The following is a 55924-nucleotide window of genomic DNA, read 5'->3' as shown; positions in this document are numbered from 1 at the left end:
AGATGTGTATAAGAGACAGGATGTAGAGGCCGGTTCGGCTTGCGCTTCCGCAGCACGAGCCCCGCATCCCTCGTTTACCGCCTGCGTGGCCATGCTGGCGCTGCTCGAGGTCTCGACGCCCCTGCTCAATCTCGTCGTTTTCCCTCTGTACGATCAGACGTTTTCCGCTGCCCGCGACATTTCGGTGCTGGCGATGGCTGTGCTGCTCATGGGGGTCGCTCTGGTGGCGACGGCAGCCCCGCGCCTGCTCATGACTAAGCGCATGTCGCAGATGTCCTTGGGGTGCCTTGTCGCAGGCCCGCTGCTGCTTCTCCCTGCGCTTGCGTGGCAGGTGCCGGTGCTTTTGGTCGTCGCGTCGATCGTGCTCGCGGTCGGTCGCGGATGGGTGACGGTCGCTGTGGGAACGGCGATCTCCCGCCTGCCGCGCCGCGATATCGCCCTTTGCGTGACGGGCGCCTTCGCCGCCGCCTACACGGTTGCCGCGGTCGCATGGAGGCTCCCCGCAGCGGTCGGTCTTACTGCGTTTTTCATCGGGCCGCTCGCCGCGCTCACGATCGCGCGGCCGGCTGCACGCGCCGCCTTCGAGGCGACCGAGCACGACGAGGCGCCGCGCGATTTCTCCGTCACGCAACCTGCGACGTTTCTGCCCCTGACCAGCCGTCTGTTCGTGAGCATGCTCGTGTTCAAGCTCGTGTTCGGATACGCGCTTCGGTTCGACGTGAACGACGCGAATCCTGTTGCCGACTGGCTCGTTGCCCTTGCTGCGGTCGTTGCCGTGCTCGTGCGCTCCGCATGGCCCGCATCGCGCCGCGCGGGCGATGCGCAACCGGTGCACGTGCTTGGCCAGAGACCATGGGATGCCTTTGTGAGCATGGTGGTCTGATTGTGACGGCGGCCCTGCTCTGCTCGATGCTGCCGCTGCCGGCCGCCCCGGGCGTCAGCACCTCGCTGCTCACGGCGGGAAGCGTGCTATTCGAGCTCGTGTCGTGGACGGCACTCGTGACGCTCGCCTCGCGCAATCCGCGCGCGGCGGTGGCCTCGTTCTCGTGGGGCCGCGGCGCCGCCTGCTTGGGATCGGTTGCCGGCGCGTTTTGCGGCGCACGGGCGGGAGCGCTCTTCGGCGTCGACCAGGTGTCGGTCATCCTCGTGTCCGCGGGCTTCGTGCTCGCGCTCATGGTCTATGTCCTCTTCTGCCTGCGCGGATTCAGTTTCGACGAGACGATTGGCGGCGTGGTTCCCGTTGTGGAGGAGACGCCGCTTGAAGACGCGGGCGCTGCGGGAGAGCTATCTGCCGTTCCGCCTGCGAGCATCGATGAGCGGTGTGCGACGGTGGCCGAGGCGCACGGCCTGACGCCGCGCGAGCGCGAGGTGTTCCTCATGCTGGCGCACGGGCGCAACCGCGAGTACATCGAGGGGCATCTCAGCATCTCGCGCAACACCGTGAAGGCCCACGTGAAGCACATCTACGCCAAGCTCGACGTCCATTCGCACCAGGAGCTGCTCGATCTGGTGGAGTAGGGGCGGAATCGGGCACCGGTGAATTCAAGCTGGATAGTTATGAAGCCCGTTTTCAGCGTTTCTTCCCGAATCTGCCGAGTAGAGTGGGTATCTGCGCCGAATACGATTTACAAAACCGCAGGTCAGATATGGTGTCAAGGTTCCGTGTGATTGGCTCTACTGAGGGGTAGCCGAAAGATTCGCTGAAAACGGGCTTCATAATTGCGGCCGACAAGTTCGAACCCGGCCCAACCCTGCCGGCCGGCAGGGTTGGGCCGGGTTCGAACTTGTCGGCCGGTTATGCAGAGACGGTGCTCGGTGAATAGTCGTGCACACTGTGTGCAATAATGCACACTGAGTGTAATTGCAACCGAGAGGACTGCATGCCACAGACCGATTTCAAGTGCGACCGACGGTCGCTGCGCTCGCAGCAGGCCCTGCTCGACGCGCTCGTCCAGCAGCTTGGCGAGGGGGAGGACCTCTCCCGCGTCACGGTGGCGTCGCTCACCGAGCGGGCAGGCTTAACACGGCGCACGTTCTACACCCATTACAAGGACATACCGGATTTCGTCGAGCAGGTTGAGGCGGCGCTTCTGGCCGATATCGGCGAGCTCACGGCGCGTATCGGCGCAGCGACGCTCGAGGACCTCTACCGCAACATCGGCGAGCTGGCGCCCGCGCCCGGCTCCGTTGAGCTGCTGAGCTACCTGCGCGATCGCCGTGCGCTTATCGGATCGCTGCTCGGCCCGGGCGGCGACCCGGCCTTCATCAAGAAGCTGATCGACCTGGCGCGCGGGGTGGTTGCCGACCGCATGCAGACCGGCATTTTCCCGGGCGCGCTCGGGTCGTTTTTCGACTACTACCTGAGCTATGTCGTCTCGGCTGAGGTCGGCGTGATCCAGCGCTGGTTCGAAAACGGCCTGAGGGAATCGCCCGAGACCATGGCGCGCATCATGACGGTCATCGCCTTCGTGCGTCCCGGCGACCTATATGGCAAGCCGATCGATATCAACGTGCCGGCCTACGGCATGAAGCTTTTGAACCTGCAACTCGACACCGAGGAGAACTAACCATGGGATTCTTCAGGAAGAAAAAGGCCGACCCCGCCAACGAGCCCGAATCCACAACCACGCAGACCCCCGCGCCCGCTATTTCGAGCATGGAAACCCCTACACCTGTCACTTCTACTACGGAGACGGCCTTGTCAGATGCCGCAGATTGCCCTGAAAGAGGAGGGAGCACGCCTGACGTGCGGCGACCGACGATTGAAGGGCAAGGTGCGGCATCTGACAAGGCCGCTCAGGTCGAGATTCCGTCCGGCGCCCTCTGGGCGCCGGAGGAGGCCTACGGCACCCTCCACCTCGGCATCGACGTGGGCTCCACGACGGTCAAGCTCGCGGTGTTGAACGACGACAACCGCATCGTGTACGCCAAGTACCAGCGCCACCACACCGACGTGCGCGCCTGCGCGCGCGACCTGTTCGTGGGTGCCTCCGGCCTGCTCAAGCGCACGCCCATGACCTGCGCCATCACCGGTTCGGGCGGCCTGCTCCTGTCGCAGTGGCTCGGCCTCGAGTTCGTGCAGGAGGTCATCGCCTCCAAGCGCGCCGTCGAGACGCTCATCCCCGCCACCGATGTCGCCATCGAGCTCGGCGGCGAGGACGCCAAGATCATCTACTTCGACCACGGCATCGAGCAGCGCATGAACGGCACCTGCGCCGGCGGCACGGGCGCGTTCATCGACCAGATGGCGACGCTGCTGCACACCGACGCCTCCGGCCTGAACGAGCTCGCAAAGGGTGCGACCACCATCTATCCCATCGCCAGCCGCTGCGGCGTTTTCGCCAAGACCGACGTGCAGCCGCTGTTGAACGAGGGCGCCCGTCCCGAGGACGTCGCTGCCTCGATCTTCCAGGCCGTCGTCACGCAGACCATCTCGGGCCTCGCGTGCGGCCGTCCCATCCGCGGCAACGTCGCCTTCCTGGGCGGTCCGCTGCAGTACCTCTCCGAGCTGCGCAAGCGCTTCTACATCACGCTCGAGCTCGACGAGGAGCACCGCATCGTGCCCGAGAACGCGCACCTGTTCGTGGCGAGCGGCGCGGCCATGGCGCACGAGTCCAACAAGCTCTCGACCTTCCCCGAGCTCATCGCCGCCATCGACTCGCTGGGCGACACCCAGGGTTCCGAGGTCGCGCGCCTTGACCCGCTCTTTGCCGACGATGAGGCATACCGCGCCTTCAAGGAGCGTCACGACACCGAGGTCGTGCCCAAGGGCGACCTTGCGAGCTATGCGGGCGGCCGAGTGTTTATCGGCATCGACGCCGGCTCCACCACGATGAAGGCGGCCATGGTCGGCGAGGACGGCCAGCTGCTTCACACCTGGTACGGCAACAACAACGGCGACATCCTGGGCACGGCCAAGACCATCATGGCCGACTTCTACGAGCACATCCCCGCGGGCTGCACCATCGGCCACGTGACCACGACCGGCTACGGCGAGGCCCTGCTCATCGAGGCGCTCAAGGCCGACTCGGGCGAGATCGAGACCGTGGCGCACCTGCGCGGCGCCAAGGCCTTCCTGCCGGGTGTCGAGTTCATCCTGGACATCGGCGGCCAGGACATGAAGTGCCTGCGCGTGCGCGATGGCGTCATCGAGCACATCATGCTGAACGAGGCCTGCTCCTCGGGTTGCGGCAGCTTCATCGAGAGCTTCGCGGTGTCCATGAACATGGACGTGCGCGCGTTTGCCGACGAGGCCATCCGCGCCAAGAACCCGGTCGACCTGGGCAGCCGCTGCACGGTGTTCATGAACTCCCGCGTCAAGCAGGCGCAGAAGGAGGGCGCGACGGTGGGCGACATCGCCGCCGGCCTGTCGTACTCCGTCATCAAGAACGCGCTGTTCAAGGTCATCAAGCTGCGCGATCCCAAGGAGATCGGCACGAAGGTGATCGTCCAGGGCGGCACCTTCATGTCCGACGCGACCCTGCGCGCCTTCGAGCAGCTCACGGGCGTCAACGCCATCCGTCCCGACATCGCCGGCTGCATGGGCGCCTACGGTGCCGCGCTGCTCGCGCGCGACCGCGCGGGCGAGACGGGCACTTCAGCCATCCTTTCGGCCGACGAGATCGCCCGTCTGACCGTGACCCAGAAGCATGCCCGTTGCGGCCGTTGCTCCAACAACTGCCTGCTCACCATCAACGACTTCGGCGGCGGCCGTCGCTTTATCACCGGCAACCGCTGCGAGAAGGGCGCGGGCCACAAGAAGGCCAAGACCGAGGCGCCGAACCTCTTCGCCAAGAAGAACGAGCTGCTGTTCAACCGTCCCGTGCTCGACGAGGCCGACGCCCCGCGCGGTACGGTCGGCCTGCCCCGCGCGCTCAACATGTACGAGAACTACCCGTTCTGGCACACGTTCTTCACCAAGCTGGGCTTCCGCGTGGTGCTGTCGGACAACTCGAGCAAGAAGGTCTACGAGGCGGGCATCGAGTCCATGCCGTCGGAGTCCGTGTGCTATCCGGCCAAGCTTTCCCACGGCCACATCATGAACCTGATCGACAAGGACGTCGACTTCATCTGGATGCCCTGCATCCGCTGGGAGCGCAAGGAGGACGAGGCCGCGGGCAACTGCTACAACTGCCCCATCGTCATGAGCTACCCGACGGCGCTCGGCCTGAACATCGACGACATCGCCGCCAAGAACGTCGAGTTCATGTACCCGTTCGTGCCCTACCACGACAAGGTCGAGCTCAAGCGCCGCCTGTACGAGCTCATCGCCGTCGAGCGCGTGGCCGACGCCGAGGCCGGTCGCGGCCGTGTGCGCGGACCCAAGATCACCCGCTCCGAAATCGACGCCGCGGTGAACGCCGCCTACGAGGCCGATGCCGCCTTCCATGAGCAGATCCAGACCATGGGCGAGGAGGCCATCAACTGGATCGAGGAGCACGGCGGCCACGGTATCGTGCTCGCCGGGCGCCCCTACCACAACGACCCCGAGATCAACCACGCGCTGCCCGAGCTCATCTCGAGCTTCGGCTTCGCGGTGCTGACCGAGGACTCCGTGGCGCACCTCGTGAAGCCCGACCGTCCCATCCGCGTCGTGGACCAGTGGATGTTCCACAGCCGCCTGTACCGTGCGGCCAAGCTGGTCACGTTGCGCAACGACCTCGACCTCATTCAGCTGAACTCCTTCGGCTGCGGCCTGGACGCGCTCACCACCGACCAGGTGCAGGAGATCCTCGAGGGCTCCGGCAAGATCTACACCGTGCTGAAGATCGACGAGGTTTCGAACCTCGGCGCGGCGCGCATCCGCATCCGCTCGCTTATGGCCGCGCTCAAGGACCAGGAGGCCGAGCGCGCCGCCGCTGCCGCGGCTGCCGGCGAGGACTACAAGCAGGGCGACGCCGCGCCCGTGGCGCCGAGCGCTGACGCCCCGGCGTTCTCCACGCACAAGTACGCGCTCTCCGCTCAGCGCCGCGCCAACTCCGCCGCCTTCGAGAAGGTGCCCTTCACCGAGGAGATGCGCGATGCGGGTTACACCATCCTGTGCCCGCAGATGGCGCCCATCCACTTCGACCTGGTGAAGGAGGTCATGAAGGCGGGCGGCTACAACTTCGAGCTTCTGCCCTCCACCGATCGAGGCGCCGTCGAGGCCGGCCTGCGCTATGTGAACAACGACATCTGCTATCCGTCGATCCTCGTGACCGGCCAGATCATGGAGGCCATCGAGAGCGGCCGCTACGACCTGTCGAAGACCGCCGTGATCATCTCGCAGACCGGCGGCGGTTGCCGCGCCACCAACTACATCGCGCTCATCCGCAAGGCGCTGCGCGAGTCCGGCCACCCCGAGATTCCCGTGATCAGCCTGGCCGCCGTGAAGCTCGACGAGTCCAACCCCGGCTTCAAGCTGTCGCCCGGCCTGCTCAAGGCCGCGGTGTACTGCGTGCTGTTCGGCGACGTGATGATGCAGATGCTCTACCGCTGCCGTCCCTACGAGGTGACGCCGGGCGCCGCTAACGCGCTGTTCGAGGAGTACATGGCGCGCGCTCGCCAGCTTGCGCCCAAGTTCACGCGTCGCAGCTTCACGAAGCTCGCGCGCGAGGCCATCCGCGCCTTCGACACCATGCCGCTCGTGGGCGAGGGCACCAAGCCGCGCGTGGGCGTGGTCGGCGAGATCCTCGTCAAGTTCCATCCCACCGCGAACAACCACGTGGTCGAGGTCATCGAGAACGAGGGCTGCGAGGCCGTGGTCCCGGGTCTGCTCGACTTCTTCCTGTACTCGATGAGCAACGCCAAGGTGCAGAAGGACGAGCTCGGCAGCTCGGCAGCGTCGCGTGCCGCCATGGATGCCGCCATCGCCGCGGTTGACTGGATGCGCAAGCCGGTCGACGACCTGCTGGAGAAGTCCAGCCGCTTCGAGCGCCCCGAGCCTATCTCCGTCATGGCCGAGAAGGCCAACACGGTGCTCAGCCTGTGCAACAACATGGGCGAGGGTTGGCTGCTCACGGCCGAGATGCTCGACCTCATCGACCACGGCGCACCGAACATCATCTGCACGCAGCCCTTCGCCTGCCTGCCCAACCACGTGGTGGGCAAGGCGGTGATCAAGGAGCTGCGCCGCCTGCACCCCGAGAGCAACATCGTGGCCGTCGACTACGACCCGGGTGCGTCCGAGGTGAACCAGCTGAACCGCATCAAGCTCATGATCTCGGTTGCCAAGGAGAACATGCGCGCGGGCAAGGGCTTCACGCTGGAGCACATCAAGCCGCTCGAGATGGACGCGGTCGACTCCAAGTTCCGTCCGCACCATGGCGAGGACGAGGGCGCCTCGGGCAGCTGCACCGCCTGCGGTGCGGTGAGCGACGAGGCCGTTGCCGCCGTGGCCGATCGCCTCATGGGGAAGAAGTAGCCTTCCCGCCACAAAGACAGCTTGCATATGAGGGCCGTCCTTCGGGGCGGCCCTTTCGTGACAGGCTGTCCACTTTCAGGACGGAGATGTTTTCGGACACCCGACGCGGGCCGGCCGGCCCGCGTCGGGTGTCCGAAAACATCTCCGTCCTGAAAGTGGACAGCCCACCTGTCATAGCTTTTGACTAGCGCTGGTTCGCCGTCCAGAGGAGGGCGAGGCCGCGCAGCGTGAGGGTGTCGTCGACGGTAGCCGTGTGCCTCAGCAGGGCGGCGATGGTGGCCGCACCGTCGCCGGTGATGATGACCTGCGGCTCCGTGGCGCAGCTCATCTCGGCGACCATCGCGTCGAGCAGGCCATCGATGCGCGCGACCTCGCCGAGCACCACGCCGGACTGCATGGCCGCCCGCGTGCTGCGCCCGATAACGCGCTTGGGCGCCCGCAGCTCGATGATGGGCAGGCGCGCCGCCGCCTGCGCGAGCGAGCGCGCGCCGAGTGCCGCGCCGGGCGCGATGATGCCGCCTGCGAACGCGCCGTGCTCGTCGATGGCCTCGAAGTTCGTCGTCGTTCCCAGATCGACCACGATAGCCGGGGTGCCATAGGCTGCGCGTGCGGCGACGACATCCGCCACGCGGTCGGGGCCCACCTCAGACGGGTCGTCGTATTTCATCTGCACGCCGGACTTAAGGCCTGGACCTACCACGAGGGGCTTGGTGTCGCTCGCGGCTGCAAGGGCCTGCCGCCAGGTGTCGGTCAGCGAGGGGATGACGCACGAGAGGATGGCACCGCCGGCGCTGCCTTCGCCCATCAGCACGAGTGCCTGGGCGATCTGCGCGCGCGCCTCGTCGCGGGTGAGGGGCGAAAGCGTGGTGAACTCGCAGGAGCCCACGAGCTCGGGCGCGGAGCCATCTACGGCAAACAACCCGAAGCGCGTGGTGGTGTTTCCCACATCAACGGTCAGCACAGCACCCATAGCTCTCCTTCATGGCAGTTAGGACGGGGTCAGCTGTCACAATCTTACGGCCTTGCCGCGATTGTGACAGCTGACCCCGTCCTAACTGTCATATAATCACCGCGTCCGAGCCGTAACCCGACTTCCCGGTTTGAGGGGGAGCGGATATACGAAGGAGAACAGAATGAGCTCTACGAGCGACCGCGCGGGCCTGCGCGGGCAGCTGTCTGCCGCCGGCATCCTGATCGGCTGCATCGGCTGCGTCATCATCACGGCGTCCTCGGTGTACACCGCCCTCAAGATGGGTTCCCTGCCGTGGCCGACCATCTTCACGTCCATCACCGCGCTCGTACTGCTGCGCGCGGTGGGAAGGACATCTCTCAACGAAGCGAATATCACCCAGGTCATCATGTCCGCCGGCTCCATGGTAGCGGGCGGTCTGGCCTTTACCATCCCGGGTATCTGGATGCTCGGCCTCACCGACCAGGTGGGCTGGGGCGAGATGCTCGCCGTGGCGCTTGCCGGCACGCTGCTCGGCCTCGTGTGCACGGCGCTTATCCAGCGGCACTTCGTGGAGGAGTCGGACCTGGAGTATCCCATCGGTACCGCTGCCGCCGAGACGCTGCTCGCCAGCCGCGCCGGCGGCTCGACGGGCCGAAAGCTCTTCGGTTCGATGGCCGTGGCGGGCCTGTGGTGCGTGGTTCGCGACGTGCTCGGTCTCATGCCGTCGCTCGTGGCGCAGGTGCCGGTGCCGGGCGTCGCCTTCGGTATCCAGAACTCGCCGATGCGCTGGGCCGTGGGCTTTCTGGCTGGGCGCCGCTCGATCATCTACTGGGCGATCGGCGCCATCGTCGGCTGGTTCGGCGTCGTCGTGGGCGGAACCGCCGTGGGGCTGTGGGATGCCGCGGGTGCGCAGGGTATCGTGAGCAGCCTCGGCATGGGGCTCATGATGGGCTCGGGTGCCGGCGTGGTCGTGCGCGACATCGTGGTGCCGCTTGTGCGCCGCGCGCGCCTCAGGACGGCCCAGACGAAGGACGGTTCCGAGGGCACGCAGGGCGAGCCCGGTTTCATCTCCCGCTTCATCTCGCGTTACGACGCCGGCGTGCTTGCGCTCATGGCCGCCTCCGCTGCGCTCATCGTGTGCTTCGCGCTCGGCCTCGGCCCCGTGGTTGCCGTGGTCGTCGTGCTGCTCGCGTTCGTGACAGCCATCATGAGCGCGCAGTCCGTGGGCCAGTCGGGTATCGATCCCATGGAGATCTTCGGCCTGATCGTGCTGCTGTTCGTGGCGGCGTTTTCCGAGGCGACGCAGGTGCAGCTCTTCTTCGTGGCGGGTATCATCGCCGTGGCCTGCGGCCTTGCGGGCGATGTCATGAGCGATTTCAAGACCGGTCAGATCATCGGCACGAGCCCACGCTCCATGTGGTTCGGCCAGGCGATCGGCGCTGTGCTGGGAACGTTCGTCGCTGTCGCCGTCATGGTCGCGCTCGTGGCCGCCTACGGGCCCGACGCGTTCGGCACCGATGCGCTGTTCGTCTCCGCGCAGGCCAACGTGGTGGCGACGATGGTCTCGGGCATTCCGAGCGTCAACGGGTTCGTGATCGGCTTGGCCGCGGGTGCTGTGCTCTACTGCATGGGAATCCCCTCGATGATGCTCGGTCTCGGCGTGTACCTGCCGTTCTACATGTCGATCTCCACCGTGCTCGGCGCGGTGATGCGCTGGGTGTACGACCGCATCTGCGCGGCCCGCGGGCTCGATGATGAGGCCTCGGAGGAGACGGGTGTCGTCGTGGCCTCGGGTGTGCTCGGCGGCGAGTCCATCGTGGGCGTCATCGTGGCGTTCGCCACCGTAGCCGGCGGATTGCTGGGGTAGCGGCGCCGCATTCTGCCGTTCCAGCAGGGCGGCTGGATGAAATGGCGACTTTTGTACCGCTTGGGTTTGGGCCCAGCCTGCTTGCCCAGGCAGAATGCGGGGGCAAGATACTGCCAATAGGGCTATAGCGGTCAAACCGGACAGATAAAGACCCCCCGCAACGGCGAAAGGGGCAGCCGAATGGCGAACGGTAAGGCACCTTACCGGTACAAAAGTGGCGAATCTATCCAGCTGCGCTGCATCGCTCGGTTTAGGGTCGCATGCGTTCGTCGCTGTTCGCGAAAAAACGGGGTCGGTATCACGGGCCGGCGTGCTTCTCGTATGGGGTGTCTTGTCGGTTGCATTTCGGGTATGAGCTTGTAGTACCATTACATCTACCTGCGGGCGCAGCGCAAAGGCGCCCGCACACCGCATACGAAAGGAGCCCTCGTGGCCGTTAACGAAAAGCTGCTGCTCGCCGTGCTCGACGAGATCCGCCCCAACCTCCAGGCCGATGGTGGCGACATGGAGTATCACGGCGTGGACGAGGACGGCGTCGTCTCCCTCGAGCTCACCGGCCATTGCGCCGGCTGCCCCATGAGCCAGCTCACGCTCTCCATGGGCATCGAGCGCATCGTGAAGGAGCACGTTCCCGGCGTGACGCGCGTTGTCGCCATCAACGACCTGACCGGCGGAGCCGCCGACCTCTACGACGAGTACGCGCCGTTCTAATCATCGAGCGTACAGGTATCTCAGATGGGGCCGCGTCAAGCGGCCCCATCGTTGTTGAAGCAGGGCTATACCGGAAGGGGAGTGTCAGCGTGACGGCATCGAGCGCAAGGGACGCCGCATGTCCCGGCGGGCTTCCTCCCGTCACCCAGATCGCACCCGGTGCGCCCGTCGGGCACGAGTCGGGGCGCGATTACGAGCCGGTCGACCCCCGAGGGGAAGACGGTGTCGTGCGCTGCTGGGAGGTGCGCGGTTGCGCGGGCATCTACGGCTTTGACGCCTACATGGAGGACGAGTGCCCGCATAACGTGCCCGACCGCTACTCTCCGTGTCCCGGCACCTGCGCGTACACGCGCTGCCAGCGCCCGTGGCATCGGGAGGCCACCTCGCTCGACGACCTGCTCGATCCCCGGGTCGACCGCATGGCCGCCATCAAGGAGGAGTGCCGCCACTGCCTGCACTTCATCCGCAAGGGCCCGGCGGCGCGCGCGTAGCTCCGCGGCCCTAGCCTCGCTCGATTGCAAACGAAAGGAGCCTCCGTGCTCAACGAGCTCTACCAAAGCCTGGACCCGGTCGCCTTCTCGGCAGGTCCGATCACCATCTACTGGTATGGCATCTCCTACATCGTGGGCGCGCTGCTCACGGGCGTCGTCATGTACCGCACGCAGCGCCGCTGGGGCCTGGATATCACCGTCGACGACATCATGACGGTGGTCGTCGGCATCGTGTTCGGTCTGCTCATCGGTGCCCGCCTGTTCTACGTGCTGTTCTATGGTGATGGCTACTACTTCGCGCATCCGCTCGAGATCTTCGCCGTGAACCACGGCGGCATGAGCTTCCACGGCGGCCTGGTGGGCGGCGCGCTCGGCGGCATCCTTGCGTGCCGGTTCTGCCGGCTGTCCGCCTGGACCATCGCGGACCTCGCGGTCATCGGCGTGCCCGTCGCGCTGGCGCTCGGCCGCTGCGCGAACTTCACCAACGGCGAGCTATGGGGCAAGCCCACCGACCTGCCCTGGGGCGTGATCTTCGAGTCGGGCGGTAACGTGGCGCGCCATCCCTCCCAGCTCTACGAGGCGCTGCTCGAGGGCGTGCTGCTGTTCGTCGTCATGCAGATCCTCTCGCGCAGAAAGCCGCTGCCCCCGCAGGGCCTGTTCATGGGCGTGTTCGTCGCCTGGTACGGCGTGGCGCGCATCCTCGTGGAGTTCGTGCGCGTGCCCGATGCGCAACTGGGCTACCTGTTCGGCGGTTTCGTGACCATGGGCCAGCTGCTCAGCCTGCCGCTCGTGGTGATCGGTATCGCGCTGATCGCCTTCGCGCTTCACGCCAAGCGCCCGCAGCGCGGCTACCTCGACGACTAGTCGACGCCGCAACGCGACCGACATATATAGAAAAGCGAAGGCCGCCCTCGCCGAAGGCATCTCGGCGAGGGCGGCCTTGTACATGAAAGTTTGGGGCCTGTCCCCAAACTTTCACTAGGCGAAGAGTCGGCGGATGGTGTCGCGGCCTTCGCGGCTGCAGAACAGCACGGTCTCGTCGCCCGCGTGCAGCACGGTGCGTCCATTCGGAACCGTCAGGCTGCCGCCGTGGTCGACCGCGACGACGATAGTCTGCTCGGGAAACACGATGCTGGAAAGGGCCATTCCGTCGACCTTCGACCCGGGGTTCACGGTCGTCTGCACGATGCTGTGCTCGTCGCGGCCGAGCTTCATGAGCGTGAGCATATCGCGCAGGCTCATGCCCTCGCGGATGAAGCGCGTGAGGATCTCGGCCTGGTTGACGCCCACGTCGACGCCGTTGACCGGCGTGAACATCCAGGCGTTCGAGGGGTCGTTCACGCGCGCGACCACGCGCGGGACCGAGAACTCCATCTTGGCGAGCATCGCGATGACGAGGTTCACCTCGTCCTTGCCGGTGACGGCGGCCAGCACGTCCGCCATGTGCACGCCCGCTTGCTCGAGCGCCAGCGGGTTCGCGGCGCTGTCCTCGATGATGGTACAGTCCGGGCACGTGCGCCTCAGGCGCTCGACGGCTTCGGGCCGCTGCTCGATGATGGTGACGGTCTCGCCGTCCGCGCACAGCTGCGAAGCCAGGTGGGCGCCGATCTTGCCGCCGCCTGCGATGATGATCTGCATACCGATCGCCTACTCTCCGATGCCGAGCATCTGCTTGAACTTGCGGTTGGCCGACGTCGCGACGGCCGCGTAGATGATGTCGCCGTCCGACAGGACGGTGCCCTGCGTGGGGATGAACGTCTCGTTGTTGCGCGAGACGCTCACGATCTGGACCTCGCCGAGCGCGGTGAGCTCGCGGACGGTCGTGCCGGAAAGAAGCGCGGGGATGTCGGCGCGCACGAGGTGCACGTCTCCAGAGCCGATCTCGTACACGCCGTCGAGCTGCCCGTAGGTGAGCAGCTCGCAGATGCGCGAGATGCCCCACGTGTTGGGGGAGATGGTCTGGATGTCCAGGCGCCGGTACGTCTCGGCCTTGGACAGGTCGTGCAGGCGCGCGATCACGCGGGGAACGCGGAACATGCTGCGCGCCACGTGTGCGACCACGATATTCGCCTCGTCGGATCCCATGCACGACACGAGCGCGCTCGCGCGCATGATGCCCGCCTCCTCGAGCACGGCGCGGTCGAAGCCAACGCCGCAGACCTTCTTGCCGGTAAAGGACGCGCCCAGCGAATCGAGCGCTGCCTTGCTGGTGTCAACAGCTGTGACGGAGAATCCCTGGCGGGAGAGGCGCCGCACCAGACCGGCGCCCATGTAGCCGACTCCCACTACGATAACGTTCATCGTGCATCACCTTTCTGCACATACGGGAAACCAAAGGGGTTCAGAGCGCGCGCTGCCGCGCATCGGATGCCGATCATCGCGCCTCCCGTCCGGCTCGCCGGGCGTCGCGGCGCCTGAGCCATGCCTTGCGCGCCTCCTCGATCGCGATGACGATCGGCGGGATGCAGCAGAGGAAGACGTAGTCCTGCCAGGCGAGCGGCGTGGTGTGGAACACGCCCTGAAGCGGCGGGAAGACCGTGAGGAACACGATGAGCGCCACCTCGAACACGATGCCGATCATGATCTGGCGGTTGGCGAACAGGCCGATCTTGAACACCGAGGTCTTCTCGGTGCGGCAGTTCATGACCTGGCCGATCTGCGCGAACACGATGCCGGCGAGCGTCATGGTCGTCGCCTGGATGTAGATCGGGTCGGCGTCGTCGCCGAGGCCCGCGAGCGGGGCGCCGGGTACCCAACCGTTCAGGATGTTGACCAGGAAGTACCCGATCATGGCGGCGATGGACCCCATGAGGCCGTACCACAGGAAGGCCTTCACGAGCACACGGCGGTTGAGCAGGCGCTCGTTGGGGTCGCGCGGGGGCTGGTCCATGATCGTGCTCTCGGGAGGCTCGGTGCCCAGGCCGAGGGCGGGCAGCATGTCGGTGCCCAGGTCGATGGTGAGAATCTGCATCGTGGTGAGCGGCAGCGGGACGGCGCCGCCGGAGAGTAGGTACACCGCGTTGGGCACGGCCTCGGGTGCGTTGGAGTTCAGGATGTAGAGCAGGAACTTGCGGATATTGCTGTACACCGCGCGGCCCTCCTCTATGGCTGCCACGATCGAGGCGAAGTTGTCGTCGGTCAAGATCATGTCCGCGGCCTCCTTGGCCACGTCCGTGCCGGCAACGCCCATGGCGACGCCGATGTCGGCCTTCTTCAGGGCGGGCGCGTCGTTCACGCCGTCGCCCGTCACGGCCACGATCTCGCCCATCTCCTGCAGGGCGGTGACCACGCGAAGCTTCTGCTCGGGCGCCATGCGGGCAAAGACCACCTGGCCCGCAAGACGGCGCTTGAGCTCCTCGTCATCCATCTGCGAAAGCTCGAAGCCCGAGATCACGGAGAGGTCGTCGCCCTCGACGATGCCGATGCGCTTGGCGATGCTCGCGGCGGTGAGGCCGTAGTCGCCCGTGATCATGACGATGCGGATGCCGGCACGGCGGCACTCCGCCACGGCGGCGGCAACCTCGGGGCGGGGCGGGTCCATCATGACCTGGAGGCCGACGAACGTGAGGTGGCACTCGATGTTCTCGGGCGTGTATGCGCTCATGGCCGCCGGCACGCCCTCACGCGCCGCGGTGGCGTCGAGCGGGCGGTACGCCACGGCGAGCACGCGCAGGCCATCGGCCGCGTAGCCGTCGTTTGCCGCCATGATGCGCCCGCGCAGCTCCTCGGTCATGGGCTCCACGCGCCCGTTCACGCGGATCTTGTCGGCCAGGCGGACGACCTCGTTGGGAGCGCCCTTGACGAAGGCGATGCGGCGCGCCCCGTCGATCGGGTCCTCGAGGCTGTGCACGGTGGTCATGCGCTTGCGGCGGCTCTCGAACGGCAGCTCCTTCACGCGGGGCATGCGGTGCTCGAGCTCATCGGGGTCGATGCCGCCCTTCTGGGCCGACACGATCAGGCAGGCCTCGGTGGGGTCGCCATAGACCTCGTAGCGACGGCCCTCCTCCTCGGGGGCGTGCAGGCGCGCGTTTCCGCACAGCAGGCCGCCTTCGAGTAGCAGCTCGAGGTCGGGGTCGTCGACGGCGCGATACGTCGTGCCCGCCGCCTCGATGCTGCCTTCCGGCGCGTAGCCCACGCCGGTGATCTCGTACTCGCGAGCTGCGGTCCACAGGTGGTTGACCGTCATTTCGTTTTGGGTGAGCGTGCCGGTCTTGTCGGTGCAGATGACACTCGTGGAGCCCAGCGCCTCGACGGAGTTGAGCTTCTTGACCAGGGCGTTGCGCTTGCTCATGCGCTGCACCGCCATGGCGAGCGACAGCGTCACGGTGGGCAGCAGGCCCTCTGGAATGAACGCCACGACCATGCCGAGCGCGAAGATGAACGACTGCGCGAAGGGTTCATGCACGACGAACATGGAGAGGGCGAAAAAGATCATGCCCATGCACATGGCGAAGATGGTGACCTGCTTGGTCAGGCGATCGAGGTCGCGCTGGAGTGGGCTTTCGGCCTCCTCCATGTTCTGCGTGAGGCTCGCGATCTTGCCGAATTCGGTGTCCATGCCGATGCGGACCACGACGGCCCGTCCGTTGCCCTCGGACACGCTCGTGCCGGCAAACACGAGGTTGGGGATCTCGGCTGCGGAAAGGCCCTCCTCCAGGACGGCGTCGGACGTTTTGCGCGAAGGGTTCGACTCGCCGTTCAGGGTGGATTGGTTCACCTGCAGGTCCGAGCTCGCGATGACGCGGGCGTCGGCCGAGATCTTGTCGCCCTCGGCAAGAAGCATGATGTCGCCGGGGACGAGGTCCTCGGCCAGCACCTTCTGCTCCTGGCCGTCGCGGATGACATTGGTGTAGGCGGGCAGCATCTTCTTGAGCGCCTCGGTTGCCTGGCTTGCGCGAAATTCCTGCCAGAAGCTGAAGACGCCGTTGATGATGTTGACGAGCCACACCGCGATGCCCAGCTCCGGCAGCCCCGCCACGAAGGCGATGATGCCCGCAGCCCACAGCAGGATCGCCATGAGATGCGTGAAGTTGGACAGAAACGCGAGCACGGGTGAGCGCTTCTTACCTGATTCGATCAGGTTCTTGCCGAAGCGCCCCTGGCGCGCGGCTGCCTCGTCGGTGCTCAGGCCGCCCGGGCCAACGTCGAGCCGGGCAAACGTCTCTTCAATCGGTTGTTTTCTGATGCTTTCGATAAGATCGCCGGAATCCGCTCCGGCGTTTTCGGTACAGCGGGGCGATAAATGCACGCCCCTGCCTGTGCCAGCCGCATCCTGCGGCGACGCGGGGTTCTGCGTTCCCATAATCCCCATCCTTTCCACGGCCATGAGCTGGGCTTATGGCGAGAAAAAATGAAACTTTGGGCCACGGGGCTCGCGCATGCCCTCGTGGATTGCAACGCATCTTAGTCATGTGCCGCAGCGGGTGCAATATCCTTTTTCAGATTTTTCCGAACCGCTCCCGCAAGAACACGGCAAACGGCCGCCGACGCTGCCCAAACGGCATGAAAGTTTGGGGACAGGCCCCAAACTTTCACATGATGCTCTTTGCGTGGCATGTGGCCGTGGGGCTTTTGCGCAAGCCGTAATCGGTATATCATGCCTTATCGTGTGTTTCTATGGGCCGAGCTGCACCCCGCGTGCTGATTTCGGCTGGATAAGATAGAAGGAGCTGTGCCATGTCCGGACACTCTAAATGGGCAACCACCAAGCATCGCAAGGGCGCGCAGGACGCCAAGCGCTCCGCGCTGTTCTCCAAGCTGAGCCGCAACATCACCGTTGCCGCCCGTCTTGGCAACGATCCCAACCCCGATAACAACGCCAGCCTCGCCGCGGCCGTCGCCAAGGCCAAGGCTCAGTCCATGCCCAAGGACAAGATCAAGTCGGCCATCGACAAGGCCTTCGGCACGGGTGCCGACGCCGCCGTGTACGAGAACATCGTGTACGAGGGCTACGGTCCCGCCGGTGTCGCCGTGTACGTCGAGTGCCTGACCGACAACCGCAACCGCACCGCCGCCGACGTCCGCTCCGCCTTCAGCCACGCGGGCGGCAACCTGGGCACCACCGGTTCGGTGGCCTTCCAGTTCGAGCGCAAGGGTCAGGTCGTCGTTTCCAAGGAGATCGTCGATCCCAACGACAAGAAGGAAAACATGATGGCCAACGGCGCCGCGGGCGACGAGGAGGAGTTCATGATGGCCGTCGCCGAGGCCGGTGGCGACGATTACGAGGACGCCGGCGACGAGTGGGTCGTCTGGACGAACCCCTCCGAGCTCATGGCCGTCTCCAAGGGCCTTGAGGAGCAGGGCATCGAGGTCAAGGGCTCCGAGCTCACCATGGTTCCGACCACCCCGACCGATGTGACGCCGGCCGACGCCAAGAAGGTCCAGCGCCTCATCGACCGCCTCGAGGAGCTCGACGACGTCCAGGACGTCTACAGCACCATGAACATGACCGACGAGGTCATGGCCGCTCTGGAGGAGGAGTAGGCCCGCGCGGGTGATCCCGCGTCGATAGGCATGAAGGGAGGGCCGGGTTTGCGCGCGTTCGCGACCCGGCTCTCTGCGTACCGTGCGGCCGACCCTGCGTATCGCGGGCGGGGCATAGGGACCGCAGATGACGAGAAGCGCTGAGGGGAGCCGACATATGCGCGCGATCCGGAGGATCTCCGCCGTCATATACCTGCTTGCCGCGGGCTGCGTGCTCGGGGTTTCCACCTGCCGGATGCTGGGGGTCAGCCTCGGCCGCCTCGACGGCATGCTCGAGCGCCAGCCGGGCCGCATCGCGTTGCTCGTGTTCACGGCGATCGTCGCGCTCGGCGTGCTGATCACCGTGATCCGCGCGTTCGCGGAGCGACCGGACCCCACCTGCGTCCACCCGGCGGGCAATCCCGATATCGAGGTGACGCTCGCTGCGCTCACCTCCACCGCCAAGCGGGCCGCCGCGGGTTCCGACGACGTGATGATCGAATCGGTCGAGGGCAAGATCGGCGGGAGGGGCCGCGATGAGGTCCGTCTGACGATCGAGGCCATCGCCTTCACCGAGGAGGGGCTCGAGCCGCTTGCCGACCGTATGCGCCAGCGCGTGGTCGACGCCTGCGAGCGCATGCTCGGCACGAGCGGCGTGACCGCCCGCGTCCGTTTTCTTCCCAGCAAGACCACGATTGTGACCAAGGAGGTCTAGCATGAGCGACACCGGTGCACGCAAGACGGCGCCCAAGCTGACGATCGACCAGGCGCCCATGCCTGAAAGCGATACGGAGCGCGCTGCCGAGCGCGAGGGCGTTCGCGCCGCGGCGTCGGAGATCGGCGAGGAGGCCGTCGGTTTCATCAAGGGTCTCGGCGCGTCGCTGTGGGCGTACGCGGCATCCCATCACTACACGGTGCTCTACGGCTTCATCGGGTTCGTGCTCGCGGTCCTCATCCTCACGATAGGGCTGTGGTCGACGATCGTGATCGCCGTGTTCGCCGGTGTCGGTGCCACGCTCGGCCAGATTCGCGATGGCGACAACGGCATCGTGAATTTCTTCCGCAGGCTGTTCTCCGGTAAGCGTTAGGATGGATACGACCCCCGTCCGGCCGCGATGCGCGCCGGCGGGACGCGTTAGGAAAGGGGAGTACCCATGACCGATGAGCTCAAAGTTGAGGTGGAGACCGCCGACCAGGGCGCTCTCGATGAGGCTGCCGCTCCGGTGGCGGCCGAGAACCAGGACCTCGCGGTTGCCGAGGAATCCGACGACGCGGAGTTCGAGGACGAGGAGCTCGACTCCGAGGACTCGCTCACCTATTCGAACGGCGTGATCGAGAAGATCGTCGCCATCGCCACGCGCGAGGCCGACCACGTGCTCGGCATGAAGGGCAACCTCATGCACTTCGTGCAGGAGACCCTCGGTGCCGAGAACCTCACGAAGGGCGTGTCGGTCGAGGTGACCGACGACAACCGCGTGATCGTGAACATCTCCGTGATCATCGAGTACGGAAGCTATGCGCCCGCGATCTTCGAGGACGTGAAGGAGCGCGTGACCGAGCAGCTGACCGCCATGACGGGCCTCGAGGTTGCCGGCATCAACCTGCGCATCGAGGACGTCATGACGCGCGAGGAGTACGCCGCGAGCCACAAGCGCGCCCAGGAGGCAGCTGCCGAGTAGCGCCGCAGGCATGCAACGTGTGCAAGACGGGGCCGTCATCGCGAGCGATCGCGGTGGCGGCCCCTTTGCGTTCGCGGCGGGGCGGACGTGTCACCGCGCATCCGTTGTTGCGTTTCATTCCGAACTTGCATCCGCTAAAGTGCCCTGCTACCCTTGAGTGCATGTTTACGACTGCCGCACATATGATGATGGTCATGATGATGCCCTCGCCCGGGCACTTTGCCATGCCGAGCGATCATCGCGGGCATGGGGAGACCGGGCGCCTTCGCTAGGTCGTCTCCGGCGGGAGTCGACCCGCCTTTTTCCTAGACCAAATCATCGGGTGGTGTTCTCGTGATACAAATCAAGCATCTGTGCAAAGTGTTTGACGGCGCTGAGGGCGCCGCGTGCGCTCTGGACGACATCTCCTTCGATATCGCCGATGGCGATATCACGGGGATCATCGGCATGAGCGGCGCCGGCAAGTCGACGCTCGTGCGCTGCATCAACCTGCTGGAGCGTCCCTCGTCGGGCCAGATCGTCGTCGACGGCCAGGACGTGACGAGCCTTTCGGGCGCCGAGCTGCGCAGCTACCGTCGCCGCGTGGCCATGATCTTCCAGAACTTCGGCCTGCTTTCGCAGAAGACCGTGCTCGACAACGTGTGCTTCCCGTTTCTGGCGGCAACCGGCAAGGTGACGGCCGACAACCGCGCCCATGCGCTCGATCTGCTCGATATGGTCGGTCTCAAGGAAAAGGCATCGTCCTATCCGTCCCAGCTCTCCGGCGGCCAGCAGCAGCGCGTGGCCATCGCCCGCGCGCTCGCGTGCGACCCCGAGTACATCCTGTGCGACGAGGCCACGAGCGCCCTCGACCCGGCGAGCACCAATACCATCCTGAAGCTCTTGCGCGACATCAACCGCAAGACGGGCGTCACGGTCATCGTGATCACGCACGCCATGAGCGTGGTCGAGAAGATCTGCCGCAACGTCGTCGTGCTGGAGCACGGCCGCGTGGTGGAGAAGGGCAGCGTCGCCGACGTGTTCGCCAACCCCACCTCGCAGGCCGCCAAGGTGCTGCTCGAAAGGGTTGATTGGGATGCTTAACGCCGTGAACGCCTTCATCGCCGAGTACGGCGAGCTGCTCGCCGAGGGCACGGTCAGCACCATCGTGATGGTGCTTGTGCCCACGCTCATCTCCTATATCATCGGCATCGCGCTCGGCGTGGTGCTCTACCTGACCTCGCCGGGCTCACTGCGCCCCATGCCGGTGCTCAACGCCGTGCTCGGCTGGGTCGTGAACATTCTGCGCTCGTTCCCGTTCATCGTCCTCATGGTGTTCATCATCCCGTTCACACGCCTCATCATGGGCACTGGCTCGGGCATTTTGGGCACCATTCCGCCGCTCGTGCTCTCCGCGTCGCCGTTCATCGCGCGTATGATCGAGCAGTCGCTCGCCGAGGTCCCGCGCGAGTCCGTCGAGGCAGTCGAGGCCTGCGGCGCGAGCGTCCCGCGCATCGTCTTCTCGGCGCTTCTGCCCGAGGCGCTGCCCTCCATCGTCCGCGGCGTCGCCGTCGTGCTCATCTCCGTTCTGGGCTACACCGCCATGGCCGGCGCCATCGGCGCGGGCGGCCTGGGCGATATCGCCGTGCGTTACGGCTACTACCGCCGCGTGGACGAGGTCATGATCGTGGCCGTGATCATCCTGATCGTGATCGTCCAGGTCATCCAGAGCGTCTGCGACCTGGCGGCGCGCAAGGTCGACCACCGCGGCGCACGCGACGCGTAAGGTTCGGGCCGGGCGCCTGGCTGCGCACCGTTCGTAACGTTTTCGATTGGCAGCTGCCCTCTGCGTGCCGCTGCTGTACCGTAATCTCAATCTCCATCGCTTCGTAAGAAAGGCTTTCATCATGAGCTTTGATTCCACCATCTCCCGCCGTTCGTTCATCGCCGCTGCCGCCGGCATCGTGGCCGCCGGCTCCCTTTCCGCCTGCGGCGGTAACGACACCTCCGCATCCGGCTCCGTTGCGGTCGATTCCCCCGTCACCCTTACGGTCGCCGCGAGCCCGAGCCCGCATGCGGAGATCCTCTCCGAGTTCGCCGCGCCCAAGCTCGAGGAGCAGGGCATCACCCTCGAGGTGAAGGAGTACACCGACTACATCCTGCCCAACCAGGACACGAGCGCCGGCGAGGTCGACTGCAACTACTTCCAGCACCTCAACTACCTGGCCAACTACAACGAGGAGAACGGCACCGACCTCGTGAGCGTGGGCAAGATCCACTTCGAGCCCATGGGCGTGTTCGCCGGCAAGTCCGACGACCTGGCCAACGTGGCCGACGGCGCCACGATCTCGGTGCCCAACGACGCCACCAACGAGGGCCGTGCGCTGCTGCTGCTCCAGGAGCACGGCGTCATCACCCTGTCCGAGGACGCCGGTATCACCGCCACGCCCAACGACATCGTGGACAACCCGCATAACATCGAGATCCTCGAGCAGGAGGCCGCCATGCTGCCCTCCACGCTTGCCGATGTGGACTTCGCCGTCATCAACGGCAACTACGCGATCGATGCGGGCCTGACCCTTGCCGACGCCGTGGCGCAGGAGAGCGCCGACTCCGACGTCATCAAGAACGAGTACGCCAACGTCATCGTGACGACGCCCGACCTCGAGGACGACGAGCGCATCGCCGCGCTGGTCGACGTGCTCACGACCGACGAGTTCAAGGAGTACCTCGCCGACACCTTCGGCGATTCGGTCCAGGCCGCGTTCTAACGGCTTTGCCCTCATCCTTATAGGTATTGGATGCCTCCCCGCGGCGCAGTCTCTCTGCGCTGCGGGGCTTCTTTTTTCGGACACCCTTCTGTTTCACATGAAATTGCGCAATTATGCGGCGGAAACCCTGCCATACAATAGGACTCGCGCCAGCATGCACGGCGCTTTTGCAAGGGAGGTCCTATGTATTGCAACAAATGCGGTACCAAGATGGAAGATTACGACCGCTTCTGCCCGGCATGCGGCGCGCCGAACGCGCGCATGGCGCAGCAGGCCCAGGCGGCATCGGGGCCGGCATCTGGCACGCAGGCGACAGCTGATGCCCAGCCCACAACAGCTCAGCCCACGACGGCGCAGACGGCGCCGACGTTCGACTGGTCTGGCAGCTCTCAGCCCGCGGGCTCGGGGCCTGTGGCAGCTCATCCCAAAGGTTGCCTCGCGCAGGCCTTCGACGATATCACGAAGGTGCCCGGCGCCCTTCAGCGCGTACTCAAGATCGCCTTCGTGCCCGGCATCATCGCCGTCGCCTCGGTCGTCTTGTTCATCATCCCGATGATCGGCTGGGTTGCAGGTGCCATCGGGCTCATCCTCGCGTGGTGCGCGAGCATCTGCGCTGAGGGCTACGCCATCGAGTGGGGCCGCGAGCTCTCGCGCGGGCGCGGCTTCGATACCAAGGCGCCGCTGCTGCGCACCTCGCTGTTTTCGCTCGGCTTTTTCGGCAACGCGGTCCGGAGCCTGTTCTTCACGGTCGCCTTCATCCCGCTGCTGATTTTCATCGCGTTCCTTACCCTCACCACGGGAACGGGCATCCTCTCCGCGCTTTTTGGAGGCGGCTACTCATCCGGCGGCTTCCCGGCGGGGCTCGGCGTGCTGGTGCTGTTGATTCTCATCTTGGCGACGATCGTGCTGGCGGTCCTGTTCACCATGTTCGGCGATGCCGCCGTCATGCACATGGCGGTGACCGGTCGCGTCGAGTCGACCTTCGCCCTCGGCAAGGTGGTCCGCGTCGTCAAGGGCACCGCGGGCAAGCTCTTCTGCGCCTCGATCCTGTCGAGGATGCTCGTCGGCATCGCCATGTACATCGTACTCATGATTCTGATGCCGCTGACGGGGAGTATGTTCGATAGCTGGACCATGTATTCGGTGTTCGGCAACGCGGTGGAGCAGCTCTTCGCGACGATTCCGCTCGTGATCTGCGTGGCGGCCATGGTGTTCGTCGTGTTCTGCGCTGCGGCCTTTACCAGCGTGCTTGCGTATCGCGCCTTGGGTTACTGGGCGCAGCGCTATGCGCCGGCGTGGATCCATGAGGGCGAGAGCGACTTCGTGTTCACGATTCCCGGAACCGAGGGGCGTCCCGTCGTCTAGCGGCGAGGAGCTTGCAAAACCTTCTGGCCGATATGAGAAGCGGGGCGTCGAGGCGCCCCGCTTCGCTGTTTTGGGTTGCTTGTCGGCGTGTGACGTGTGGCGCGGCGCTACTCCGCCAGGAAGTCGACGGCGTACTGTGCGGCGGTCATGCTGCCCTTGGCGAGCACGGTCTCGTCGACCTTGTAGTAGCAGGAATGCTGGGCCCAGGTGGCGCCGATGGCGGGGTTGCGGCAGCCCACGAACGCGAGCACGCCGGGCACCTCGTGCAGGTATTCCGAGAAGTCCTCGCCCGACATCGTGCCGCGGTAGCTGCCGACGCCCTGCTCGCCGAGCACCTTCACGATGGCCTGGCGGCAGCGCTCGCTTGCCTGCGCGTCGTTGTCCACCTTGTAGTTGGCGATCGTGTAGTCGGTGAGCTTGGCCTCGGCGCCGAGCGCCATCGCCGTGTGCGTGCAGATGCGCTCGATGAGGGTGGGCATGATGTCGTGCGTAGCGTCGCTGTAGGTGCGCACGGTGCCTGTGAGGTAGGCGGAGCCGGCGATGACGTTGCGCGCCGTGCCGCCGTGCAGCTCGCCGACGGTCACGACGGCGGGCTCGTAGGGCGAAAGGTCGCGACTGACGATGGTCTGCAGGCCGTTTACGATCTCGGCCGCGGCGATGATGGCGTCGGCGCCGCGCTGCGGCATGGCGCCGTGGCACGAGGTGCCCTCCACATCGATGCGGAACCAGTCGGTATTCGCCATGCGCGGGCCGGGCTCGCACGAGATGGTGCCCGCGTCGACCTCGCTCCAGATGTGCATGGCGAAGGCACCGTCGACACCGTCGCAGACACCCGTCTTCTTCATCATCTTGGCGCCGCTGCCGTTTTCCTCGGAGGGCTGGAACACGATGCGGGCCTCGCCGTGCAGCTGGTCGGTCATGCGGGAGAGGATCTGGAGGGCGCCGAGCATCATCGCGATATGGCAGTCGTGGCCGCACGCGTGCATGACGCCCTCGTTCACGCTGGCGAACTCCTCGTTCGTGCGCTCGAGCACGGGCAGGGCGTCGATGTCGGCGCGCAGCAGGAGGCGGCGGCGCGGAGTGCCGTCGGCGTTGTAGGCGTCCTTTGCGGTGCCGGCGAGCGTGGCCACGAGGCCGGTCTCGAGCGGGCGATCGTAGGGGATGCCCATCGCGTCGAGCTGCGCGGCGATGTCGTCCGTGGTCTGGAACTCATGCAGGCTGAGCTCGGGATGCTTATGGAAGTGGCGCCGCTGCTCGATGATGTAGGGTTCGTACTCTGCGCCAAGCTGCTTGATTGCGGCGGTGGCGTCGATGGGGGAGGGTGCTGCGTTCGGTGCGTCCATAACAGGTCCTTCCTGGGGAGCTTCCGGGCGCATGCGGGCGACGGGGCTCCTCGTATGGTATGCGCCTAGAAGTATAGAGCAAGCATTTGCGGGCGTTTGCGCGGCGGTACCAGCCGTAACACGACCTATGCGAGCGCACTGAAGAAATCTAAGTGCCGATTAATAAGATTTTTTGCCATTGCGTTGTATAAGTCGGGATTGCTGGGTATTATTCTTGGCGTACGAAAGGTCAAGGCTGGTTGGGTGCCGTCACATGGGCCCGCCAGCGCAAAAGGAGGAATCAAGCATGAGTCTGAAGCCGCTTGGAGACCGCGTCCTGATCAAGCCCGATGCAGCCGAGCAGAAGACCGCTTCCGGCCTGTACATCGCCAGCAACGCCCAGGAGAAGCCGCAGCGCGGTGAGGTCGTCGCGGTCGGCGAGGGCAAGCTCAATAACGATGGCCAGCGCATCCCCATGGACGTCAAGGTCGGCGACAAGGTCATCTACGGCAAGTTCGGCGGCAACGAGATCAAGGTCGACGGCGAGGATTACCTCCTCATGCGCGCCGACGACATCTACGCCATCGTCGAGTAGCCCATCCGCTGCACGTAGGTTTTCGTAACTCAACCATTCCCCGGAGGAATAAACATGGCTAAGAACATCACCTTCGACACCACCGCGCGCGCCAAGCTCGCCAAGGGTGTCAATACGCTGGCCGACGCCGTTACCGTCACCATGGGTCCCAAGGGCCGTTACGTCGCCCTGCAGCGCTCCTATGGCGCGCCGACCATCACCAACGACGGCGTTTCCGTCGCCAAGGAGATCGAGCTCGAGGACAACATCGAGAACATGGGTGCCCAGCTGGTGAAGGAGGTCGCCACCAAGACCAACGATACCGTGGGTGACGGCACCACCACCGCGACCCTGCTCGCCCAGGCCATCGTCAACGACGGTCTGCGCAACGTGGCCGCCGGCGCCAACCCGCTGGCCATCCGCCGCGGCATCGAGAAGGCTGTCGCCGCCGCCGTCGAGGAGATGAAGAAGCAGGCACAGCCGGTCGAGACCAAGGAGCAGATCGCTTCCGTCGGCACCATCTCTGCTGGCGACCCCAACGTCGGCGCCAAGATCTCCGACGCCATGGACGTCGTGGGCAAGGACGGCGTCATCACCGTCGAGGACGGCCAGACCTTCGACATCACCATCGACACCGTCGAGGGCATGCAGTTCGATAAGGGCTATGTCTCTGCGTACTTCGTGACCGATAACGATCGCATGGAGGCCACCCTCAAGGATCCTTACATCCTCATCACCGATCAGAAGATCTCCAACGTCCAGGACATCATGCCCGTGCTCGAGGCTGTGTCCCGCGCCGGCAAGAGCCTGCTGATCATCGCTGAGGACATCGACGGTGAGGCCCTGCCGACCCTCGTGCTCAACAAGATCCGCGGCGCCCTCAACGTCTGCGCCGTCAAGGCGCCGGGCTACGGCGACCGCCGCAAGCGCATGCTCGAGGACATCGCCATCCTGACCGGTGGCCAGGCTGCCCTCGATGAGCTCGGCATCAAGATCGCCGACATCACCGCCGACATGCTCGGTACCGCCAAGAGCGTGACTGTGTCCAAGGACAACACCACCATCGTGGGTGGCTCGGGCGACAAGGCCGCCATCGACGCCCGCGTTGCGCAGATCAAGGGCGAGATCGAGCACACCGACTCCGACTTCGATCGCGAGAAGCTCCAGGAGCGTCTGGCCAAGCTCTCCGGCGGCGTTGCCGTCATCAAGGTCGGCGCTGCGACCGAGACCGAGCTCAAGGAGATCAAGCACCGCGTCGAGGACGCCCTGCAGGCGACCCGCGCTGCCGTCGAGGAGGGCATCGTCGCCGGTGGCGGCGTGGCCTTCATGGACGCCGCTCCCGCGCTCGATAGCATCGAGATCACCGATCCCGAGGAGCAGATCGGCATCGACATCATCAAGAAGGCCCTGACCGCTCCGGTTGCCACCATCGCTAAGAACGCTGGCTTCGAGGGCGCCGTCGTCGTCGACAAGGTCGCTTCGCTGCCCGCCGGCGAGGGCCTGAACTCCGCTACCGGTGAGTGGGGCAACATGATCGAGATGGGCGTGCTCGACCCGGTCAAGGTCACCCGCACCACCCTGCAGAACGCTGCTTCCGTGGCCGGCCTGATCCTTATCACCGAGGCCACCGTGACGGATGTTCCCAAGAACACGCAGCTTGAGGACGCCATCGCGGCCGCTACCGCCAACGCTCAGGGCGGCGGCATGTACTAAGCCGTAACGGCCTAGAACTTCCTTCGGAAGCCCGGAGGCGCTTTCGCGCCTCCGGGCTTCCTGTTTATGGCTCCGATAGCGCCGACTCGGCGCGCTGCTTTGACACGTCAGCTTATTATGAAGCCGGTTTTCGGTGTATCTTTTTGAACTCCCCGAGTAGAGCACCCATATGGGCTGTTGACGAACAGCGTTTTCCCAGTTGAGAGTTGCTCGCAATCGGGTTGTACTCGGCAGGGTCCGAAAGATACACCGAAAACCGGCTTCATATTTCGTCTGCCCGTGCAATCAGCTCATTCTTGCTGTCATAGAAGAGCGAAGAATGTGGGCGTCGGCGTGGAACGGGTAGTGCAGTTGTTTTTGGCATTGCAAAACTTATGAAGCCCGTTTTCAGCGAATCCCATTTGGGTCTTGGAGTGAAGGGCCGTTTTGGGAGCTCGCTGCGCGGCGTTTTCCCAGTTGAGAGTTTCTCGGCATTGCGCTGTACTCAGCTCTGTCAGAGAGATTCGCTGAAAACGGGCTTCATAATTAGCTTTCCCTCACAGTCGATGTGTTCTTGCTGTCTAAGAAGGGCGGGGGATAGGTGGCAACGCGGATCGGTGCGTTCATCTCCCGGTAAGTCCGGTTACAATTGAAGGGTTGCAACGTGGGGCCTGTCGGCCCCTTCGCATGAGGGAGCGTTTTCGTTATGGCGCAGCAGCACGACCTGTTCGACGACATCATCGATATCAGCAAGGGCCTTGGCGCTCTGAAGGACCCGTTTTCCGGCGTGACCGATGCGCTGCTCGGCGTGGATGCGCCCGATGCGCCGGTTTGGAATCCCGCCGACTACAAGGAGCGTCCGCGCGCCAACTCCATCCCGTGCCTGGTGTGCAACTACGAGAAGAGCTCCTGCACCGCCTGCATGGATGCCTGTCCGGTCGATGCGATCGACATCGAGGAATTCTGCATCGAGATCAAAGACAGCTGCCGCAAGTGCGGTCTGTGCGCTGCCGTGTGCCCGACCGAGGCGTTCGTGTCGCCGCGCATCCAGCCCAAGAAACTGTACGACGCCATCGCGGGTGCCGCTGCTGCGTACGAGACGGCCTATGTGACCTGCACGCGCGCCTTGCGTCGCCTACCGCGCGAGAACGAGGTCGTCGTTGCCTGCATCGGCGACGTGACGCCCGAGGTCTGGTTCTCGGTGCTGGTGGACTACCCGAACGTAAGCGTGTATCTGCCGCTCGATATCTGCGAGAACTGCAAGAACACCACCGGCGAGGAGATCTTGGGCAACGCGATTGCCACCGCCGAGGAGTGGGCGGGCGCCGGCTTGGGCCTTGAGGTCGACGCGAAGGCGCTCACCTGCACGAAGCGCCGCGAGTTCGAGCGCAAGGAGTTCATGGACAATATCATGCGCACGACGGGTCTTGCGGTGAGCAAGCTCAACCCCGCGACGGCGGCGGTGACCTCGGTCGCCCAGCGCCTGAAGGACCACTCGCAGAAGATCTCGGCGCTCGAGAAGACCCTCAAGAACGCCTGCGGCACCACGACGCAGAAGCGTCGCCGCATCCTGACGCAGGGCCGCCAGCTCATGCTGTCGACGCTTCAGTCCTATCCCGAGCTCGCGGAGAACATCCAGGTCAAGACCCCTGAGTGCGACTTCTCCAAGTGCACCCTGTGCGGCGAGTGCGTGAAGATCTGCCCCACGCACGCCACGGACCTCGTGGGCGCCGGGCGCTTTGCCGTGGAGCCGACCTACTGCATCGGCTGCGGCCTGTGCGCCGAGGCCTGCGAGGACCATGCGCTCACCATGGTTGAGCACGACGCAAGTGATCTTGTGGTTCCCGATCCCGAGGCCGAGAAGAAGGCCGCCGAGGCCGCAAAGGCCCGCATCGAGATGGAGAAGACCAAGGCCGAGGCAAAAAAGAAGCTCAACAAGATGCTCGACTCCATGGAGAAGCTCGACAAGTAAAAACTGCCAACGCGCGCGGCCTGCGAACCGCGCGCGTTTTCCATGATGGTCGATAGGTTTCCGTTCGCTTGAAGGAGCGCTCCCCATGTCGTTCGTGCAGACAAAGACCTCTCAGGGATTCATTCCCTTCCGAGGGGTTATGCTGCGCGATGATGGGGTGCTCGAATTCGATGTGCTGTCCGCGCGGGAGCTGATGAGTGCCGAGCCCTCTCAGCGCGCGATGATGTCATCGCCTGCGGCAACGAAGGATCTCATCGACCTCGCGCTATGCTCTCCTTCGGCGGAATCTTCCGACGCGCAGCGTGCGGAATCGATGCTTTACGCATTCGCACAGTGGTCGGGACCGCTGTTCGGCTCATCGCATATCGAATCGCTTCGTGCATGGAAGTACGCGGCGGACGTTGCGATGCTCGCGACGAGGCTTCAGGAATGCGCCAACGGCTTGAAGCCGATATCGTCGCTCAAGGCGCTCGGACGGGTGCATAAGCAGCGGGTAATCGATTCGGCAGCAGGTGTCGGCTTCGATGAGCTCGACGTTGCCATTGCGGTTTGCGGGGAATATCGAGACGTCGTTTCGACGCGGCCGATGATTCGGCGCACGGAGGATGCCGATGGAATCTGTTACGTCTCCGTCGCTCGGCACGACGAAGCGGATCTGACCTATCTGGAGTTCGTAGCGATTCGGCTTGCGGAAGATATGGATGCCTCCGACCTACAGGAGCTCATGGAAGATGCGGGGATTGCCGATGGCAAGGAGGCGCTTGCCACTTTTGCCGTGGAGCCCGACAGGTATGTCTTCGAAGATTCGGAACTATGCGCCGAGGATCTCCCCGCAATCGCTGCCCTCCTGAGGGCGATCGTTTCGGCTCATCTCGATGGTGTGCATGTTGATGCGTTTGCAGATTACGATGCGACGGGGAATCTCTCTTTTGAGAGCTTTCTGGCATGGCTTTGGTACGACTTCTCTAGACGCCTCAGCAGGGTGTCAATCGGATACTGCGAGCAATGCGGAAAGCCGTTTTCGCTGGTCGGACATCGCGGGGCCGAGCGACGGTATTGCTCCCGGCAGCGCAAGACCGACGCGAAGAACGCTCGGTCAAGGGCGGATAGGGAGGCATCGCGACGGATGTTTCTCCAGGGGGCAAGCGTTGCAGAGATCGTGCGGGAGCTGTATCCGACCGTGGAGGCCGACAGCGCGGCTGCCCGTGTGCGTGCGGACCTATCCAAATGGGTTGAGCTGAAGCATAGGATCGACGACCAGATTGCCGAGGTCGGCATTGCCCTTTCTGATCTTCTCAGGCGTTGTGTCGCCGAGGGGCTTGATGTGAGCCGGCTGGTAAATGCTCGGCGCCTCAAGCAGATTAAGCTGAAAATTACTCCTTAATTCACCCTTTTTACGGTTCTAAAAATCAATAGAGTGAGTAGCAGAAGGCGGGCAGAGATGGCCGCGCGGGCGCATTCGCGCTTCTAGATGCCCTGTTTGGCACGGCTTCACCTGCAGGTATGTCGAAAAATGCGCAACTCTTAGGCCGTGGGTCAGTTTAATGTTGGCGCAAGGAGAAGGAACGTGCTCGGAATCGAGTGCGGGAGCATGCCTGGCTGGCAGGAGGGAGCTGAACCGATGAAATGCAAGAACTGCGGATACGAGGTCGAGCCGAGCTATCGTTTCTGCGCGAAGTGCGGATATCCCGTTGAGCAGGAAGACGAGACGGGTGGCGAGGAGCTGCTGCAGCAGGAGCCTTGCGGCTCGACGGAGGAGCAGCCAATCGCTGAGGAGGTAAATGATTCGGGCGCAACCGCTCGAGAAGACGACACCGTGCCTCAGGAGGATGGTGCGGCGGCTCTAGACGATGCCGTTCCTTCCGCTGAGCCCATTTCCCAGGATGCCGCCGCTGCTGCTGTTCAAGACGCTCCCAGGCCGCTGGCGAATCCTGCTCCTCAGGAGAGCACTGCTGCCGCAAACCAGGCGAACGAGCCCAAGCATCCGTCTTCCTAGGACATGGTTTCCAAGCATCTTTCGGGCGGCAAGATTCCGAAGCCGGCGATACTTGCCGGGGCTGCTGTTGCCGTGGTGCTCGTTGTGGTCGTGTGCTTCGGCGGCTTGTCGGGCCTGCTGAACGGGAAGCCCGATCGAGGTCGCATCGAGGCCGATGTTCGTGCCGAGCTGTCGGACTGGGCGGATGACGGCGAATACGGTTACGGCGACTCGTTCAAAATCTCGTCCTTTGAGATCGTGAACGAGGAGCGCGAGAGCCTGGAAGGAACGCTTTTCGGCGGTGTCGGTTCCGAGTACTATGGCGCTGACGTGAAGGTGAAGGCGTCTAGCACTGGCGTCGATGCCGAGCGCACTGTGTCAGTTTCCTATATCAAGCAGGGCAATTCGTGGGAGCCGTTCTCGGCGAGCACGAGCGATTCGCAATATACGGCAAAGAAGGGTCCCAACGAGGAGGTTATCCAGCGGAAGGCTGACGGAATCGTAACGCATGCGGATGACTGGTACGAGGTTTAGAAGCTGTACGAGAACGGTAAGTTTACGGTTAGCGAAGTGAAGCTTGGCGATGATGGCCAGTCCAGCGCCGTGACGATTGCCTGCGACGCCGGATCCCCGTATTTCGATGCGCGCTGTGACGTCACCGCCACCTTTGAATTCAATAATGGGGATTGGCGTCTGGATGATGTGGTGCTGGATGATGACGCAGATAAAAGTTCGTTTGACAAGCTGATAGGAACCTGGAAGGGCACGTTCAAAGAGACGGCGGGCAAGTCGGGCAAGGGAATCTGCTACGGCGCGGAAAACAGCGAGTTTACTCTCGACATCGAGTCGGTTGACCCGACGACGGGAAAGGTGAAGGGCACGTTCTCGGGCCTCGCGCATTACCACGCTCCAACTGAGAGCGATCAGGAATCCACTGAGGGTGACAAGGAAATCGGGCCGATTGAGTTTACCGCCACGCTGAAAAGGGATAGTACGCTAGGGCACAACTACAACCATATGAAGAGTATGCAGTATGTCGCCGAGTACGAGATGCCCGATACCGGCGATGGGGTCATTACGGTTAGTTTCGGTTTCAGCGAGCGCGATGATCCAAACGCGGCGTACGGGGCTCTTTACACCAAGGTTGAATACGAGGAGAGCTGGTTTACGACGGATGCAGATTGCGAGGACATCTACACGCTGACGAAGGCGTAGTAGAAACGGCAATCAGGGACGTTAGGGGAGGGCGAGCCGGATGAGCGAGACATCTTTCTGCACATACTGCGGCGCTCGACTTACACGGGGAGCGAAATTCTGCACCTCGTGCGGCGCGCGCGTCGAGGCCGGGGACGTTTCAGCCGCGGAGAAGCAGCAGGGCGATGTCGGCTCGGACGCCTTCCTCTCTGAAGCGAATGCATCCAGTACCGAAGGGACTCAGGCTGATCAGAAACCGGAGCGCAAAGGGTTTTCGGCATTTCGCCGCCTGACGCTCAAGAGCGTCCCGTTGTTCATCATCTTCATCATCACGGCGCTTGCGACCGCACTGTGTGCGTACGCGCTGTACCGCGTCGTCACGGATGTCGTCATTCCGATGATGCAGCCGCAGACCGAGATCGTGGAGGATTCTCCGGCAGCTGAGGAGCTTGCTGAGGAGGCCGAGGAGCCAGCTGCCGATGAGGAGGAGGTTCCGGAGGAGGAGACCGAAGTCCAGGCATCCGCAACGGGTGACCCCGATAACTTCATGCAGCTTGCCGAGCTGCTGGCAATGGAGCCGAGCGAGATCGATGCCTATCTTTCTGACGAAGGCCTGTATCGGTACACCGGTGGCGATGCTCGACTCGAGGATGTAGTGAGCGAGGATAACGCTTGGCTGTACGGCCAGGTCATGGGCGACGTCCTGCGCTCGGAGCTGCCTGCGGAGCAGGTGGATGAAACCGTGCTATCGGACTTCGATAAGGGCAATTCGCTCAGTGCGCTTGGCTGGCAGGGTTACTTCTCGTACTTTTCGGGTGCGTTTGCGACAGAGATGCAGTTTGGCGTGGATGCCTGTGAAATCAAAAATGGGCAGATCGTCCACCCTATGACAACCGACGAAATCGCTGCGGGAGGTGTATCGACGTCGGCAATCATTCCCGCCTTGCCAGTTAATTGGCTGTCCGAATCCGAGCTACATGAAGCCGCTACGGGCTTGTTCGGATTCCAGGGCGAAGGGTCGTACTACTACATCCAGGGCCATATATGGATGATGGTCAAAACTGGCGGGAGGCGTACTTCCAAGCGGTTGCGGGCTATGAAAGCGTGCGTGGAGAGCAGGCCATCTGGTTTGTGTACCAGGGCGGAGTCGATTGGGAAGAGGGTCGCGATGGCATCGCCGCTTCGCAGACTGCGGTCGGCTGCATGACGATGTCCACAGCAAAGAAGATGGTTATCGACACGGGCCTGTACTCCGAGGACGAGTGGACCTCTGCGGACGACGAACACAAGAAGATGATGTTCCTGCAGTCCTACGTCCAGAACGTCGGAGAAGCTGCGGGCTTGCCTAATCTTCGAACGGGTCAAGTGGAGCTGGTCGTAAGCCGCAACGAGTCTCGCTGGGTCACCCCCGAAGAGTACGAAGCGGAAACAGGCTATCCAGTTCCGACCACACGGACTGTCATCTCCGACGAGTACATCACCGATTACACCGAAGACGCCAAGTAACAGGGTGGATCTAGCACCGGATTGAAACCCGCCATATCATCATGGCGCAAGACGCGGAGCAAAGCTCGCAATCGCGCGCCTCGATGCGCTGATGTGACGGCGACATTGCCCAAGATGATGGGGAGCTTGGATGGCGTGGCCCTTATGCATCGGCGATGGGCTATCATACATACTCGAAGGTTCGAGCGTCCCCGCTGCTTGCCGGCGGGGCGCTTTCGTTTGAGAGAAGGTACATCGTGGCCCTGTCTATCGGCATCGTCGGCCTGCCCAATGTTGGCAAATCGACCCTGTTCACAGCGCTCACTAAGAAGGGCGGCCTTGCCGCCAACTATCCGTTCGCGACCATCGATCCCAACGTGGGTATTGTGGACGTGCCCGACGACCGCCTGCAGAAGCTTGCGGACATCGTGCACCCGGGCCGCATCGTGCCGGCGACGGTCGAGTTCGTGGACATCGCCGGTCTGGTGAAGGGCGCCAACGAGGGCGAGGGCCTGGGTAACCAGTTCCTGGCGAACATCCGCGAGACCGACGCCATCTGCGAGGTCGTGCGTTACTTCAAGGATCCCAACGTCATGCGCGAGGTGGGCCGCACTGGCGACTTCGTCGACCCGGCGGGCGACGCCGACACCATCATGACCGAGCTCATCCTGGCCGACATCCAGACGCTCGAGAAGCAGATTCCGAAGCTGGAGAAGGAGGCAAAGCGCGACCATGAGCTCCAGCCCAAGTTGGACATCGCCAAGCGCCTGATCGCATGGCTGAACGAGGGCAACCGCGCCGCCGCGCTCGACATGATCGACGAGGAGCGCGCTGCCGCCAAGGGCCTGTTCCTGCTCACCATGAAGCCTATCCTGTACGTGGCCAACGTCGACGAGGACATGCTCGGCGAGGAGCTGGAGCCCATCGACGGCGTCACGCCCATCCCCATCTGCGCCAAGGTCGAGGCCGAGCTTTCCGAGCTCGACGCCGAGGAGGCCGCCGAGTACCTGGAGAGCATGGGGCTCGAGCGCCCGGGCCTGGAGGTCCTCGCCCAGGCGGCTTACAAGCTTCTCGGCCTGCAGTCGTTCTTCACCGCAGGCGAGATGGAGGTCAAGGCTTGGACGGTGCGCCAGGGCGCGACGGCTCCCCAGGCTGCGGGCGTCATCCACACCGACTTCGAGCGCGGCTTCATCAAGGCCGAGGTCATCAGCTACGACGACTACATCGAGCTCGGCGGCGAGCAGGGCGCCAAGGCCGCTGGCCGCCTGCGCATGGAGGGCAAGGAGTACATCATGGCCGATGGTGACGTGGTGCACTTCCGCTTCAACGTCTAGGCTACCGCGACGTATCCGCTGCAAAGGAGAACCATGTTCAAGTACAGCAAGATGGCGGGCATCCTGAGCGTCGTGACCGGCCTACTCGCCGTGGCGCCGCTCATCGCCGCCTTCATCATCGTTCCGGGTCTGCCCGATTCCGTCCCCATGGGTGTGGAGCTCTCCGGCGAGATCAGCCGATGGGGAAGCAAGTACGAGCTGTTCATCGCGCCCGTTTTGGCCCTTGCATTCGGCGCGGGCATCTACATGCAGACGTCGCGCAAGGCGGCTGAGCACGCGAAGACCTCCCAGAGCATGGCCGTCACCACGGCCGAGCGCTTCATGCGCAACGCGGTGCTGACCTGCGCTGCCATTAACATCGCGAACATCTACCTGATGTATCGGGTGGTCACGGCGATGACCGTGTAATCGCGATCCGCACATTCGATGCGCAAAGGCCGGGCGCAGGTTGATCGCATCCTGCGCCCGGCCTTTGCTGTTATGGGATAGTATTCGGCACCGCAGCGCTACAGCGCGGCAAGACGGTCGTTGTTGACAGGCCGGTAGAACAGCTCCTTGACGCGGTCGGGGTCGCTCGACTGACCGCGCGCCCACATGGTTTTGGCAACAAGCGCCTCGGTGGTCATGTCATCGCCCTTGAGGATGCCAGAGTGTTCCGCGTAGGCACGGCCGACTTCGTAAACGCCGAGGTCGAGACCCTCTTCGGGGACCTGCGTCGTGATGACGATCGTGCGGCCGGAGTCGACCCAATCGAAGATCGCCTCTTTGAAGGAGAGTCCGTCCTGGTTGGACGCAGCGTATTCAGGGATGCCGCCGATGCCGAACGTCTCGAGGATGATGGCGTCGTAGTTGGGCTTGAGCAGCCCGAAAATCTCGGGGCTGATGCCGGGTGTGAGCTTGAGGACGAAGACGCGCTCGTCGAGCGTGTCGAAGAAATGCGGGCCCGTGGGCTTGGAAGCGGTGGCGGCGAGGCCCTGCGCCGCGACGAGCGCGTCGCCGCTGCGGATGATGCGGTCGTTGCGGATATAGGCGATCGAAGGGTAGTTGACGCTTTTGAACGCATTGAAGCTCATGGTCCGCTGCTTGCGACCGCGCGTGCCGGCGATCACCGCGCCGTTGAACACGATCGTGACATCGTGACTGCGGTCGTCGACGGCATACAGGATGCTCTGGAACAGGTTGAGCTTGGCGTCGGTGAACGAATCCTCCATGGGCTTCTGCGATCCGGTGAGCACGATCGGCTTGGGGCTGTCCTGGATCAGGTAGGAGAGGGCGGCTGCTGTGTACGCCATGGTGTCGGTGCCGTGCAGCACGACGAAGCCGTCGTAGGCGTCGTATTCTCGAACGATGGCGCGGCTGATGCGGAGCCAGTCTGCTGGCTGCATGTTGGTGCTGTCGATATTCATGAGCTGGCAGATGCCGATATGGGCGAGCCGGGCGATCTCGGGCACGGCGCGCGCGAGGTCCTCGCCGGTGAGGCTGGGGGAGAGGCCGTGACCGTCCTCTGCGGAGGCGATGGTTCCGCCGGTTGCGATAAGCAGGATGTTTTTCATAAGGTGTGCTCCCGTGGATGCCGTATTGCCGTCTATTGTGACATATCTGGAGCCAAACGCTGCGCCTCTGCCGCGGTTCGAACGCGTGCTTGAAGGGGTACGGGGGTTAATTTAAAGAAATAGATTCAGATATGCGTTACCTAGTTGATAGATAGGATGAAAATTCGGCGCGAAAAGCTCCAAGATAAAGGGCTCTATCCGGGCGGATGCGGAAGAAATCAGAAGAACTGTCCGTTATGTCCGAAATAAAACCGTTAAAACGCATCTGCGGCGCGCTGCGGACAACCTATCAAACTTGTGCGCTTACGCATATCTGAATTAACTTTGCGAAACGCCCGGTTGCCCCGTGCAAATCGGCCCCACAACACGCCTCGAGCGCCCTGCGAAGCCTTAAAAGCGGGCTGGCGACGGGCTGTGGAAGCCGCTGTCTTTGTACAGCCTGCGTAAACGATGGGGATTGGGCACGAAACGGCTGCTCGCATGTATGATAGTGCGGGTATCGAATGCGGCCTGCACGGCGCGGGCCGACATATCAAGCAGAGGAGACCTATGTCGCAGACTTCTTCCAGCAAGACGGGGAGCAAGGTCCTCGTTTTTGACTTCGGCGCGCAGTACGGCCAGCTCATCGCCCGTCGCGTGCGTGACCTGCATGTGTACTCCGAGATCGTTCCGTGCGATATCTCGGCCGACGAGGTTCGCGCCCTGAATCCCTCGGCGCTCATCCTCTCCGGCGGACCGGCGTCCGTGTATGCCGACGACGCGCCTTCCATCGATCCTGAGATCTTCAACCTGGGCCTTCCTGTGCTGGGCTTCTGCTACGGCCATCAGATCATGGCCGTCACGCTCGGCGGCGAGGTCTCGCATTCCGAGATCGGCGAGTACGGCCCCGCCACCATCGAGCGCGACCGTGAGAGCGCCCTGTTCAACGCGACGCCCATCGAGCAGACCGTGTGGATGAGCCACCGCGACGCCGTCTCCCGCGCGCCGGAGGGCTTCGTGGTCACGTCGTCCACCGAGGTGTGCCCCGTCGCCTCCATGGAGTGCCCCGAGCGCAAGCTGTACTCCACGCAGTTCCATCCCGAGGTGCGCCACACCGAGTTCGGCCAGCAGATCCTGTCGAACTTCCTGTTCAACATCTGCGGTCTCGAGGCCAGCTGGACCATGGACAACCTGGTCGAGAGCATGTGCGCCGACATCCGCGAGAAGGTCGGCAGCGACCGCGTGATCCTGGCGCTTTCGGGCGGCGTGGACTCCTCTGTGGTCGCGGCGCTCGGCGCTCGCGCCATCGGCCGCCAGATGACCTGCGTGTTCATCAACCACGGTCTGCTGCGCAAGGGCGAGCCCGAGCAGGTCGAGGAGGTCTTCACCAAGCAGTTCGACGTCGACTTCATCCACGTGCACGCCGAGGATCGCTACGCCGCGCTGCTCGACGGCGTCACCGAGCCGGAGGAGAAGCGCCGCATCATCGGCACGCAGTTCTGGAAGGAGTTCTTCGCCGTGGCCCAGGAGCTCGACGGCGTGAAGTACCTGGCCCAGGGCACCATCTACCCCGACATCATCGAGTCCGGCGCCCGCAAGACCGGCGGCAAGGCCTCGACCATCAAGAGCCACCACAACCTCATCCCGTTCCCCGATGGCGTGCACTTCGATCTGATCGAGCCGCTCGACCACTTCTTCAAGGACGAGGTGCGTGAGCTTGGCTTGGCTCTCGGCCTGCCCGAGCACATCGTGTACCGTCAGCCCTTCCCGGGTCCGGGCCTCGCCATCCGCATCATCGGCTCGGTGAGCCCCGAGAAGCTCGAGATCCTGAAGAACGCCGACGCCATCGTCCGCGAGGAGCTCGACGCCTACAACGCGCGCCTGTTCGAGGCGACGGGTGACCGCAACTCCGAGCACAGCTGCTGGCAGTACTTCGCGGTGCTGCCCGACATCAAGAGCGTGGGCGTCATGGGCGACGAACGCACCTACCAGCGCCCGGTGATCATCCGCGCCGTGGAGTCGAGCGACGCCATGACCGCCGACTGGGCCAAGCTGCCCTACGACGTGCTCGCCAAGATCTCGAGCCGCATCGTGGCCGAGGTCCCGGGTGTGAACCGCGTGGCCTACGACATCACGAGCAAGCCTCCGGCGACCATCGAATGGGAGTAGCTTAATATATGTATTAATAAAACTAATACTAATACATAGATGTATGAATGAAGACGAGGCTGCGATAATCCCGCAGCCTCGTCTTTGTCTTCGGTATAGACGCTCATCGCCTGCATGGAAGACGAATAATGAAGACCGGGGCTTCGGCGCGATAGCCGCTCCTTTTGGAATGGACGCTGCGCCTCGGCGCTCTGAGCCCGGCAAAGCGGTCCCGTCGCGTACCGTTCGCCAGCTCACCCGTTTCATCCGTCGTTAGCACCAATTGTTCGCGAAAACGAACGAATACAATGCGTAGGTACCGAGTCGAAACGGAGCGCGTGATGGACTATCGCAATGTGAGGGAAACCGCTGAATCGTGGGGGATTTCGGACCGCCTGGTGCAGCGTTTTTGTTCCGCGGGAAGAATCGAGGGTGCCCGTAAGCTCGGGGGAACGTGGATCATCCCGGAGAATGCAGAAAAGCCCGAGGACCTTCGCAAGCGCCGGTCGACGGGGCACGAGCCTGCCGAGCAACCGATAGCCGAGACGTCCCAGCCAGACGAGAAGCATCGTCCCTCTGCGTCGTGGGCACCGCCGGCGGTGCACGCCCCTCAGATGTCCCCCATCGCGCCCGGTGTGTTCTCGCGCTTGATGCCCCTGATGAACACCTCGTTCGAGCCGGGAACCTGCCAGCAGACGATCGAGCAGTTCGAGGACCCCGAGATACGCATGATCGCTCAAGCGGAGTTCTGCTACTTCAGCGGCGACGCCGAGCGAGCCGTTCAGCTGACAAGCGAGCTGCTTTCCCATGACGACCTGGCAGTCCGCCTCTCGGCATGCCTTATCTACGCGTATGCCAACCTGCCTCTGGGCAATATCAACCGTTCCCGCTTTGCGTTGGCGGAGCTCCAGCGCGCCCTGAAAGCCTCCCCGAACGTCTCGTCCGAGCAAAGCCGCGCGGCGATCGCCTTCATGGGCCATACGTCCTCTATCCTCCTGCATATTCCGGTGCCCGATGACGTGCCGCCCGTCGACTCGCTGCTGCCGCTGCTTCCCCCGGGCCTGCGCGCGTTCGCCCTCTATGTCAGAGCGCACGCGCTGTATCTTAGCGGCGACTACGCGCGAAGCCTGGGCGTGGCCGAGGCGGCCTTGCTCATGAGCCCGAAGGTCTATCCCATATCCGATATCTACCTGAACCTCGTTGCCGTCATGGACTGCATGAGCCTCAAGCGCATCGCCGATGCACGCGAGCACCTGCTGACCGCCTGGGAGCTTGCGCGTCCCGACGGACTCATCGAGGCGTTCGGCGAGCACCACGGCCTGCTAGGCGGCATGTTGGAGTCGGTCATCAAGAGCGACTGGCCCGAGGACTTCAAGCGCGTCATCGACATCACCTACCGCTTCTCCGCCGGCTGGCGCCGCGTCCACAATCCCGCGACCGCCGAGACAGTCGCCGACAACCTCACCACCACGGAGTTCGCCGTGTCGATGCTCGCGGCCCGAGGCTGGACCAACAGCGAGATCGGTCAGCACCTGGATATCTCGGCGAACACGGTCAAAAGCTACCTGACCTCTGCCTTCCGCAAGCTTGGCATCAGCAAGCGGCAGGACCTGGCGCAGCACATGCTGCGCTGACGAGTGCGCTGCGGACGGGCCCCGGAGCGTCGCCACATGGTGATCGCCCGGCGCGGTCCGTCCTGTTTGCCTACCCGATTTAGCAGAAAAACGGCGGTGCCGCGCTGCCTCCCTTTTCGCTACGCTGAGTGGACAATGCGTCCACGCTGCTAAAACGCTATATCGAGGAGGGGCCTGTATGAGCGCTCGAACCCCTGAATCCACCCAGACCAAGTCTTCGATGGCGGTCTCGCGTCGTTCGTTCGTGCTCGGCGGCCTCGCGGGCGCGGCATCGCTGTTCCTGACCCCTCTGTGGCAAGATGGCGCGACGCGCGCCTATGCGGTCGATAGCGCGAATCCCGAGTTCAAGGTGTTTGTCGTCTCGAATAAAGAGATCGGCATCGCGGCTGTGGACGTCACGAACAACCAGAACAGGCCGCTGCCCGGCGCCGCGGTGACGCTCACGACGCGCGGGCCGTTCTCCACGACCAAGCAGGGAACGACCGATGCGGACGGCAACATCGTGGTCGACATCTCGAAGATGACGACCCCCATCGATGTGGGCGACGGCGAGGTCATCTACCGCTTCGACGGGCGCATCGACATCGAGAAGGAGGGCTACCGCCGCGTCACGATCGAGCGTATCCGCTGCGACGGCGGCAGCGGCATGAAGGTTCCCACGCGCCTGGTCACCGACCAGAACTACGTGTACTTCCGGAAGATGTCGTTCAACGGCTGGGATATCCAGTACACGAAGAACGCCTTTCCCCTGGTCAAGAGCGAACTGACCACGCACGACCTGGCCGGCGAGATCGAGGCGCCGCAAAAGAGTGCAGCGACGGTCTCGCTCGTGGCAAAGGACAACGGCACCGGGAGCGAGTCGGTTATCCGCACGTTCGATGTGACGTTCTCGGACGGCGTCGGCAGCTTCTCGGCCTCCGATCACTTCCTGTGCCCCGGGCATAAAGCCTGCCTGAGTCTGAACACATCGTATCTGTACCATGTCGCGTTTTCCGATGGGGACGAGTACCGTTTCGAGACGGGCCTGTCCGTTGTCCAACCGCCGGTCGATTCGGTGCTGAGCAGCGGCCAAGACTTCGCGCTGAACGCGCAGGACAACGAGGCATGGCCTGCAATCAAGCTCGGTGACTCGGTCCCGAAGCCGCTTCAGGGCACGCTGACCGTCTGGAAGCCGTCCTTCCCGATCATGGGCTATGTCTCGCCGTTCGGCTACGCCATGTTCGGCGTCAGCACGGTGGGTCTCGATTGGGTCAAGAACTCCCCGCTTACGGGAGGGGAGTGGGAACGCGAGGGCCATTCTTCGGCCAAGCAGCAATGGCAGGAGCTCCAGAAGCGCTGGAACGACCAGATCGCCAAGACGCAGCGCATGAAGTCCATCGCGCGCGGTGCGGGCAAGGCCGTGAGCTTCTCGTCGAAGCTCAAGGCGAGCGTGGCGCTGCAGGCGTTCCTCCTGGTGAGCTGCGACCTGTTCGACGAAAGCAAACCCTTTACCGGTTCGGCGAACCTGCTCGCGGAATTCAGCATGGGAGTCGAGCTGAACTGGACGTTCGTCGTCGGTCCGGTGCCTCTGTTCGTCACGCTCTCGCCCGAGATCAGCGCCCTGATCTCGGCTGCGGCGCAGGTTAAAGCCCCTCGGAACAACCCGCTCGCCATCAACCTGGTGAACGATTCCAATGTGCAGGTCAGCTTCACCATCAACATCCAGGTCGGCGTCCATGTGGGCGTGGGCATCTCCGGCGTCGCGTCGTTCGGCTTCCGCGGCGTCGGCTACTTCACGATCTACATCGGCGCCTTCGAGATGAAGGGTTATATCGAGGGCTATCCGCTCCCGCGCGTTATCGTCAGCTCCGGTTTCGATGTCGAGGTCATCGTCCAGCTGCTGATCTTCAAGTGGAGCGGAAAGCTCTGGAGCTACTCGTGGCCGCGGCTCTACGATCGTTGGGCGGGGCTTAATCCGACCCTCACTGCGGGCGAGGTCGAGGGGAACAGGGTGGCCGAGCCGCTCGGGTTCCAGCTTAGCGCGGGTAACGACGGCGGGGCGGTCTACTCGCACTCCGGGCCGCTCGGCAACGGCGATCTGAACCTCGAGGCCTTCCTCAACGAGGCGTCGATCGTGACGGAGGGCGAGCTCGCCAAGACCGCCGAGGTGAGCGCAAAGCAGAAGGCGGGCTTCACGGCGACGACTTTCTCGTATGAGCAGCATCAAATCGGCGACGACCTGTACGTCGCCGAGATGCGCACGTTTGGGCCGGCCAACGCCGAGGAGGACATGGAGGAGTTCGACTACGAGTACATCGGGCGCGACGAGGACGCGGTCTGCCGCTTTGGCGATAGCCTCGGCGTTGCGGGCATCGGCGAGCTCGGCGGTGTGAAGCCCACCGCCGACACGCGCATCTCGCGCAACATCTTCAGCAACCCGCTCCAGAAGACCGTCCTCTTCCACTCCACGCCGTACATGTTCCGCATCGTGAGCGTCACCTACAAGCTCCAGGACAAGACGGTCCAGCGCACGCGCCTTTCGGCCCAGCGCTACAACGCCGACACCGGCAAGTGGGAGCGGCCGAAGGTGATCGACGTCAACCTGGGGAACATGGGGGCGCGCATCGATACCTTCGACCACGACTTCGACGTGATCGCCTATTCGGAGGACCTATCGAATCCGAATGTGCCCAACGGCATGCATGTCCTGCTGATAAGCGGCACACGTCCGAGCGGCGATACGACCGGGCTTGCGGATGTTGCGAGCAACCAGCTCATGACCTGGCTGATTCTGGACGAATACCTCCAGGTTACGGCAACCTACTCGTGGAAATACAACCCCGGCACCTCGAAGACCTATAGCTACCCGTCGGTTCCCCGCCTGGTCGTGCTGCCTGCAAGCAATGGGTCCAGCGCATCGGCCTACGGCATCGCCGCGGTGTACCTGCGCCGCTGCGCCTCGACGCCGGAGGGGCTGTTCGGCTCCGCGGCGCAAACGACGGCGAAGTACCTGCTGCTTTCGGGCACGAAGGTCCTGGAGTGCGCTCCGTTCGCCGTGCACTCGACTGCCTACGACATGGTGCTCGCGGCCAATACGGGCAGCGTAAGCGGCGGCAGGGCGAAGCTGTCCTTTGTTGTCGCCTCCCGGTCGAGCGAGGCGGGCGTGCGCATCACGACCGTGAAGATGGATCTCCCTGAGAATCTCGCAGCCATGGAAACCAACAAGGTTGCCGGTGCCGACATGGAATTCGACGCCGTCGAGAACATCGCCGATACCAAGGACATCACCGATGTCAAGGTGTGGCCCAACCATTCTGCGCTCCTCACCGTAAAGGACGGCGTGCTCTATGCGTCCACCTTCAATCCGGACGTGCAGCACGGCCAGCTGAGCTCCCGGCAGGTCGGTCCCGAGAGCATCAGGATGTCCGGCTTCATGGTGAGCGAGAACGGCAATGTCCTGCTCTTCCTGGAGAACAGGGAGGGCGAGGGCGGCCAGACCTTCAACGAGGCGGGCGAGCCGTCGCCGACCAAGGTGAGCATCCACCGCGTGTGCGCGAGCATCCTGTGCGACGACCTGTTCTCCGAGTCGTTCCCCCTGGCGGAGCTGAACCACCCTGTGGATTCGCTGTTTGCCGTCAACGGCGGGGCGTCCTACACGTTCCTGGCGACCTCCATCACCGACATGTCCACCAGTGCGGCGGACCTCTACTACCTCGATATCCCCGTCGTCGCCACGGCGACGCCGCTCGGCTTCGAGGCGGTCTACCAGTTCGTCGAGCAGGGCGACCCCGACGCGCCGTTCTTCATCACCCTGCGCAACGACGGCAGCGTGATCCTCAAGGGCTGCACGATCGAGATGTGCGACGCCGAGACGAGGCGGACGGTGGATTCCCGCCGGTTCTCGTTCTCGAAGGACAAGCTGTGCGCCTCGGTGTGGAACCCCGAGCTCTATGAGGATCCCACGCCCGAGCTGCTGGAGCTGATTGAGCTCAAGCAGAACATCTATCCGCCCGAGTGCCTTGCCGCCGTTACGAACGCCAACGACGGACCGCATCTGCTGGCGGATCCCGCTGCGAACAACTTGCTCATGCCGGGCAAGACCGCCCAGTACCGGGTCAACTTTTCCATTCCCAAGGACTGGCATGGCACGAAGAAGGTGTACTTCCAGCTCAAGGACTACCAGTACGACACCATCGTGTCGGCCGTCGACACCGAGGGCGAGGTGCCCGTGCTGCACTACACCGCGCCCTATCACGAGTCGCTTACCAGTGAGGTTCCCGTTCACGAGGAGGTTGGCGACGAGGAGTTCGACCTCTTCGATCCCGGTGCGTGGAAAGTGGAGGATGACGGCTCCGATACCCCCATCGGCGGTGGCGGTGTCGGAATGGATGAACCGGATGCGCCGGGAGGGTCCGGAGGGTCCAGCGGCTCTGGCGGTTCGGGTGGTTCCGGCTCGTCGGGGAAGACCCAGGCATCCTCGGGCGTCCTGCCGGGCACGGGCGATGCGTCCGTGCCGACGGTGGCGGGCCTGGCGGCGACCGCCGCGGCTGCGGGCTTCCTCGCGTACAGCGCGCGGCGCCATGCCATCGAGCGCGCTGCAGAGGACTCCGACGGTGCGGCAGGCGGTGGCGATGAGTAGCCGCGCCGCGACATAACGGGTAAGGGGAACGCGTCGCGCCTTCGGGCGCAGGCGCGTTCCTGTGGCATTCGACGAAGGATAACTGCGATGGGTGGATTCGGAACGTTTGCGGGCGGACGCCTTCATGTGAGGCATATGCTGGCGGTTTTCGTCGCGATGGCGATGGCGCTCGTGGCGCTCCTTCTTCCTGTGGGGCGCGCCCATGCGGTTGACGATGCGGGCGAAGTCGGGGCTGCGAATGTCGTCTACTACGACGTCAGCACGGCGAAGCGAGGCGCCGACTACCGCATCACCGCGTCGGGGGACTACCACCTGAAGGGCAGCACGAACCGCGTGAGCATCGTCGTGCAGCCGCCAGAATACGGCACGGTGAACATCTATCTGGAGAACGGCCTTCGTATCGATGCCGACTTCACCGGCCGCGGCTGGGACCTCTCCTCTGCGCCGGCCATCTCCATCGGCGAGGCGACCGGCGCGACGGTGAACATCATCACCCTCGAGAGCGCCCAGGTGTACTTGGGCGGCTATCGCGGTGCGCCGGCCATCCGCAAGAACGGAACCGCGACGAAGCTCATTTTCAGCACGCGTACAGCAGGCCAGCCTGGGACGTTGACCGCAGTCGCCTCGTCGGAAGGCAGCACTCCCGCCATCGGTTCGAACGGGGGGTCGGGAACCGTTGCCGGCAACATCCATTTCGAGAGCGGCAAGGTCGAGGCGCGCGGGCACGACGCACCCGCCATTGGCTGCAAAGATGGCAACCTGACGTTAAAGAACCTCACCATCAGCGGCGGAGAGGTGATTGCAACAGGCAGCGGCGCCAATTCGGCGGGCATCGGCGGAGGCAAGGGCGGCCATGCCGAGAACATCACCATCATCGGCGGTACGGTGCGCGCGACCGGCTCGGGTGGCGGCGCCGGCATCGGCAGCGGCTCGAGAGGTCGCGCAAGCAATATCACCGTGAGTGGCGGAACGGTGACGGCTAAGGGCGGGACGTCCGCCAACGGCGGTGCCGGCATCGGCAGCGGTGCGGGAGGCAGCGCCAGCGCGATTACGGTCGGCGGGGGTACGGTCGATGCCGCGGGCGGCGGGTACGCCGCGGGTGTCGGTGGCGGAAGTGCGTCTTCTGTCTCCAAAATCGCGATAGGAACGTATCAGCGGGACAACCTGACTTTGACTGCTCGCGGCGGCACGGATGCGCCGGGTATCGGATGCGGCGCAGGCGAGAACGTGAGCGTTTCGGGCATCATCGTGCGCGGCGGCACCGTGACGGCCATCGGCTCGAGTACGGGCGGTGCGGGCATCGGCGCCAGCCACCAATGCTCCTCGTGCTATAGCATCCACATCGTGGGCGGCACGATCACGGCGACAGGCGGCCCCGGGTCAGCGGGCATCGGCGCCGGGCAGTATTGCGAAGACCTGTCCATCATCACCATCGAGGGCGGCCTGATCAGGGCTACGGGTGGACAGTCGAGCACGGGCGATATCGGCTCGAACCGCGCCAGGAACGTGAGTGTGAGCGGTGGAACCGTCGACGGCACCATTGCTGTGCGGGACAATTCGCCTGCCGTCATCACCGGCGGCTCCGTGCGCGCGTTTGCCGACGACTGCAAGCTTGTCAACGGCAACAACGAGACGGTGTACCGCACCGTCGCCACCGTCGTGGGACTGACGACGAGCACGAAGATTACGGACCTGAATATCGGCATCGGGCAGGGAAGTTCGGCGGCACGCTACGACTATGGCTCGACGGACCTGTACACCCTTGCCGACGGGGATGCGCAGAACCTGTTTGTGTATCTGCCTGGGAGCACGTATACGCGCACTGCGGAGGATGCGAACGGGGTTGCCTATCGAGGGAATGTTTATCCGGGTGAGGCTGGTCAGCTCAAGCCGACGACAAACGTTCTGCTGGTGAGCGGGAACGGCTACGATGGAGCGGCCTTTGCCACGGTGGGCGAGACGAGTATCGAGATAGACGAAGAGCCTACGGACGGCCTTGGCCGAGCGGTTGACCACTATGCGGACTCGGTGGGTCGGCGCGTGGCGGATTCGAATGGCATGATCTATAGCGGTGACACGGAGTACTCCTCCGGGGGCGTGTGGACTTATAAGGGCGGCAATGAGGCGACGCTCGAGACGGTGTGGGAGGCCAAGACCTACACGATTGTCTATGAGGGGAATAGGCCGGAGGATGCGAGTACGGAGCTGGTTGGAGATACCCAGCACGCTTATGTTGAGGCTGATGCCAAAGATGCGCATATCAACTCGGGCGGCTTCTCGCTGCCCGGATACCGCTTCACCGAATGGAACACCGATCCCGATGGGTTTGGCGACGACTACGAAGGCGGCGCTCTCATCAGGAACGACCTGTTCCTCGACGCGGACGACGGTACCGTCACGCTGTACGCCCAGTGGGAGCCGTATACGTATGAGGTGAAGTTTGAGTCCGGCGATGGGACGGGTGAGATGAAGTCTCAGGTGATGACGTTCGACCAGAAGGAGGCACTTGACCGGAATGCGTTCAAACCTCCGTCGGGCAGTAGCTCTAGCTTCCTGTACTGGAAGGATGGAGACGAGAATCTCTACGTCGACGGTGAGGCCGTGACCAACCTGTGCACGTTCGACCAGCAGTCTTCCGGTGACAAGCCGATCGGCCGCACACTGACCGCGCAGTGGTTGCCCAACAACGCCGTCGTCATCACGATTTTCAACAACGGCGAACCGGTCGTGCTGGATAATCCGGGTGAGGATATCGTGCTCGTGAGCACCGAGGATTCATCAGAGACCGTGAAGGGCTTTTCTGCGACTGACGTCTTAGGAGTTTATGGCCTTTCAAATGTCAAACTTGGTACGTATCATGTCGATATAAACGATGGCGAGTCGGCAGGGTTTCCGACCGACAAGAAAACAATCACTGTGGAAAACGGCAAGAGCAATTCATTCAGCGCGAGTTACTGCACGATTACCGTGAAGTCTGCGGATAGCGCACATGTAAACGCTTGGATTGGGGAGAGCCCAACGTCGCCGACCTCTACCGCGCGAACAGTGTTTCAGGGCGAGAAGGTGTCGCTCCAGGCGAAGACCTACCCCGATTCGGATGCCCTCTACGTCTTCGATCGCTACGATGTCGATGGCGTTGTTCCAGACGACTTGGTTTTGAACGAGCCGGACACTCAGGAAATCAAGGTGAACGGTGGCGTGACCATCACAGCGCATGCGCGCCCGGCTTCCTACAGCGTCTCGTTCGAGTCCAACTATCCTGCCGACGCAAGCACCAAGGGCCAGGCATCGGGCAAGATGGCCACGATGACGGACCTCCTCTCTACCGAGGAGTACAAGCTTCCTGCCTGTGCGTTCACGCTGCCGGGTTACACCTTTGCCGGGTGGATGGTGCAGGGCGGCACGGCGGAATATGACGACGAGGCGACAGTCCGGAACCTCGCAAAATCTGACAATGAGACCGTGACCCTGGAAGCTCAATGGAAGCCGAACTCATACACCGTAGCCTTCGATGCGAACGGCGGCGAAGGCACGATGAACCCACAGTCATTTACGTTCGACAAGTCGCAGAATCTCACCTCGAACACGTTCACGCGCGACGGTTACACCTTTGTTGGTTGGAGTACCGAGGCGCATCCTCTCTCGGATGATCCGAGCGGCACGACGTATGATGACGAGGCATCGGTGAGCAACCTCACCTCGGTCGACGGCGCCACCGTCACACTCTATGCGCAGTGGGAACGGGATACGTATACGGTGACGTTCCAAGCCAACGCCACCGATGCCGTGGGCTCCATGAATCCCGAGTCCGTCCCCACGAACGAGGACTGGCTCGTCTCCGGGTGCGGCTTCACCCGCGCGGGCTACACGTTTACTGGCTGGAATACTGAGGCGGATGGAAATGGGGTCACATATGAGGCCGGCACGACCGTGCCTGCGCTTGCGGTGAAGGACGGAGAAGTTGCACTCTACGCACAATGGCAACCGGTCTCTTACACCCTCACCTTTGATGCGAATGTTCCCGAAAATGCAAGCACGACCGATCTGCTGACCGGTGCCATGAGCGAGCAGAAGTTGACTTACGGCAAGAGCGCCGCACTGGCCGCCAGCACGTTCCAGCTGCCCGGTTACAAGTTCACGGGCTGGAACACAGAGGCGGATGGTGCCGGTACGCCCTATAGCGATCAAGAGCAAGTGATTGACCTCGCCACGGAAGACGGCGCTACCGTCACGCTTTATGCGCAGTGGAAGCCGATGATCTACACGGTGCAGTTTGTCTCCAACGGTGGCAGCGGCTCTATGGACTCGCAGCAAATGACCTTTGACCAGTCCGCATCGCTCAGAGCGAACTCATTCACCAACGACGGTCAGGTCTTCATCGGCTGGGCAATCTCCGGCGAAACCGGGAATAGCACGCTGATCGGCGACAGGGAGACCGTTGTCAACCTCTGCACGATCGACGACGACGGCAAGCCGCAGGGCCACATCCTAAGCGCTGTCTGGGCATGGAGCGACGACGTCCTTATCACGCTGACGAAGGACAACATCGCCGTCGAAAACGCCAACATCGCTCTCGTTGCGGACGGGCAAACGATTCCGCTGACAGCCTACGACGGTGTGCCCGGCGTGTACTCCGCCTACGAGATCAAACCAGGCACCTACCGCGTCATCGCAGACGGCTATCCGGCGGGCAACAAGACGGTGGAGGTCAAAGACGGCCAAACGGCAACCGTCGCGCTCGACTACAGCACCATCACCGTTGCGGGCGTCGACGAGCACGTGGATGTCCGGTTCGGTGACACTCTCGGCGGATCCTCCAGAGTCGTGTTCACGGGAGACAAGGTCACGATCAGTGCAAGCCTCTCCGATGGCTACGTTTTCGAGGGCTATGCCGTCGAAGGCATCATGCCGGATGGCCTCGACGCCGATAACCCCGGCGCCCAAGACATCACCGTCCAGGGCAAAGTGGCCCTGACAGGACATGCGCGCCCGGCCCAGTACGAGGTCAAGTTCGATGCGAACGGCGGCGAGGGAATTATGTTCCCCCAGGATTTCACCTACGACGTTGCCCAGACGCTCGAGCCGAACGCGTTCACGCGTAACGGATACGTGTTCAGCGGCTGGAATACCGAGGCGGACGGTAGCGGTGCCTTCTACGCCGACCAAGCGCAGGTGGGCAACCTCACCACGGAGGACGGCGCTATCGTCACGCTTTACGCGCAATGGAGCACGGTGGGCCCCAATCCTCCGAGGCCCCCGGCGACGACCTATGCCGTCACGGTGAACACGCACGCCCACGGAAGCGCCGCGGCGGATCGCAAGACCGCTTCTGCCGGCACGACCGTCACGGTGACCATCGACCCCGATGAGGGCTTCGAGCTGCGCGACATCTCCGCGCTCGATGGCCGGGGCCGCTTGGTTGAGCTTGCTGCGCGCGATGACGGCACCTACACGTTCACGATGCCGGCATCCAGCGTTACGGTGCAGGTCCTGCTCGGATGCGACGGGGGAGACCTCTGCCCCTCGCGCCGCTTCCCCGACGCCGACCCCACGCAGTGGTATCACGATCCTCTTGACTGGGCAATCGTCCACGGCATTCTCGGCGGATACAGCGACACGGGCCTCATGGGGCCGGAGGATGCGGTCACGCGCGCCCAGATGGCGCAGATTATCTGGAACGCCGAGGGCAGGCCATCCGCGACGGACGCCAAGGGCTTCTCCGACGTGAGCGAGGACGATTGGTTCGCGGATTCCGTCCTGTGGGCACAGTCGGCCGGCGTCTTCGTGGGCTACGAGGGAACCGACCTGTTCGGGCCGAACGATCCGCTCACGCGCGAGCAGGCGACCGCCGTGATGATGCGGTGGGAGCAGCTGAGCGGTAACGACGTGTCGGCGCGCATCGATCTTTCGCCATTCCCCGATGCGGGCGGGGTGTCCGCTTGGGCGCTCGAGAGTATGTCGTGGGGTGTGGCCGCCGACATCATCAGCGGTGTCGACCAGCCTGACGGCTCGGTGCTCCTCGATGCCCAGGGCGCCTGCACGCGCGCCCAGATGGCGACCCTCATGATGCGTCTGCGCGCCGTCGACCAGCTCGATCCCTTCGCCTAGCGGCTTGCGGGGGCGACTGATTTCGGGGCGGGTACGCTTTGCGCTTCGGCGCGCGTGCCCGCCCTCTTTTGTGCCATCATGGGGCACATGTTCGGAAAGGGGAGGGTCTATGGAGCTCGCAGAGATCAAGCGGCGCATGGCGGATGGCCGCCTGTACATCGCCAACAGCGACGAGCTGTTCGCGGAGCAGATGGCCAGGCGAGATGTGCTCGATGAGTACAACAGTCTGCCGTTCGGCCATATGGCCGAGCGCGACGCGCTGCTGCGTCGCCTAGTTGCCGAGGCAGGCGAGGGCTGCATGATCGAGCCGCCGCTTCACGCCAACTGGAGCGGCGCTAACCTGCATCTTGGTAACCGCGTGTACGCCAACATGGGGCTCACGCTCGTGGACGACACGGATATCTTTATCGAAGACGATGTCATGATCGGCCCCAACGTGACCATCTGCACGGGCACGCATCCCGTGTCGCCCCGCCTGCGCGCGCTGGGGCTGCAGTACAACAAACCCGTGCGCATCTGCGCGGGCGCCTGGATCGGCGCGGGATCCATCCTGCTTCCGGGGGTGACGGTGGGTGCGGGCTCCGTCGTGGGCGCGGGCAGCGTGGTTACGCGCGACGTTCCCGCGGGCGTCGTGGCTGCGGGCAACCCCTGCCGCGTGCTACGGGACATCACTGACCGCGACGATGCCCTCTACGACGGCGATAAGCCCGTCGACGGCTTCTGGCTCGGCTGACAGGCGGCCTTTCGGGCCATCACCCACAAAGCACCCACAACTTGAGCCGAAATCGTTTTCGAAACGGCCTAACCCCTAGGTTGTGGGCCTTGGTTGTGGGTGTTCAACACGGGATCGTCAGTGGGCTGGCGGCGACGGCGAAGGCGGCTCCCGCTATCGGGTTGCCTCGATTGCCTCTTCCGCCAGGTCGGCGGTCTGGCTCCATTGCTCGGCTGCGCTCACGCTTGCCTCCCCGTCGCCCGCCTGCGGGCCGTAGTCGCCGAAGCCGGCGTGGTTGCCTCCGTCGAGCACCGTCGTGCTCGCGCCTGCGGGCAGGTTGGCGGCGTTCTTCTCGAGGGCATCGCGGTTGTGCACGCCGTCCTCGCTGCCATATACGATGCTGACGGCGAGGTTCGTGGCGGAAAGATCGCTCGCGGCGTAGGCGGCAAGCAGCAGGACGCCTTCGAGCTCGCTGCTGTGCCCCGCGGCGAACTGGGCCGCCATGGCGCCGCCGAGCGAGTGCCCGGCAATCCACCAGCTTTCGACCTCGGGCGCATCGCCCATGATGCCGTTAGCTGCGTCGATACCAAAGAAGGCAAGGTTGAAGGGCATCTTCGCGATCACGCAGTAGTAGCCGCGCTCGGCGAGCTCGCAGGCGAGCGGGATGTATGCCGCCGCCTCGACCTTGGCGCCCGGGTAGAACACGATGCCGACGTCCGCGTCGTCGTCTCCGATGGCGATGGAGCCGTCCGTCTCGGTGAGTTCGCCCGATGCGGTAAGGGATTCTGCCAGCTGGCGTGCGGTATCGCCGGCGCGGTAGTAGTCCGCCGTATAGATGAAAAAGGCGGCTGTTGCGGTCATGATGAGCGCCGCGATGCCGATGGCCACCCGACGAGGCCAAACCCTGCGACCTTGCTTTTCGGCGTTCCGTTCATCCATGGAGGTTCCTTCCCGTGCGATGCGCTCCATTGTTGCATATCCGTCGGCGCGAAACCGGCGTTGGGCCGGAAGTCGGACGCTCATGTGGGGTGCTGCGAGGCGGACTGTGGATGAAACCGCGACTTTTGTACCCGATATGAGAGCGAGGTCAGGTAGCGAAACCGATTAAGCTGCCAAAACGACGGAGCCTTAGGGCGGATTTGGCGGCTGTAGAGGCTGGCTGCTCTCGGAATCGGGTACAAAAGTCGCGGTTTCATCCAGGGCATGCTCTCGGGCCGGCAAAATCGGTATCGGCGCGACCCGTCGGCACGCGCCCGCGCAAGTGGGAAGGCGGCAGGCGCTTGGGCGATCCGTGCATAGCGGGCCATCTGCCAGCGTATTCACTCGGCGCCCGACGGACCATGTGCGCTGCCTCGCAGGACGGGCCGTCGCGGCAGGGTGGCGGTTCGGTATGCAGGCTGCAAATAGTCCGGACTTTGGACGGACTTTTGACGCCGGGTCGAGACAAGCGCTCTTTTGACCTCGATGTTTTCGCAGGTCCAAAGGGGGCTTGTACGGCCCCGGGGTGAATAATCCGTCCAAAGTCCGGGCTTTTCGCGGCGGGGTGGCCCGACAGGGCGCACCCAGGCCGCATCGTGCCGAAGCCGGCGTCATCCGGTGGCAGGCCGCCCTTGCGACTGCCCTCATGGGCGGGTATTCTTGTTCAGCCCTGCACCCGACAACAGGGGAGCCCTATGGATATCATCGCAACACTTGCCGAGGAGCTCGGCCTGAAGAAGGCAGCTGTCCAAGCTGCGGTTGACCTTATCGACGAGGGAAACACCATTCCCTTTATCGCTCGCTACCGCAAGGAGGCGACGGGCGGCATGGACGACGTCGCCCTGCGCACGCTCGACGACCGCCTGGCTTACCTGCGCAATCTCGAGCAGCGCAAGGAGGATGTCATCGCGCTCATCGGTGCTGCCGGCAAGCTCACGTCGGAGCTCGAGGCGGACATCCGCGCGGCCACGCAGCTGCAGCGCGTCGAGGACCTCTACAAGCCCTACCGCAAGAAGCGCATGACCCGTGCGGGCAAGGCACGCGCGGCGGGGCTCGAGCCGCTCGCCAACATGATCATCATGCAGGCGACCACCAAGGGCTCGGCGCTCGACGCCGCCGGCGCCTACGTGACGCCCGAGGCCGCCGAGGCCGGTTTCGATACGCCCGAGAAGGCGCTCGCCGGCGCGGCCGACATCGTTGCCGAGACGGTGGCGGAAGACGCCGAGAACGTGGCCGACTTGCGCTCCTTCACCGAAGGCACGGGCGAGATCGCTGCTGTGGCGGTCGATGCGGACGAGAAGACGCCCTACGAGCCGTACTACGACTTCTCCGAGCCCGCGCGCAAGATCCCCAACCACCGTATCCTGGCGATCGACCGCGGCGAGCGCGAGGGCAAGCTGCGCGTGCGCGTGAGCGTCGACACGGATGCCGCGGTGGCGCGTCTGGGTTTCCGCTGGCCGCGCCGCGCGGGCGTGTTCGCGCCGGTGCTCGACGCCGCCATCGCCGACGGCTACAAGCGCCTCATGGCTCCTTCGCTCGAGCGCGAGCTGCGCGCCAAGCTCACGGTGCGCGCCCAGATGGATGCCATCAAGGTCTTTGCCAAGAATCTCGAGGGCCTGCTTTCGGCGCGGCCCGTGCGCGGTGCCCGCGTGATCGCCCTCGATCCGGGATACCGCACGGGTTGCAAGGTGGCGGTGCTCGACGAGACGGGCAAGCTGCTCGATCACGGCGTGGTGTATCCCACGCCGCCGCGCCGCGACATCGCGGGAACGAAGCGCGAGCTGGCGCGTCTTATCAAAAAGTACGGCATCAACACCATCGTCATCGGTAACGGCACCGCGAGCCGCGAGACCGAGGAGGTCGTGTCCGATTTCATCGGCGAGTCCGCGCCCGACCTGCGCTACACGATCGTCAACGAGGCGGGTGCATCGGTGTACTCGGCAAGCGAGCTCGCGAGCGAGGAGTATCCGGATCTCGATGTGACCACGCGCGGTGCCATGAGCCTGGGCCGTCGCCTGCAAGATCCGCTGGCAGAGCTCGTGAAGATTCCGCCCCAGTCCATCGGCGTGGGGCAGTACCAGCACGATCTCGACCAGCATGAGCTTGCGCGCACGCTCGGCCATGTGGTAGAGGACGTGGTGAACCGCGTGGGCGTCGACGTCAACACGGCGAGCGCGAGCCTGCTGTCCTACGTGTCGGGCATCACGCCGACAGTCGCCAAGAACATCGTGGCTTATCGCGAAGAGCACGGCGCCTTCACCGATCGGCGCCAGCTGAAGGAGGTGCCCAAGCTCGGTCCCAAGGCGTACCTGAACGCAGCGGGCTTCCTGCGCATCACCGGTGGCGACAATCCGCTCGATGCCACGAGCGTGCATCCCGAGAGCTATGCGGTGGCGCGCGAGGTGCTCAAGCGCGCCGGCGTGGGTGCGGCCGACCTCGCGGCGGGCGGCATCCCCGACATCGAGCAGCGCGTGGGCAGCGTGTCGGCGCTGGCGTCCGAGATCGACTGTGGCATCCTGACCCTATTCGACATCATCGCCGAGCTCGAGAAGCCCGGCCGCGACCCGCGCGACGACGCGCCCGAGGTCGTGTTCAGCAGCGCCGCCCGCAGCATCGACGACCTCGAGGTCGGCATGGAGCTTGCGGGCACTGTGCGCAACGTGGTCGACTTCGGCGCCTTCGTGGACATCGGCGTGCACCAGGACGGCCTCGTGCACATCTCGAAGATGGCCAAGCGCTTCGTCAAGCACCCGAGCGACGTGGTGACCGTGGGCGACACGGTGACCGTGTGGGTCGAGCGCATCGATCGCGAACGCGCCAAGATCTCGCTTTCGATGGTGAAGTAAGAGCCGGCGGGAGCCGGGACGCGGTGAAAGTTAGGGGACAGGTCCCATATTTGCAGGCAGATGCGGAGCCCGCGGGCTCCGCATCTGCCTGCAAATATGGGACCTGTCCCCTAACTTTCAC

The 55924-nt window shown here is 64.0% G+C and carries 40 protein-coding genes; 33 read left to right on the top strand and 7 right to left on the bottom strand.

Annotated elements, in window-relative coordinates:
* From H6A16_RS09330 to H6A16_RS09315, 4 genes are all read left to right on the top strand, one after another.
* The coding region (locus tag H6A16_RS09330; protein WP_204618511.1) for a hypothetical protein at window positions 1-883 on the top strand (883 nt) is incomplete at its 5' end.
* Entirely contained in the window at window positions 853-1518 is a 666-nt protein-coding gene (locus H6A16_RS09325; RefSeq protein WP_204618508.1) for a helix-turn-helix transcriptional regulator, read from the top strand. The genes H6A16_RS09330 and H6A16_RS09325, both read left to right, overlap by 31 nt.
* 362 nt (window positions 1519-1880) lie before the next feature.
* On the top strand, window positions 1881-2567 hold the full coding sequence (locus H6A16_RS09320) for a TetR/AcrR family transcriptional regulator (RefSeq protein ID WP_204618506.1): 687 nt from the start codon (window positions 1881-1883) through the stop codon (window positions 2565-2567).
* A 239-nt stretch (window positions 2568-2806) separates the two neighbouring features.
* The gene (locus H6A16_RS09315) at window positions 2807-7402 is read left to right on the top strand and encodes an acyl-CoA dehydratase activase-related protein (protein WP_342589750.1); all 4596 of its coding nucleotides are present in this window, start codon (window positions 2807-2809) and stop codon (window positions 7400-7402) included.
* Between the two features lie 184 nt (window positions 7403-7586).
* On the opposite strand, the gene H6A16_RS09310 is transcribed toward H6A16_RS09315, so the two are convergent.
* Window positions 7587-8372 carry a type III pantothenate kinase gene (locus H6A16_RS09310; protein WP_204618504.1) on the bottom strand — a complete coding sequence of 262 codons (786 nt, stop codon included), beginning with the start codon at window positions 8370-8372 and terminating at the stop codon, window positions 7587-7589.
* A 163-nt stretch (window positions 8373-8535) separates the two neighbouring features.
* On the opposite strand from H6A16_RS09310, the gene H6A16_RS09305 reads away from it, so the two are divergent.
* The 4 genes from H6A16_RS09305 to lgt all read left to right on the top strand — a co-directional run bounded on the left by H6A16_RS09305 (window position 8536) and on the right by lgt (window position 12287).
* On the top strand, window positions 8536-10221 hold the full coding sequence (locus H6A16_RS09305) for an OPT/YSL family transporter (protein WP_204618502.1): 1686 nt from the start codon (window positions 8536-8538) through the stop codon (window positions 10219-10221).
* 429 nt (window positions 10222-10650) lie between these two features.
* A complete protein-coding gene (locus H6A16_RS09300) occupies window positions 10651-10932 on the top strand; it encodes a NifU family protein (RefSeq protein WP_204618500.1) in 282 nt (93 codons plus the stop codon).
* Between the two features lie 89 nt (window positions 10933-11021).
* Complete coding sequence (locus H6A16_RS09295) at window positions 11022-11423, top strand: hypothetical protein (protein ID WP_204618498.1); 402 nt, start codon at window positions 11022-11024, stop codon at window positions 11421-11423.
* A gap of 45 nt (window positions 11424-11468) precedes the next feature.
* Window positions 11469-12287 (top strand): prolipoprotein diacylglyceryl transferase, encoded by an 819-nt coding sequence (gene lgt, locus H6A16_RS09290; RefSeq protein ID WP_204618496.1) that lies wholly within the window; start codon window positions 11469-11471, stop codon window positions 12285-12287.
* A 114-nt stretch (window positions 12288-12401) separates the two neighbouring features.
* Here lgt and H6A16_RS09285 read toward each other — a convergent pair whose 3' ends face one another.
* From H6A16_RS09285 to H6A16_RS09275, 3 genes are all read right to left on the bottom strand, one after another.
* Entirely contained in the window at window positions 12402-13061 is a 660-nt protein-coding gene (locus H6A16_RS09285) for a potassium channel family protein (RefSeq protein ID WP_204618495.1), read from the bottom strand.
* 9 nt (window positions 13062-13070) lie between these two features.
* Window positions 13071-13724, bottom strand: a complete 654-nt coding sequence (locus H6A16_RS09280) for a potassium channel family protein (protein WP_204618493.1) — start codon at window positions 13722-13724, stop codon at window positions 13071-13073.
* Between the two features lie 73 nt (window positions 13725-13797).
* The gene (locus H6A16_RS09275) at window positions 13798-16725 is read right to left on the bottom strand and encodes a cation-translocating P-type ATPase (protein WP_204618491.1); all 2928 of its coding nucleotides are present in this window, start codon (window positions 16723-16725) and stop codon (window positions 13798-13800) included.
* A 374-nt stretch (window positions 16726-17099) separates the two neighbouring features.
* On the opposite strand from H6A16_RS09275, the gene H6A16_RS09270 reads away from it, so the two are divergent.
* The 8 genes from H6A16_RS09270 to H6A16_RS09235 all read left to right on the top strand — a co-directional run bounded on the left by H6A16_RS09270 (window position 17100) and on the right by H6A16_RS09235 (window position 23679).
* Entirely contained in the window at window positions 17100-17906 is an 807-nt protein-coding gene (locus tag H6A16_RS09270; protein WP_204618489.1) for a YebC/PmpR family DNA-binding transcriptional regulator, read from the top strand.
* A 157-nt stretch (window positions 17907-18063) separates the two neighbouring features.
* Window positions 18064-18600: a hypothetical protein gene (locus tag H6A16_RS09265; protein ID WP_204618487.1), complete on the top strand. Its 537-nt coding sequence runs from the start codon at window positions 18064-18066 to the stop codon at window positions 18598-18600.
* 1 nt (window position 18601) lies between these two features.
* On the top strand, window positions 18602-18973 hold the full coding sequence (locus H6A16_RS09260; protein ID WP_204618485.1) for a DUF2273 domain-containing protein: 372 nt from the start codon (window positions 18602-18604) through the stop codon (window positions 18971-18973).
* Window positions 18974-19039: 66 nt separating this feature from the next.
* Window positions 19040-19564 (top strand): Asp23/Gls24 family envelope stress response protein, encoded by a 525-nt coding sequence (locus H6A16_RS09255; RefSeq protein ID WP_204618483.1) that lies wholly within the window; start codon window positions 19040-19042, stop codon window positions 19562-19564.
* 333 nt (window positions 19565-19897) lie between these two features.
* Window positions 19898-20647, top strand: coding sequence for an ATP-binding cassette domain-containing protein (locus tag H6A16_RS09250; RefSeq protein ID WP_204618481.1), 750 nt, complete (start codon window positions 19898-19900; stop codon window positions 20645-20647).
* Entirely contained in the window at window positions 20640-21329 is a 690-nt protein-coding gene (locus H6A16_RS09245; RefSeq protein WP_204618479.1) for a methionine ABC transporter permease, read from the top strand. The genes H6A16_RS09250 and H6A16_RS09245 overlap by 8 nt, the downstream gene beginning before the upstream one ends.
* 121 nt (window positions 21330-21450) lie before the next feature.
* Window positions 21451-22314 carry a MetQ/NlpA family ABC transporter substrate-binding protein gene (locus tag H6A16_RS09240; RefSeq protein ID WP_204618477.1) on the top strand — a complete coding sequence of 288 codons (864 nt, stop codon included), beginning with the start codon at window positions 21451-21453 and terminating at the stop codon, window positions 22312-22314.
* Between the two features lie 183 nt (window positions 22315-22497).
* Window positions 22498-23679 (top strand): DUF4013 domain-containing protein, encoded by a 1182-nt coding sequence (locus H6A16_RS09235; RefSeq protein WP_204618513.1) that lies wholly within the window; start codon window positions 22498-22500, stop codon window positions 23677-23679.
* A gap of 107 nt (window positions 23680-23786) precedes the next feature.
* Here the strand turns inward: H6A16_RS09235 and H6A16_RS09230 are convergent, their stop codons facing one another.
* Window positions 23787-25022: an amidohydrolase gene (locus tag H6A16_RS09230; RefSeq protein WP_204618475.1), complete on the bottom strand. Its 1236-nt coding sequence runs from the start codon at window positions 25020-25022 to the stop codon at window positions 23787-23789.
* 286 nt (window positions 25023-25308) lie between these two features.
* Between H6A16_RS09230 and groES the strand changes: the two genes are divergently transcribed.
* The 11 genes from groES (at window position 25309) to H6A16_RS09175 (ending at window position 35635) form a co-directional block, all read left to right on the top strand.
* Window positions 25309-25596: a co-chaperone GroES gene (gene groES / locus H6A16_RS09225; protein WP_204618472.1), complete on the top strand. Its 288-nt coding sequence runs from the start codon at window positions 25309-25311 to the stop codon at window positions 25594-25596.
* Between the two features lie 54 nt (window positions 25597-25650).
* On the top strand, window positions 25651-27288 hold the full coding sequence (gene groL / locus H6A16_RS09220) for a chaperonin GroEL (RefSeq protein WP_204618470.1): 1638 nt from the start codon (window positions 25651-25653) through the stop codon (window positions 27286-27288).
* Window positions 27289-27973: 685 nt separating this feature from the next.
* A complete protein-coding gene (locus H6A16_RS09215) occupies window positions 27974-29239 on the top strand; it encodes a 4Fe-4S binding protein (RefSeq protein WP_204618468.1) in 1266 nt (421 codons plus the stop codon).
* Between the two features lie 85 nt (window positions 29240-29324).
* Complete coding sequence (locus tag H6A16_RS09210) at window positions 29325-30623, top strand: hypothetical protein (protein WP_204618466.1); 1299 nt, start codon at window positions 29325-29327, stop codon at window positions 30621-30623.
* Window positions 30624-30860: 237 nt separating this feature from the next.
* Window positions 30861-31235: a zinc-ribbon domain-containing protein gene (locus tag H6A16_RS09205; protein WP_204618464.1), complete on the top strand. Its 375-nt coding sequence runs from the start codon at window positions 30861-30863 to the stop codon at window positions 31233-31235.
* A gap of 3 nt (window positions 31236-31238) precedes the next feature.
* Complete coding sequence (locus tag H6A16_RS09200; protein ID WP_204618462.1) at window positions 31239-31748, top strand: hypothetical protein; 510 nt, start codon at window positions 31239-31241, stop codon at window positions 31746-31748.
* 36 nt (window positions 31749-31784) lie between these two features.
* A complete protein-coding gene (locus H6A16_RS09195; protein WP_204618461.1) occupies window positions 31785-32429 on the top strand; it encodes a hypothetical protein in 645 nt (214 codons plus the stop codon).
* 40 nt (window positions 32430-32469) lie between these two features.
* Window positions 32470-33615, top strand: coding sequence for a zinc ribbon domain-containing protein (locus H6A16_RS09190; protein ID WP_204618459.1), 1146 nt, complete (start codon window positions 32470-32472; stop codon window positions 33613-33615).
* Between the two features lie 2 nt (window positions 33616-33617).
* Window positions 33618-33914, top strand: a complete 297-nt coding sequence (locus H6A16_RS09185; RefSeq protein WP_204618457.1) for a hypothetical protein — start codon at window positions 33618-33620, stop codon at window positions 33912-33914.
* A 236-nt stretch (window positions 33915-34150) separates the two neighbouring features.
* Entirely contained in the window at window positions 34151-35227 is a 1077-nt protein-coding gene (gene ychF / locus H6A16_RS09180; protein ID WP_204618455.1) for a redox-regulated ATPase YchF, read from the top strand.
* Between the two features lie 33 nt (window positions 35228-35260).
* Entirely contained in the window at window positions 35261-35635 is a 375-nt protein-coding gene (locus H6A16_RS09175; RefSeq protein ID WP_204618453.1) for a DUF1648 domain-containing protein, read from the top strand.
* A gap of 98 nt (window positions 35636-35733) precedes the next feature.
* Here the strand turns inward: H6A16_RS09175 and H6A16_RS09170 are convergent, their stop codons facing one another.
* Window positions 35734-36780: an asparaginase gene (locus tag H6A16_RS09170; RefSeq protein ID WP_204618451.1), complete on the bottom strand. Its 1047-nt coding sequence runs from the start codon at window positions 36778-36780 to the stop codon at window positions 35734-35736.
* A gap of 549 nt (window positions 36781-37329) precedes the next feature.
* Here H6A16_RS09170 and guaA point away from each other — a divergent pair.
* The 5 genes from guaA to H6A16_RS09145 all read left to right on the top strand — a co-directional run bounded on the left by guaA (window position 37330) and on the right by H6A16_RS09145 (window position 52000).
* On the top strand, window positions 37330-38928 hold the full coding sequence (gene guaA / locus H6A16_RS09165; RefSeq protein ID WP_204618448.1) for a glutamine-hydrolyzing GMP synthase: 1599 nt from the start codon (window positions 37330-37332) through the stop codon (window positions 38926-38928).
* Window positions 38929-39248: 320 nt separating this feature from the next.
* Complete coding sequence (locus tag H6A16_RS09160) at window positions 39249-40541, top strand: helix-turn-helix transcriptional regulator (RefSeq protein ID WP_204618446.1); 1293 nt, start codon at window positions 39249-39251, stop codon at window positions 40539-40541.
* A gap of 178 nt (window positions 40542-40719) precedes the next feature.
* On the top strand, window positions 40720-45159 hold the full coding sequence (locus tag H6A16_RS09155) for an Ig-like domain-containing protein (protein ID WP_204618444.1): 4440 nt from the start codon (window positions 40720-40722) through the stop codon (window positions 45157-45159).
* Window positions 45160-45294: 135 nt separating this feature from the next.
* Complete coding sequence (locus H6A16_RS09150; protein WP_204618442.1) at window positions 45295-51267, top strand: InlB B-repeat-containing protein; 5973 nt, start codon at window positions 45295-45297, stop codon at window positions 51265-51267.
* A 109-nt stretch (window positions 51268-51376) separates the two neighbouring features.
* Entirely contained in the window at window positions 51377-52000 is a 624-nt protein-coding gene (locus tag H6A16_RS09145; RefSeq protein WP_204618440.1) for a sugar O-acetyltransferase, read from the top strand.
* Window positions 52001-52153: 153 nt separating this feature from the next.
* Here H6A16_RS09145 and H6A16_RS09140 read toward each other — a convergent pair whose 3' ends face one another.
* On the bottom strand, window positions 52154-52918 hold the full coding sequence (locus tag H6A16_RS09140; RefSeq protein ID WP_204618438.1) for an alpha/beta hydrolase: 765 nt from the start codon (window positions 52916-52918) through the stop codon (window positions 52154-52156).
* Window positions 52919-53652: 734 nt separating this feature from the next.
* Here H6A16_RS09140 and H6A16_RS09135 point away from each other — a divergent pair.
* Window positions 53653-55803, top strand: a complete 2151-nt coding sequence (locus H6A16_RS09135; RefSeq protein WP_204618436.1) for a Tex family protein — start codon at window positions 53653-53655, stop codon at window positions 55801-55803.
* Window positions 55804-55924: the final 121 nt, after the last annotated feature.

Origin of the sequence: Collinsella tanakaei (assembly GCF_016900375.1) — a bacterium.
Lineage (GTDB): Bacteria > Actinomycetota > Coriobacteriia > Coriobacteriales > Coriobacteriaceae > Collinsella.
Note: the sequence above shows the minus strand (reverse complement) of the source record. Positions and strands in the feature narration are given on the sequence as shown.

Coding starts and splice junctions, on each gene's coding strand:
- H6A16_RS09325 (WP_204618508.1), top strand. CDS start 853: ATGGGATGCCTTTGTGAGCATGGTGGTCTGATTGTGACGGCGGCCCTG.
- H6A16_RS09320 (WP_204618506.1), top strand. CDS start 1,881: ATGCCACAGACCGATTTCAAGTGCGACCGACGGTCGCTGCGCTCGCAG.
- H6A16_RS09310 (WP_204618504.1), bottom strand. CDS start 8,372: ATGGGTGCTGTGCTGACCGTTGATGTGGGAAACACCACCACGCGCTTC.
- H6A16_RS09305 (WP_204618502.1), top strand. CDS start 8,536: ATGAGCTCTACGAGCGACCGCGCGGGCCTGCGCGGGCAGCTGTCTGCC.
- H6A16_RS09285 (WP_204618495.1), bottom strand. CDS start 13,061: ATGCAGATCATCATCGCAGGCGGCGGCAAGATCGGCGCCCACCTGGCT.
- H6A16_RS09280 (WP_204618493.1), bottom strand. CDS start 13,724: ATGAACGTTATCGTAGTGGGAGTCGGCTACATGGGCGCCGGTCTGGTG.
- H6A16_RS09275 (WP_204618491.1), bottom strand. CDS start 16,725: ATGGGAACGCAGAACCCCGCGTCGCCGCAGGATGCGGCTGGCACAGGC.
- H6A16_RS09270 (WP_204618489.1), top strand. CDS start 17,100: ATGTCCGGACACTCTAAATGGGCAACCACCAAGCATCGCAAGGGCGCG.
- H6A16_RS09265 (WP_204618487.1), top strand. CDS start 18,064: ATGCGCGCGATCCGGAGGATCTCCGCCGTCATATACCTGCTTGCCGCG.
- H6A16_RS09260 (WP_204618485.1), top strand. CDS start 18,602: ATGAGCGACACCGGTGCACGCAAGACGGCGCCCAAGCTGACGATCGAC.
- H6A16_RS09255 (WP_204618483.1), top strand. CDS start 19,040: ATGACCGATGAGCTCAAAGTTGAGGTGGAGACCGCCGACCAGGGCGCT.
- H6A16_RS09245 (WP_204618479.1), top strand. CDS start 20,640: ATGCTTAACGCCGTGAACGCCTTCATCGCCGAGTACGGCGAGCTGCTC.
- H6A16_RS09240 (WP_204618477.1), top strand. CDS start 21,451: ATGAGCTTTGATTCCACCATCTCCCGCCGTTCGTTCATCGCCGCTGCC.
- H6A16_RS09235 (WP_204618513.1), top strand. CDS start 22,498: ATGTATTGCAACAAATGCGGTACCAAGATGGAAGATTACGACCGCTTC.
- H6A16_RS09230 (WP_204618475.1), bottom strand. CDS start 25,022: ATGGACGCACCGAACGCAGCACCCTCCCCCATCGACGCCACCGCCGCA.
- groES (WP_204618472.1), top strand. CDS start 25,309: ATGAGTCTGAAGCCGCTTGGAGACCGCGTCCTGATCAAGCCCGATGCA.
- groL (WP_204618470.1), top strand. CDS start 25,651: ATGGCTAAGAACATCACCTTCGACACCACCGCGCGCGCCAAGCTCGCC.
- H6A16_RS09215 (WP_204618468.1), top strand. CDS start 27,974: ATGGCGCAGCAGCACGACCTGTTCGACGACATCATCGATATCAGCAAG.
- H6A16_RS09210 (WP_204618466.1), top strand. CDS start 29,325: ATGTCGTTCGTGCAGACAAAGACCTCTCAGGGATTCATTCCCTTCCGA.
- H6A16_RS09205 (WP_204618464.1), top strand. CDS start 30,861: ATGAAATGCAAGAACTGCGGATACGAGGTCGAGCCGAGCTATCGTTTC.
- H6A16_RS09200 (WP_204618462.1), top strand. CDS start 31,239: ATGGTTTCCAAGCATCTTTCGGGCGGCAAGATTCCGAAGCCGGCGATA.
- H6A16_RS09190 (WP_204618459.1), top strand. CDS start 32,470: ATGAGCGAGACATCTTTCTGCACATACTGCGGCGCTCGACTTACACGG.
- H6A16_RS09185 (WP_204618457.1), top strand. CDS start 33,618: ATGTCCACAGCAAAGAAGATGGTTATCGACACGGGCCTGTACTCCGAG.
- H6A16_RS09175 (WP_204618453.1), top strand. CDS start 35,261: ATGTTCAAGTACAGCAAGATGGCGGGCATCCTGAGCGTCGTGACCGGC.
- H6A16_RS09170 (WP_204618451.1), bottom strand. CDS start 36,780: ATGAAAAACATCCTGCTTATCGCAACCGGCGGAACCATCGCCTCCGCA.
- guaA (WP_204618448.1), top strand. CDS start 37,330: ATGTCGCAGACTTCTTCCAGCAAGACGGGGAGCAAGGTCCTCGTTTTT.
- H6A16_RS09160 (WP_204618446.1), top strand. CDS start 39,249: ATGGACTATCGCAATGTGAGGGAAACCGCTGAATCGTGGGGGATTTCG.
- H6A16_RS09155 (WP_204618444.1), top strand. CDS start 40,720: ATGAGCGCTCGAACCCCTGAATCCACCCAGACCAAGTCTTCGATGGCG.
- H6A16_RS09150 (WP_204618442.1), top strand. CDS start 45,295: ATGCTGGCGGTTTTCGTCGCGATGGCGATGGCGCTCGTGGCGCTCCTT.
- H6A16_RS09145 (WP_204618440.1), top strand. CDS start 51,377: ATGGAGCTCGCAGAGATCAAGCGGCGCATGGCGGATGGCCGCCTGTAC.
- H6A16_RS09140 (WP_204618438.1), bottom strand. CDS start 52,918: ATGGATGAACGGAACGCCGAAAAGCAAGGTCGCAGGGTTTGGCCTCGT.
- H6A16_RS09135 (WP_204618436.1), top strand. CDS start 53,653: ATGGATATCATCGCAACACTTGCCGAGGAGCTCGGCCTGAAGAAGGCA.